The organism is Sarcina sp. DSM 11001 (genome assembly GCF_900101015.1).
GTDB lineage: Bacteria > Bacillota > Clostridia > Lachnospirales > Lachnospiraceae > CAG-791.
Window position 1 is genome coordinate 1 of the sequence record NZ_FNFZ01000011.1, and the last position, 57,671, is coordinate 57,671.

General features: G+C 52.9%; 42 protein-coding genes, 2 tRNA genes and 1 pseudogene (1 of these 45 running past the window's edge). 44 read left to right on the forward strand and 1 reads right to left on the reverse strand.

The features are described from left to right. The first annotated feature begins 109 nt into the window (after positions 1 to 109). The 44 genes and pseudogenes from BLT02_RS07245 (at position 110) to BLT02_RS07475 (ending at position 57,329) form a co-directional block, all read left to right on the forward strand. On the forward strand, positions 110 to 1,366 hold the full coding sequence (locus tag BLT02_RS07245; protein WP_092993050.1) for a hypothetical protein: 1,257 nt from the start codon (positions 110 to 112) through the stop codon (positions 1,364 to 1,366). 20 nt (positions 1,367 to 1,386) lie between these two features. Then, a complete protein-coding gene (gene ychF, locus BLT02_RS07250; RefSeq protein WP_092993052.1) occupies positions 1,387 to 2,520 on the forward strand; it encodes a redox-regulated ATPase YchF in 1,134 nt (377 codons plus the stop codon). 20 nt (positions 2,521 to 2,540) lie between these two features. Next, on the forward strand, positions 2,541 to 3,425 hold the full coding sequence (gene lgt, locus BLT02_RS07255; protein WP_242869730.1) for a prolipoprotein diacylglyceryl transferase: 885 nt from the start codon (positions 2,541 to 2,543) through the stop codon (positions 3,423 to 3,425). 333 nt (positions 3,426 to 3,758) lie between these two features. Further along, on the forward strand, positions 3,759 to 4,190 hold the full coding sequence (mraZ, locus tag BLT02_RS07265) for a division/cell wall cluster transcriptional repressor MraZ (RefSeq protein WP_092993057.1): 432 nt from the start codon (positions 3,759 to 3,761) through the stop codon (positions 4,188 to 4,190). Between the two features lie 140 nt (positions 4,191 to 4,330). Further along, positions 4,331 to 5,317, forward strand: coding sequence for a 16S rRNA (cytosine(1402)-N(4))-methyltransferase RsmH (rsmH, locus tag BLT02_RS07270; RefSeq protein WP_092993060.1), 987 nt, complete (start codon positions 4,331 to 4,333; stop codon positions 5,315 to 5,317). A gap of 78 nt (positions 5,318 to 5,395) precedes the next feature. Next, positions 5,396 to 5,923 carry an FtsB/FtsL family cell division protein gene (locus BLT02_RS07275; protein WP_092993063.1) on the forward strand — a complete coding sequence of 176 codons (528 nt, stop codon included), beginning with the start codon at positions 5,396 to 5,398 and terminating at the stop codon, positions 5,921 to 5,923. Positions 5,924 to 5,947: 24 nt separating this feature from the next. Then, positions 5,948 to 8,050 (forward strand): peptidoglycan D,D-transpeptidase FtsI family protein, encoded by a 2,103-nt coding sequence (locus tag BLT02_RS07280; protein WP_139187471.1) that lies wholly within the window; start codon positions 5,948 to 5,950, stop codon positions 8,048 to 8,050. A gap of 101 nt (positions 8,051 to 8,151) precedes the next feature. Beyond that, complete coding sequence (gene mraY / locus BLT02_RS07285) at positions 8,152 to 9,123, forward strand: phospho-N-acetylmuramoyl-pentapeptide-transferase (RefSeq protein WP_092993069.1); 972 nt, start codon at positions 8,152 to 8,154, stop codon at positions 9,121 to 9,123. Between the two features lie 355 nt (positions 9,124 to 9,478). Further along, a complete protein-coding gene (gene murD / locus BLT02_RS07290) occupies positions 9,479 to 10,939 on the forward strand; it encodes a UDP-N-acetylmuramoyl-L-alanine--D-glutamate ligase (protein ID WP_092993072.1) in 1,461 nt (486 codons plus the stop codon). Between the two features lie 176 nt (positions 10,940 to 11,115). Beyond that, positions 11,116 to 12,303, forward strand: coding sequence for an FtsW/RodA/SpoVE family cell cycle protein (locus tag BLT02_RS07295; RefSeq protein ID WP_092993075.1), 1,188 nt, complete (start codon positions 11,116 to 11,118; stop codon positions 12,301 to 12,303). A 288-nt stretch (positions 12,304 to 12,591) separates the two neighbouring features. Continuing rightward, positions 12,592 to 14,187, forward strand: coding sequence for a cell division protein FtsQ/DivIB (locus BLT02_RS07300; RefSeq protein WP_092993078.1), 1,596 nt, complete (start codon positions 12,592 to 12,594; stop codon positions 14,185 to 14,187). A 276-nt stretch (positions 14,188 to 14,463) separates the two neighbouring features. After that, a complete protein-coding gene (ftsZ, locus tag BLT02_RS07305) occupies positions 14,464 to 15,600 on the forward strand; it encodes a cell division protein FtsZ (protein WP_092993081.1) in 1,137 nt (378 codons plus the stop codon). Positions 15,601 to 15,834: 234 nt separating this feature from the next. Further along, positions 15,835 to 15,907 (forward strand) — tRNA-Ala (locus tag BLT02_RS07310). Between the two features lie 177 nt (positions 15,908 to 16,084). After that, positions 16,085 to 18,349 (forward strand): SF1B family DNA helicase RecD2, encoded by a 2,265-nt coding sequence (locus BLT02_RS07315; RefSeq protein WP_092993084.1) that lies wholly within the window; start codon positions 16,085 to 16,087, stop codon positions 18,347 to 18,349. A gap of 258 nt (positions 18,350 to 18,607) precedes the next feature. Beyond that, positions 18,608 to 19,894, forward strand: coding sequence for a uracil-xanthine permease family protein (locus BLT02_RS07320; RefSeq protein ID WP_092993087.1), 1,287 nt, complete (start codon positions 18,608 to 18,610; stop codon positions 19,892 to 19,894). Between the two features lie 213 nt (positions 19,895 to 20,107). After that, positions 20,108 to 21,517, forward strand: a complete 1,410-nt coding sequence (locus tag BLT02_RS07325) for a sodium-dependent transporter (protein ID WP_092993091.1) — start codon at positions 20,108 to 20,110, stop codon at positions 21,515 to 21,517. 272 nt (positions 21,518 to 21,789) lie between these two features. Continuing rightward, positions 21,790 to 21,860, forward strand: a tRNA-Trp gene (locus BLT02_RS07330). Between the two features lie 276 nt (positions 21,861 to 22,136). Further along, complete coding sequence (locus BLT02_RS17120) at positions 22,137 to 22,307, forward strand: hypothetical protein (protein WP_175453733.1); 171 nt, start codon at positions 22,137 to 22,139, stop codon at positions 22,305 to 22,307. 309 nt (positions 22,308 to 22,616) lie between these two features. Beyond that, positions 22,617 to 24,233 carry a hypothetical protein gene (locus BLT02_RS07335; protein WP_175453734.1) on the forward strand — a complete coding sequence of 539 codons (1,617 nt, stop codon included), beginning with the start codon at positions 22,617 to 22,619 and terminating at the stop codon, positions 24,231 to 24,233. Positions 24,234 to 24,603: 370 nt separating this feature from the next. Next, positions 24,604 to 25,095, forward strand: coding sequence for a D-aminoacyl-tRNA deacylase (gene dtd, locus BLT02_RS07340; RefSeq protein ID WP_092993097.1), 492 nt, complete (start codon positions 24,604 to 24,606; stop codon positions 25,093 to 25,095). A 522-nt stretch (positions 25,096 to 25,617) separates the two neighbouring features. Then, on the forward strand, positions 25,618 to 27,210 hold the full coding sequence (locus BLT02_RS07345; RefSeq protein WP_092993100.1) for a pseudouridine-5'-phosphate glycosidase: 1,593 nt from the start codon (positions 25,618 to 25,620) through the stop codon (positions 27,208 to 27,210). A 352-nt stretch (positions 27,211 to 27,562) separates the two neighbouring features. Next, the gene (locus BLT02_RS07350) at positions 27,563 to 28,309 is read left to right on the forward strand and encodes a nucleotide-binding protein (protein WP_092993103.1); all 747 of its coding nucleotides are present in this window, start codon (positions 27,563 to 27,565) and stop codon (positions 28,307 to 28,309) included. Positions 28,310 to 28,482: 173 nt separating this feature from the next. Next, complete coding sequence (locus tag BLT02_RS18210; RefSeq protein ID WP_347474917.1) at positions 28,483 to 31,242, forward strand: nitrogenase component 1; 2,760 nt, start codon at positions 28,483 to 28,485, stop codon at positions 31,240 to 31,242. An 81-nt stretch (positions 31,243 to 31,323) separates the two neighbouring features. Next, positions 31,324 to 33,852 (forward strand): annotated as a pseudogene (locus tag BLT02_RS17765) (carbamoyltransferase HypF). 95 nt (positions 33,853 to 33,947) lie between these two features. Next, entirely contained in the window at positions 33,948 to 34,160 is a 213-nt protein-coding gene (locus BLT02_RS07375) for a HypC/HybG/HupF family hydrogenase formation chaperone (protein WP_092993112.1), read from the forward strand. Positions 34,161 to 34,260: 100 nt separating this feature from the next. Then, entirely contained in the window at positions 34,261 to 35,418 is a 1,158-nt protein-coding gene (gene hypD, locus BLT02_RS07380) for a hydrogenase formation protein HypD (protein ID WP_092993115.1), read from the forward strand. A 119-nt stretch (positions 35,419 to 35,537) separates the two neighbouring features. Beyond that, the gene (gene hypE, locus BLT02_RS07385) at positions 35,538 to 36,545 is read left to right on the forward strand and encodes a hydrogenase expression/formation protein HypE (RefSeq protein WP_175453735.1); all 1,008 of its coding nucleotides are present in this window, start codon (positions 35,538 to 35,540) and stop codon (positions 36,543 to 36,545) included. Positions 36,546 to 36,750: 205 nt separating this feature from the next. After that, positions 36,751 to 37,014, forward strand: coding sequence for a TM1266 family iron-only hydrogenase system putative regulator (locus BLT02_RS07395; RefSeq protein WP_092993121.1), 264 nt, complete (start codon positions 36,751 to 36,753; stop codon positions 37,012 to 37,014). A gap of 264 nt (positions 37,015 to 37,278) precedes the next feature. Then, a complete protein-coding gene (locus BLT02_RS07400; protein WP_092993124.1) occupies positions 37,279 to 39,102 on the forward strand; it encodes an NAD(P)-binding protein in 1,824 nt (607 codons plus the stop codon). 44 nt (positions 39,103 to 39,146) lie between these two features. Next, positions 39,147 to 41,888, forward strand: coding sequence for a formate dehydrogenase subunit alpha (fdhF, locus tag BLT02_RS07405; protein WP_092993319.1), 2,742 nt, complete (start codon positions 39,147 to 39,149; stop codon positions 41,886 to 41,888). A 67-nt stretch (positions 41,889 to 41,955) separates the two neighbouring features. Further along, on the forward strand, positions 41,956 to 43,785 hold the full coding sequence (locus BLT02_RS07410; RefSeq protein ID WP_092993127.1) for an NAD(P)-binding protein: 1,830 nt from the start codon (positions 41,956 to 41,958) through the stop codon (positions 43,783 to 43,785). 50 nt (positions 43,786 to 43,835) lie between these two features. After that, on the forward strand, positions 43,836 to 44,291 hold the full coding sequence (gene bcp, locus BLT02_RS07415; protein WP_092993130.1) for a thioredoxin-dependent thiol peroxidase: 456 nt from the start codon (positions 43,836 to 43,838) through the stop codon (positions 44,289 to 44,291). 139 nt (positions 44,292 to 44,430) lie between these two features. Then, positions 44,431 to 45,312, forward strand: coding sequence for a nucleotide-binding protein (locus BLT02_RS07420; protein WP_092993133.1), 882 nt, complete (start codon positions 44,431 to 44,433; stop codon positions 45,310 to 45,312). 210 nt (positions 45,313 to 45,522) lie between these two features. Beyond that, positions 45,523 to 45,729 (forward strand): hypothetical protein, encoded by a 207-nt coding sequence (locus tag BLT02_RS07425; protein WP_092993136.1) that lies wholly within the window; start codon positions 45,523 to 45,525, stop codon positions 45,727 to 45,729. A 419-nt stretch (positions 45,730 to 46,148) separates the two neighbouring features. Beyond that, on the forward strand, positions 46,149 to 47,591 hold the full coding sequence (locus tag BLT02_RS07430) for a nitrogenase (RefSeq protein WP_242869732.1): 1,443 nt from the start codon (positions 46,149 to 46,151) through the stop codon (positions 47,589 to 47,591). A gap of 141 nt (positions 47,592 to 47,732) precedes the next feature. Then, entirely contained in the window at positions 47,733 to 49,277 is a 1,545-nt protein-coding gene (locus BLT02_RS07435; protein ID WP_092993139.1) for a nitrogenase component 1, read from the forward strand. A gap of 78 nt (positions 49,278 to 49,355) precedes the next feature. Further along, complete coding sequence (locus tag BLT02_RS07440) at positions 49,356 to 49,571, forward strand: 4Fe-4S binding protein (RefSeq protein ID WP_092993142.1); 216 nt, start codon at positions 49,356 to 49,358, stop codon at positions 49,569 to 49,571. Beyond that, positions 49,564 to 50,235 carry a 4Fe-4S binding protein gene (locus BLT02_RS07445; RefSeq protein WP_092993147.1) on the forward strand — a complete coding sequence of 224 codons (672 nt, stop codon included), beginning with the start codon at positions 49,564 to 49,566 and terminating at the stop codon, positions 50,233 to 50,235. Before BLT02_RS07440 ends, BLT02_RS07445 begins: the two co-directional genes overlap by 8 nt. A gap of 462 nt (positions 50,236 to 50,697) precedes the next feature. Further along, positions 50,698 to 51,603 carry a fumarylacetoacetate hydrolase family protein gene (locus tag BLT02_RS07450; RefSeq protein ID WP_242869736.1) on the forward strand — a complete coding sequence of 302 codons (906 nt, stop codon included), beginning with the start codon at positions 50,698 to 50,700 and terminating at the stop codon, positions 51,601 to 51,603. Between the two features lie 223 nt (positions 51,604 to 51,826). Continuing rightward, the gene (gene hydF, locus BLT02_RS07455; RefSeq protein ID WP_092993150.1) at positions 51,827 to 53,074 is read left to right on the forward strand and encodes a [FeFe] hydrogenase H-cluster maturation GTPase HydF; all 1,248 of its coding nucleotides are present in this window, start codon (positions 51,827 to 51,829) and stop codon (positions 53,072 to 53,074) included. A gap of 83 nt (positions 53,075 to 53,157) precedes the next feature. Then, a complete protein-coding gene (locus tag BLT02_RS07460) occupies positions 53,158 to 54,195 on the forward strand; it encodes a hypothetical protein (protein WP_139187473.1) in 1,038 nt (345 codons plus the stop codon). Between the two features lie 195 nt (positions 54,196 to 54,390). Beyond that, positions 54,391 to 55,428, forward strand: coding sequence for a threonine aldolase family protein (locus BLT02_RS07465; protein WP_092993329.1), 1,038 nt, complete (start codon positions 54,391 to 54,393; stop codon positions 55,426 to 55,428). 62 nt (positions 55,429 to 55,490) lie between these two features. Further along, on the forward strand, positions 55,491 to 56,264 hold the full coding sequence (gene pgeF / locus BLT02_RS07470; protein WP_092993157.1) for a peptidoglycan editing factor PgeF: 774 nt from the start codon (positions 55,491 to 55,493) through the stop codon (positions 56,262 to 56,264). A gap of 204 nt (positions 56,265 to 56,468) precedes the next feature. Beyond that, a complete protein-coding gene (locus tag BLT02_RS07475) occupies positions 56,469 to 57,329 on the forward strand; it encodes a hypothetical protein (RefSeq protein ID WP_092993160.1) in 861 nt (286 codons plus the stop codon). Positions 57,330 to 57,518: 189 nt separating this feature from the next. On the opposite strand, the gene BLT02_RS07480 is transcribed toward BLT02_RS07475, so the two are convergent. Further along, positions 57,519 to 57,671, reverse strand: partial view of a citrate synthase gene (locus BLT02_RS07480; RefSeq protein ID WP_092993163.1) — the 3' portion only. Its footprint extends 1,212 nt past the window's final position; the window shows 153 of its 1,365 coding nt (coding positions 1,213-1,365); its start codon lies off the right edge, out of view — the gene reads right to left on this strand; the stop codon is at positions 57,519 to 57,521.

The following is a 57,671-nucleotide window of genomic DNA, read 5'->3' on the forward strand; positions in this document are numbered from 1 at the left end:
ACCGTTGATAATGCATTCGAAGTTTGGGCTGTTCCAAATGAGCAGCTTAAGTCTCTGTGCAGCTTTAAGTAAAGTTAATTTTGTCGTTTACTATAATTTAGAGATTCAGATGGATGCCGGGTCGGAAACAAAGGATGAACAGACTTCAGTACATTCTGCTACGGGGGCGACGGCTGTTCCCGCTGCGGAGACAGCAGCTCCGGAGCTTCCCGGGGAAGCGGAGGAAGAAAGTCCTTTCATCGGCACATGGGTCTGCGGCAGAGCGACCGTTGAGATCCTTTTAGAAAAAGGAGAAGACGAGGCTGACCCCGCAAGGAAAGCGGCGGCAGAAGCGGACAAGGCGGCAGCAGGTGTGACAGAAGACGCAGCTGTGGAAAGTGCTAAAACCCCTGAGGCAGAGAGTGCAGCGGCTCCTGCAGCCAAAGAAGAGTCTTCTGTATTGGCGGAAACAGGAGCACCCTCGGCAGCAGCAGAGCCGGTCAATCCGGTTAAGACAGGAGTGCCTGCATCTGAAGAGCCGGCCAAAACGGCAGAGACAGGAGCGCCTGCAGCAGAAGAGCCGGCCAAAGCAGGCGGGACAGGCGCATCTGCGGCGGAAGAAAACAAAGAAGCTTCCGGCACTGCCGGTACTGAAGCGGCAGCAGAGACTCCCGCCAAACCGGAGACACCCGCAGGAGACGTTTATAAAGTCGGTATCGTCTGGGGCTCCAGTTACAATGAAGTGTGCAGATGGGACTATACCTGCACACTGGACAAAGAAGGGAAAGTCCTCTCAGATCCCGGAACAGGTATCAGAACGGATATTGTATTCGGGGCGGAGGGCGCGACTGAAACTGCAGAAGTCATCTATTCAGACGGCGCGGCTGAGTTCACGATCGATAAGGACGGGAAGCTCCTGTGGAATGACAAGAAGGAAGATGCTGCTCAGGATATGGCCTTTGAGAGAGTTTCCTTCTATTCCGAGGCTCCTTCCGCGGAAGACCTCGCAGACGGCTTTTTCCGTGTCATCAGCAGTTACGGACAGGGTGTCAGCGGGACTTCCCTCAAAGAAGCCATTGCGGCCTGCAGGGCATTCGGTTTTGCAGGAACTTATGACATTATGAATGTGGCAGAAGAGGAGCTTGAGCAGAATCTTGAAGCCGCATGGAAGAGCCTGAAAAAGCAGGAGCAGGATGCTTTCAGTATCAATTATCCCGGTGTGATCTCACTGGTCGATTCCTGCCTCTCCAATTGGAAGGGAGCCCGCGGTCTCTTTGAAGATGCCGGCGTTGCTAAAGAAATGGAGATGCAGCTTGAAGACTCCCAGACCAGAGCTTCCTGGGCGGAGCTGCTTGCGGCTTTTGGAAAAGTCAATACCGGAGAATAAACAAGGAGATAGATGTAAATATGAAATTAGGAATCGTTGGCCTTCCGAACGTAGGCAAGAGCACCCTGTTTAACGCACTTACAAAAGCCGGCGCTGAGGCGGCTAATTACCCCTTTTGCACGATCGATCCCAATGTAGGTGTGGTCGCTGTCCCGGACGAGCGGATCAGGCTTCTCGGAGAGATGTATCACTCCAAAAAGGTGACCCCTGCTGTTATTGAATTCGTCGATATCGCGGGTCTGGTCAAGGGTGCCTCCAAGGGAGAGGGCCTGGGCAACCAGTTCCTGGCCAATATTCGTGAGGTGGACGCCATTGTCCATGTGGTCCGGTGTTTCGAGGATGAGAACGTGATCCATGTGGACGGCAGTGTGGACCCCTTGCGCGATATAGAAACGATCAACCTGGAGCTGGTCTTTGCAGACCTCGAGGTACTGGAGCGCAGGATCTCCAAGGTGGCGCGCACAGCCAAGATGGATAAGGAAGCCGGGAAGGAGATGGAATTCCTGAAAAAGGTGAGAGACCATCTCGAGAGCGGAAAGCCGGCCTCCCTTCTGTCCGGCCACGGCGGAGCCGGGACCGGAGCAGCTGATTCAGACCTGTCCGAGGATGAGGAAAAGTGGCTCCAGACCTATAACCTGCTCACGGACAAGCCTGTGATCTATGCCGCCAATGTTGCGGAGGATGATCTGGCAAATGACGGGGCGGACAATGAGGGTGTTCAGAAGGTGCGCGAATACGCGGCGCAGACAGGGAGCGAAGTCTTCGTCATTTGCGCGAGCATCGAATCGGAGATCGCTGAGCTTGACGACGATGAGAAAGCCCTGTTCCTGGAGGATCTGGGAGTGGAAGAAGCAGGTCTTGACAAGCTTGTCCGTGCAAGCTACAGGACCCTGGGTCTCATGAGCTTCCTCACAGCGGGAGAGGATGAGACCCGTGCCTGGACCATCAAGATCGGGACCAAAGCTCCTCAGGCTGCCGGAAAGATCCACAGCGATTTCGAGAGAGGCTTCATCAAGGCAGAAGTTGTCAACTACAAGACCCTGCTCGAACTTGGTTCCCTCGCCGCTGCCCGTGAAAAGGGCCTGGTCGGCATGGAAGGCAAGGAATATGTCGTCAAGGATGGAGATGTCATCCTGTTCAGATTTAATGTTTAGTGGCAAGGGCAGCGATTAATATGGAACAAATGATGGGAGATATGGACATCGCGTTTCCCCACCTGGGAATCTATCTGCAAAATGTCCCTAAAACGATAATGGTGGGGAACTTCGGGATCGCCATCTATGGCATCCTGGTCGCTTCAGCGATGCTGATCGGCATTTCGATCTCGGCCCATGTCGGAAAAAAGACAGGGCAGGATCCTGATCTGTACTGGGATTCCTTTGTATGGATCGTGATCTCGGCGATCGCCGGCGCCAGGATCTACTATGTGATCTTCATGTGGGAGTTTTATAAGGACAATCTCCTCCAGATCTTTAATCTGCGCGCGGGAGGACTCGCGATCTACGGCGGAATCTTCCTGTGCGTGGTCACGATCTTTATCTATTGCCGGAAGAAAAAGGTCAGCGCTCCCCTGTATCTCGATACGATCGTGTTCGGTCTTCTGATCGGCCAGGTGATCGGGCGATGGGGTAACTTTTTTAACAGAGAAGTGTTTGGAGAGTATACAGACAGTCTGCTGGCGATGCGCCTGCCTGTCGCTATGGTGCGGGCATCTGACATCAGCGAATCCATCGCCGCACATATGACAGAAGGCACCAACTATATCCAGGTCCATCCCACTTTCCTGTACGAGGGCATGTGGAACCTCATGATCTGTCTGCTGCTGTTTTTGTACATGCGCAAAAAGAAATTTGACGGTGAGCTGTTCCTGATCTATCTCGCGGCCTACGGTGTCGGCCGCGCCGCCATCGAATATATCCGGACCGACCAGCTCTACCTGCCCGGGACGAAGATCCCTGTGTCCATGGTCGTAGGCCTTGTGCTGGCAGTCTGTTCCACAGCCGCAGTGATCATAGGAAGAATGCGAAAAAAGGAAATAAAAGAGATCAAGACAGTTTAAAAAAACAATAATAATAAGCCTGTAAAGCGGCCTGAAGAGCAGTCCTGTACTGTTTTTCAGGCCGCTTTTTCGTGAAATGAGCAAAAGAGAACAGTTCGTTTGAATGCCCGCCATCAGAACCTGTGAAAGGAGAATGCATCCACGGCGCTCTGTAAAAATGTGAAATACAGGAAAAATATCTGACAAAATGACCGGACAAAAAGATCCGCAAATACAACCCGCAAATACGATCTGAAATTAACGATCAGGATAAAAACCCCTGCCAAGTATTGAAATATCCTGTTTAAGTTGGTATTATTACATAAAGTGGGTAAAAGTGGAGGAAAGTGGCGGATGTTCATGGGTTCCTATGATCATTCTCTCGACACAAAGGGGAGGATGATCATTCCTTCCAAATTCAGAGAAGCGCTGGGAGAGAGATTTGTGATCACAAAGAGTCTTGATCACTGTCTCTGCATCTACGACATGGCAGCCTGGGAGCGGTTTGTACAAAAGCTCTCCGGGCTTCCTTACAATACCCGAAAGCAGCGTGAACTGGTCAGGTTCTTTTTATCAGGAGCCTCAGAGGTGGAACCGGACAAACAGGGCAGAGTTCTGTTGACACAGAATCTGCGCGATCATGCCCATATCACAAAGGATGTGATCCTGATGGGCGTGGGAGCCAGGATCGAGATCTGGGATCCTGCCACCTATGAAGCGGAGGCCTTCAGCGATGATATGAATGAGATCGCAGAAGAGCTTCTGGGAAACGGATTTGAGATTTAAACGGGTCCTGTCAGGTTTCGGACCAGGTCCCGGACCAGTTTTCAGATTGGGGTTCAGAACATGTTCCCATTCGGGTTCCAGACCGGGTTTTAAACCGTTTTTCAGATACTGGACGCAGTTTTTTTACAGAGAGATCACAAATGGAATTTAAACATACATCAGTGCTTCTTCAGGAGTGCATCGACGGTCTCAATATCCGGCCGGATGGTTTATATATTGACGGCACACTGGGCGGAGGCGGGCATTCTTTTGAAATAGCAAAGCGTCTCACTCAGGGAGGAGTTCTGATCGGGATCGACCAGGATGAAGAAGCACTGTCGGCAGCCGGAGAAAGGCTGTTCGTCTATTCAGACAGAGTGCGCCTGGTCCACGATAATTATGAGAACATGGAAAACGCGGTCCGCAGCTTTCTGGAGGAAACTGCGTTTTCTGTCGTTCAGAGAGAAGAAGGCCAGGACAAAATTTCCGGGACAGTAGACGGGATCCTTCTGGATCTGGGGGTCTCTTCCTATCAGCTGGATAATCCCGAGAGGGGGTTCTCCTACAGGACGGACGCGCCTCTGGATATGCGCATGGACCGGACTGCGGATTTCAGCGCGAGGGATATCGTCAATACCTACAGCGCCCAGGAGCTGACAAGGATCCTCAGGGATTACGGAGAAGAGAAATGCGCGGCGAAAATTGCCGCGAATATCGTAAAGGAGAGAGAGATCGCCCCTATCGAGACGACCGGCAGACTGGCTCAGATCGTGGAGAGATCCATCCCGATGAAAATGCGGGAGAGGGGAGGCAATCCCTGCAAGAGGACATTTCAGGCTGTCCGGATCGCCTGCAACAGAGAGCTGGAGGTGCTGGAGGACACGCTGGATACTATGATCGATATGCTAAAGCCCGGCGGAAGGCTCTGCATCATCACCTTCCATTCACTGGAGGACCGGATCGTCAAAAATGCTTTCCGCAGGAATGAAAAGCCCTGTATATGTCCGCCGGAGTTTCCCGTCTGTGTATGCGGGCGCGTTTCAAAAGGCAGAGTGATCACCAGAAAGCCGATCCTTCCCGGAAAGGAAGAACTGGCTCAGAACAGGAGATCTGCAAGCGCAAAGCTCAGGATATTTGAGAAGCAATAAAAGTACAGGCTATCTTAGAAGCGAAAATAGTTGTGTATTAAAAGACGATAAAAACGCAGTACATTGAGAGGCAGTGAGATGGTAAGAACACTGGACGGGAACAGGGATTCCTCTTTTGAAAAACAGAAAAGACAGCCCGGGTGGAGTAAGACCCCGGCTGTTCCTGCACAGAACTCTTACCGGGCAGGACGCCGTCTGTCAGGAGTAAGAAACGCAGCCGGCCCGGGATCAGAGGAGAGCGGACCGGACAGGAATACCAGCGGCAGCAGCCTGGTGAGAGGCTCGGTCATGAGCCTGGGGACTGTTGTGTTCATGCTGGGGATCATTGCCCTGATCACGACCCTGCTGATCTACTACATTACGATCCAGGCGGAAGTCAAGCGCACCTCCCAGGAAATTGCCGAGATGGAGGAAGAGCTGACCCAGATCAGGGCGGAAAACGATGCGGCCTACAATGAGATCAATGACAGCATCAGCCTGGATGAAGTGCGCGAGCGGGCTATCCATGAACTCGGTATGAAATATGCCAACAGGGACCAGGTCGTGATCTATTCCACCGAGGAGGAGGACACTGTGCACCAGGTGATGGAAGCCGGCGGACAATGACCGCGGTCAGAGAGGTAAGAAACTTTGAACAGTAATCAGGTTAAGCGGACGGGACGCGGCATAAGGAAAGGACCAAAACGTTTTACGATCAGCATGAAAAAAAGGCTGGTGGTCCTGTTTCTGATCATCCTGACAGCTTTTTTTGCGCTGGGGATCCGTCTTTATCTCATTCAGAGGGACAATGGCCGCTCGTATACCATGCAGGTACTTTCCCAGCAGGCTTACAATAACAAGACTCTTCCCTGTAAAAGGGGAAAGATCATGGACAGCAGCGGCACTGTCCTGGCGGACAGTCAGCTGGTCTACAATGTGATCATAGATGCCAAGCAGATGCTTGAAGAGGATGATTATCTGGAACCCTCTCTTGACGCTGCCGAGCGGCTGGGGATCGACAGGGAAAAACTGCTCGCCTATATAACCGAACATCCTGACTCGCAGTATTACATCGCGAGAAAAAATCTGCCCTATCAGGACAAGAGGGACTTTGACGAGGAAGTGGAAAAGGGCATCGAAAAGGAAAAGAAAGCTCTTGAGAAAGCAGAAGAAGATAATAAAGACAGCCGGGACGGGGAAAGCGGACAGGCCGGTCAAAAGACGCCGAAAAAGACAGAGGTCAAACTGGTATACAGCAATATCAAGGGAATCTGGTTTGAAGAGAGCTATATCCGCACTTATCCCTGCAAAACTCTTGCCGCAGATGTGATCGGGTTTACAGTGGGAGACAATACCGGAGCGTACGGTCTGGAAGAATATTATGAGGAGACCCTCAAGGGAGTCCCCGGACGGTCCTACGGATATCTGGATGAATCCCTGAATATGGAACAGACCACGATCCAGCCCAAGGACGGCAACAACCTCGTCCTGACCCTGGATGCCAATATTCAGAGTATCTGCGAGAAATACCTCAATGAATTAAATGAGGAGTTCAGAAACAGAAGGCACAAAGGAAACGGCTTCAATAACGGCGCCTGCATCATTATGGATGTCAATACCGGCGGGATCCTGGCCATGGCCAGTTCTCCTGGTTTTGACCTGAGCGACCCCTATAACATTTCCGCAGTCGCAGGTATGCCCAAGCTGGATGAAAATTACAATCCGATCAGCAGTTATATGTCGGAGGCTGACACCCAGGCCCTGTCTGATGCCGATAAATCCAAGTACCTGAGTACCCTGTGGAGTAACTACTGCATAAGTTCCCATTTTGAACCGGGATCGACGGCAAAGCCATTTACCACAGCCACAGGGCTTGAGACAGGAAAGATAAAACCGACCGACAAATATGAATGCAACGGTTATCTTCAGGTCGGAGATACCTACATACGATGCGTACACGTGGCGGGCGACGGGATCCTGGATCCCGGCGGCGCGATTGAGAGGTCCTGCAACGTGGCGCTCATGCAGGAGGCAGAAAAGATCGGCGCGGACATCTTCTGCAAATATCAGAATGTATTTAACTTCGGCCTTAAGACCAATGTCGACCTCGCCAGAGAATCGAGGACGAATGAGTTTTTGTATACATCGGACCAGATGTCGGATGTCGACCTCGCCTCCAATTCTTTTGGTCAGAACTTTGAATGCACGATGATCCAGATGATCTCCGGTTTCTGCTCCCTGATCAACGGAGGCAGCTATTACCAGCCTCATATCGTCGACAGGATCACGAGCGCGGGAGGATCGACGGTCCTTACCAATTCCCCCCGCCTTCTGAAAAAGACAGTGTCTGAAGAAACCAGCGCGATGATCCGCAAATACTGCATCCGGGTCGTCGAGGGAGAGAACGGAACGGGCCCCCAGGCCAGGCCGGCGGGCTACAGGGTCGGTGGCAAGACAGGAACCGCAGAGACCCTTCCCCGTGAAAACGGGCAGTATATCGTCTCCTTCCTGGGGTTCGCGCCTGCTGAAAACCCCAGGATCGCCATCTACGTGGTCCTGGACCGCATGAACAAGAAAAATCAGGACGAATCCCTCTGGGCGAGCGCTACTGCCAGAAAGATTCTGACAGAAGTGCTTCCCTACATGAATATCTACATGACAGAGCCTCTGACAGATGCGGAGCGGATCGAGCTCGAGAAACAGGGCCTGTATGACACAAATGACCGGAAAAATGACCGGACAAAAGATAAGTAAAATGCGGAACTGTAAATGTTCTGAAGCGCAAATAAACTGCGGAACGGACAAATCCTTTAACTGCAAAAACCTGCGGAAAAAGGGAAAGGACTTGGAAACAAATGCATCTGGATGTTGATTTGACTGCAGCTGTGACGACATTTCTCGTCGGCTTTCTGGTGAGTGCCGTATCGGGGAGATACCTGATCCCCTTTCTCAGGAGGCTGAAGGCGGGACAGACGGAACGCAGCGACGGCCCTCAAAGCCATTTAAAAAAGACAGGAACTCCGAACATGGGAGGGCTGATGATCCTGCTCGGAGTGACACTGGCCTGTTTTCTCCCCTTCCGGGGGCAAAGAAACACGATCCCGGTCCTTATCCTCACGATCGGCTTCGGACTGATCGGCTTTGCCGATGATTATATCAAAGTAGTGAAAAAAAGATCGGACGGCCTGCTCGCCTGGCAGAAGTTTCTGCTGCAGGTGCTGGTCTCTCTTTTGTTTGCCTTTTATGTACAGAAGATCCACTATGTGCCCCTCACCATGAAGATTCCGTTTATGACCGGAAAAGTTCTCAATTTTGGCTTTTTGAATATTCCGATCATGGTGTTTATCGCTGTGGCCACAGTCAACGGGACGAATTTTACCGACGGAGTGGACGGGCTCGCGAGCTGCGTGACGATAGCCGTCGCGGTCTTTTTTGTCATTGCCGCCGCGGCTGCAGCCTCCGGAGTGATCCTCGCCGGTACGGCAATGATCGGAGCCCTGATGGGATTTCTGCTGTATAACGCCTATCCGGCCAAGGTATTTATGGGAGATACCGGGTCTCTGGCGCTGGGAGGTTTCGTCACCGGAATGGCCTATATGCTCCAGCTCCCTCTCTTTATTCCGATCGTAGGTTTTATTTATGCCATCGAAGTCATTTCCGTGATCATTCAGGTGCTCTGGTTCAGGCATACCGGAGGAAAACGCTTTTTCCGGATGGCGCCCATCCACCATCATTTTGAGATGGGAGGCTGGTCGGAAGTGCGGGTTGTGGCTGTATTTACGATCGTCACAGCAGTCCTGGGGGCGGTTGCCATCCTTGCCCTTTAGCAAGACTTTAACAAGACTTTAACAAGGCGCTTTATCAAAAACAGACAGAGAAGAACACCAGCCTGTCTGTAAAGCCTTCACGGCCTGGGTACGGTCAGCATACCTGACGAGGAGTGCTTTCTGATGGAAACATAAAAAGGAAAGATAACCTGTGCAGCAGAAAGGTTTTATTCTTCATCGCGTAATACCCGTGTCTTCAGACGTGGGATACATGCGCAGAAAGGGAAACCCGCAGGCGCGAACCCATGCTGCGCATGAGCGCAAGACTCGCGAGCGAGTCTTGAAGATAAGAGTTCCTGATTTGAAGATAAAAATATGATCTGTGTGTCGGGGACACTTTGACAGGGAGAAAAAAATGGACTTAAAGGATAAAAAGGTTCTTGTGATCGGTACAGGGCTCAGCGGCATCGGCTCAGCGGAACTTCTGGTCAAAAAAGGAGCTCATGTGCTTCTTCTGGAGCAGAATGAAAAAGCAGACCGGGAAACGATCAAAAAGAAGTTTCAGGAAACGCTGACAGAAGAGGAGACAGCCTCGATCGAGATCCTGATCGGAGACTTCCCTGAAGAAATGATACCGGAGCTTGTGATCCCGAGCCCCGCTGTTCCTCTGGATTCCCCCCTGCTCATCAGAATGAAGGAAGCCGGAGTGCCTGTCCTGTCCGAGATCGAACTGGGCTGGCGCTTTGAAAAGGGAACTGTCCTGGCGATCACAGGGACAAACGGGAAAACCACGACGACAACTCTGGTCGGGGAAATCATGAAGGCGGCAGCTGCGGGAAAAAACGCTGAATGCAGTGAGGAATCAGGCTCAAAGAACTGTAGCGGAGATGGCGGAAGCGGAAAATCCGATGACAGCACCCCCAAGGTCTTTGTCGTCGGAAATATCGGCCGCTCCTACGCGGCAGCTGCGACAGAGACAGACCAGGATTCCTGGACAGTCGGCGAGATCAGCTCTTTCCAGCTGGAAGCGGCAGATACTTTCCGTCCGCATGTCAGTGCTATCCTGAATATTACGCCTGATCATCTGAACCGGCATTATACAATGTTAAACTACGCGGCGATCAAAGAGAGGATCGCGAAAAACCAGACGGGTGAGGATTTCTGCATACTCAATTACGACGACCCTTATCTGCGTCCCTTCGGAGAGCACCTGTGCCCGGCCAGGGTCGTATGGTTTTCGTCTAAGAGCACCCTGCCTGAAGGATATTATCTCGATGGAGACGAGATCTTTTTCGCAGAAAGAGGAAAAGCCGCCCGCAGACTGATAAATGTAAACGAAACACAGCTCGTCGGTGTCTGCAATGCAGAGAACGTCATGGCAGCCATCGCAATGACCAGTTCTGCCGGCGTCCCGATGCAGACCATTCTCTCAGTGGTCCGGGAATTCCCGCCCGTCCCTCACCGTATTGAGTTCTCCGGGGAGAAAAGGGGAGTCAGATACTACAACGACTCCAAAGCAACCAATCCGGACGCAGCGATCCAGGGGATCCGCGCAATGAAGGGACCGACCATACTGATCGGCGGAGGATATGACAAAAAGAACAGCTATGACGACTGGATCGAGGCCTTTGACGGCAAAGTCAAAAAGCTGGTTCTGATCGGACAGACCCGGGAGGATATAGCCGCCTGCGCCAGAAAGCATGGTTTTGACCAGATCATCATGTGCGAGACCTTCCAGGAGTGCCTGGAGACATGTACATCGCTGGCTGAGCCCGGTGACGAAGTGCTGCTCTCGCCTGCCTGTGCAAGCTGGGGGATGTTCCCCAACTATGAGGTGAGGGGAGACCAGTTCAAAGAATATGTCAGAAATCTGTGACCTGGAATGTCAGAAACTGCAGCCTTTACAGGGAATACCGGTATTTAAAAAATACCTGAATCGAATAGAGGATCATAAAATACCGATATTTAAATCCAGAAGGTATTTTTAAACATTAAAATTTCTGAAACTAAACGATATTCCAAATAATGGATATTTAAATAAAAAAAGATGTTATGAAAAACAACACTTCAAAAAAAGACAGGGCTTTACAGGGACTGAAACAGAATTTCAACGACTATAGTCTGCTCTTTATCGTTTTGTTCCTGCTTGCTTTCGGTCTCGTTCTCCTGTATTCGACGACGTCCTACAGGGCTTTGATTGATTATGAAGACTCGGGATATTATCTGAAGCGCCAGCTTGCCTTTACAGCCGGCGGACTGGTGCTCATGGGACTGATCACGGTCATTCCATACAGATTCTGGAGATTCCTGTCGATTCCCGCTTTCCTCGTCGCAATCGGTCTGATCCTGCTGACCCTGAGAGAAGACCCGGTCAACGGAGCCAGGAGATGGCTGCATTTCGGATCCAAGATATCCTTCCAGCCTTCTGAAGCGGCAAAAGTGGCGATCATCATTTTTACAGCCTTCCTGATCGAAATCATAGGGCGAAGACGCCTGCAGACTATATGGGGATTCCTGCTTCCGATGGTACCGGCAGTGATCATAGCGATCCTTCTGTGGAAACTGACGAACAATCTGAGTTCCGCTCTGATCATCCTTGCCATCGCCTTCGGCATGATTTTTGTGGCCTGCCCGGATTATAAGAGATTCGTAGCTTTGGCGGTGGCAGGTGTCGTGGGCTGTATAGCGGGCGTGACTTATATCGTCCGCATGGCAGATCCGGCCAAAATGGGCTTCCGCAGTGACCGTGTTCTTGTCTGGCTCGACCCTCAGTCCTACGCGGGCGACACAGGATACCAGACCCTTCAGGCTCTTTATGCCATAGGCTCCGGAGGAATCTTTGGGAAAGGCCTTGGCCAGAGCATGCAGAAGATTGTAGTGCCTGAAGCCCAGAACGACATGATCTTTTCCATTATCTGCGAGGAACTGGGATTCTTCGGAGCAATCAGTATCATGGTCCTCTTTATCCTCCTGATCTGGAGATTCATGCTGGTAGCCGGCAATGCGCAGGACCTGTACGGTGCTTTGATCGTCACAGGAGTCGTCACCCACATTGCGGTGCAGGTCGTCCTGAATATCGCGGTCGTCACCAATACGATCCCCAACACGGGTGTCACCCTTCCCTTCATCAGCTATGGCGGATCCTCTCTGTTTTTGCTGCTGGCGGAGATTGGAATGGTAATGAGCGTGGCGAGAAGGACCCGCATAGCTGAGATTGAAGCGACGGAAGCCGCAGGCTGATGTCGGTCTGACTGCCTTATGACTGTGTCTTAAGACAGAACACGAACTGGAACAAACTGGAACGAACTGACCGGGTCTGCTGACAGACCTGACTGACATGGGGCTGACAGGACAGGGTGACGGGACGGGCTGACGGAGTCTGCTGACTGACCTGACGGAGGCTGTCGGCCTATAACGATTCCAGACAGCTAACACAATAAAAACAACAAAAGAATAAACAACAATAGGATTAAACAACAAGAGGATTAAACAACAATAGAAATAGACGGCAAACGGGGTATGAGAACTATGAGAAACAGAGTATCCATTCAGAACGGCAGGACCGGAAAACAGGACTCTCGCGATGAGCTGAGGGATATGTATGATAACCTGGGATTTTCAGGAAACTCAGCGGTATCGGCAGTCCCCCTGTACCAGATCAACCGGATCAACCCTGCACCTGCAAAACTACTGGGAAAACAGAATATTCCACTTGCTGAAAGGGAGATCGTAAAAGGAAAAAAGATTCGGGATGTTGTACAGGCACCGGTATTCCCCTTACAGGGGCTTCTTGACCTGCTCGGGAAAATAACACTGAGAGGATGTCTGCTCAGCCTTCTGGCTCTGGCAGCCATTGCACTTTCTGTGATCCTCATGGTCTTCAACCTGAAGAAAACCGTGATTTATGGAAATACCAAGTACAGCCAGGAACAGATTGAATCCTTTATCACCAGAGGAAGACTGGGAGACAATACCTTTGTTATGGCTCTCAAATACCATCACAGGACTGTGACGGACATTCCTTTCATTGACCAGATTGATATTGACCTGGTCAATGCATCGACTGTTCGAGTCAATATCAAAGAAAAGGAGATTGCAGCCAGTATTTTTCACAATGGAAGGAATGTTTACATCTCCAGGGACGGTATGATACAGACTGTTTCCGGCAGGACGGCAGAAAACACGACCATGATCACCGGGGTGACACTTACAAATCCAGTCATGGGAGAGCAGATCCAGGCGGAGAACCAGAAAGGTATGAGTCTTGCCCTCGAACTCCTGAGCGCCCTTGACAAATACGGGATCCATGCTGATTCCATTGACATTGATGAAAAAAACAGTCTGACTGCCTCATTTGGAAACGTAAAAGTCCGTGCCGGCAAAGGCGGATATGACCAGAAAATGTTCAAGCTTCATCAGATCGTCCCTTATCTGGAAGGCAGGAGCGGGATCATTTCAATGACCGGCTATAATTATAATGGAGAAAACATTGTTCTTTATCCGTTCATCAGACCGGAGGTCACCCGCGCTGAGGCGGCTGTCGAAGCTGTCAAAGCCAATGGCGACGAGAAAGTCGAACAGGTAAAACCTGCTGCCCAGGAAGAAGAGGAAGAATCAAAGACTGAGAAAGCAGGGAAAGCTGAAAAAGCGGAAAAGGCTGAGAAGGCCGGGGAAGCCGGAAAAGCGGAAAAGGCTGAGAAGGCCGGGAAAGCCGAAGAAGCAGAGAAAGCTGGAAAGACTGAGAAGACAGAGAAGGTCGAAAAAGCTGAGAAGTCCGGAGATGCCGGAAAAGCAGAAAAAGCCGAAAAAGCAGAAAAGATAGAAAAGACTGAAACCGGCAAGCAGGAAATGAAAGAAGAAACCGGATCTGCAAAAGCCTCAGGAGAGAAAGCAGCAACCGAAAATAAAGCGGCGGCTGAGAAGAAAGCAGCGGCCGAGAAGACGGCAGCAGCCGAAAATAAAGCGGCAGTCGAGAAGAAAGCAGCAGCTGAGAAAGCGTCTTCAGAAGAGAAGACCCCGGAGAAGAAAACTGCGGCAGAAAAAACTGCGGCGGAAAAGACTGCTGCCGCAGAGAAAACCACTTCAGAAAAGCAGGCTGTTCCTGAAAAGAAGGCCGGAGAGTAAGACACTGAAAAGAAAAAAGTGTCTGAGGATTGACGGAACTGACAGAAAAGTTACAGTTGAATACAGAGCCAGAGCCTGAAATTGGCTGAAAAATCCGCATTTGGAAACGAATGCGGATTTTTGACCTTAATAGTCAAATTTCTGCGGACACTTTATATTCGTTCAAAAACAGGATTGATTATTTGATGACCAGATTGTATGATAGGTTTGGCTTTAAAAATATCGTAGGATATTTGCTTTTATAAAGAAAAAAGGATTTTGAAGGAGGGAGTCACCGTGCTCGAGATTAAAACAAATGATACTGAGACAGCTTGCAAGATTATCGTTGTCGGTGTTGGCGGAGCTGGGAACAATGCAGTAAACAGAATGGTGGATGTGGACATTACAGGCGTTGAGTTCATAGGCGTTAACACAGATGTCCAGGCCCTGCAGCTCTGCAGAGCCCCCAAGCTGCTTCAGATAGGAGAAAAGTTGACAAAGGGCCTGGGTGCCGGTGCAAATCCCGAGGTAGGTATGAAGGCTGCGGAAGAGAGCGCTGACGAGATCGCAAACGCGATCAAGGGCGCCGATATGGTTTTTGTTACCTGCGGTATGGGCGGCGGAACAGGAACCGGAGCTGCACCTATCGTTGCCAAGCTCGCCAAGGAGCAGGGCATCCTTACAGTCGGCGTCGTGACAAAGCCTTTCAGCTTTGAGGCGAGAAGCCGCATGTCCCGCGCGCAGGCCGGTATCGAGAATATTAAGGAAAACGTGGATACCCTGATCGTGATCCCCAATGACAAACTGCTGGAGATCATGGACCGCAGGACGACACTTCCCGAAGCGCTCAAGAAGGCTGATGAGGTCCTGCAGCAGGCTGTACAGGGAATCACAGACCTGATCAACGTGCCCGCGATCATCAACCTCGACTTTGCGGATGTCCAGACCGTCATGCGCGACAAGGGCGTGGCGCATATCGGAATCGGCTATGGCAAGGGAGAAACCAAGGCTACCGATGCTGTCCGTATGGCAGTTGAGAGCCCTCTGCTCGAGACGACTGTAAACGGAGCGACGGATGTCATCATCAATATCTCCGGAGATATTTCCCTGGCAGACGCTTCTGATGCAGCAAGCTATGTTCAGGAACAGGCCGGTGAAGATGTCAACATCATCTTTGGCGCCATGTATGATGACAGCAACACGGATGCCTGTGATGTTACCGTTATTGCCACCGGAATCGGCAACAAGGATATGTTCTCTCCCAATACTATTTTCGGCAGTGCGGCTAAGGGCTCCAGCCCTTACGGCAGAGGCCTGAAGAAAGGTTTTGAGGAGCAGCTCAGCCGCAACCCTTCTCCCTATGGCCGTCCCGGCGCAGGCAATGCCCAGCAGAAGGAACTTGTGATCCCTTCCTTCCTTAGAAATAAGAGGTAAAGGAGAATAAGGGCTGACCCGGAAGCTACCGGGAAGAACCAGGTAAACAAATACCTGGAAAAACATGGCTTGAAAACACAGCAAACCTGGAAAAACAGCGGGAAACAGAAAATTAAACGACAGCAAATAAAAAAATAAATTTCCTCTTCCCTTTTAAAAAAAAGGTGCTATAATAGTCAAGTCGGAAAAAACAACATCATTGTCCGGACCGGTGATCAGGCCCGGACAATATTCGGGGACGTAGCTCAGTTGGGAGAGCGCAGCGTTCGCAACGCTGAGGTCGCGGGTTCGAATCCCGTCGTCTCCATTTTTTTATGCCTGAAATTTATTCTGAAATTTAACCTGAATTTTATGTACCGCACATAGACACGGGATAGCGGAAGCTCCCTGTGCCTGTGTGTTTTTTTATGCTTATTTACGATCAGATTATGTTAATATATGTGAAGCGATACAGAGAAGGAAAGGGAAAGGCAGTTAACATAGCATGGAGCATCTCAGATGTATTGTGGAAAGGATCACTTACCAGAATGCCATGAACGGCTATTCTGTGATCAAATGCCGGGCGAAGGGGTTTAAGGAGCTGGTGACAGTTGTAGGCTCTATGCCCGATGTCCATGTCGGCAGTGTGTTGTCTCTCGGGGGAAGCTGGCGGGTCGACGGGAAATATGGCAGGCAGTTTCAGATGGAGACATTTGAGGAAGCGCTGCCGGCGACAGTTTATGGCATTGAAAAGTATCTCGGCAGCGGCCTTGTAAAAGGGGTCGGTCCGAAGTATGCCAGGCGGATCGTCCAGAGATTCGGAAAAGATACGCTGACTGTGATCGAAGAGGATCCGGAGAAGCTGCTGGAGGTAGACGGGATCGGCCGGCTCCGCGTGGACCGGATCAAAAAAAGCTGGGAGGAGCAGAAAGAGATCAAAAACATCATGGTCTTTTTGCAGGGCCATGATGTCAGCACCGCGCATGCGACCAAAATCTACAAGACTTATGGAAACGAAAGTATCCGGACCGTGCAGGAGAATCCCTATCGTCTCGCCGATGATATCTGGGGGATCGGCTTCAGGACAGCGGACAGGATCGCGGAAAAACTGGGGTTCGGGCATGAAAAATACGTCCGGCTGCGGAGCGGCATCCTTTACACGCTGAACCGGCTCTCGGAGGGCGGGCACTGCTATGCGACCCGGGATCTGCTCCTGAAGACGGGAACTGAGCTCTTGTCTGTCGAAGACAGTATTCTGTCCATGACTCTGGACGAAATGATCCGGGCTAAGGACGTCATTATAGAAGATATTCCGGTGAAAGAAGATCTGCTGTCAGGGAGCGGGACAGAAAAAAATAATAAAGCTTCAGAAAAAAGTCCCGGAACCGGACCGGAAAAAGCCATTTATCTGCCTCCTTTTTATTTCTCGGAATCGGGTACGGCGAGGCGCCTGCACGAGATCGGGATCGGGAGCGGCCAGATTCAGGTGGATCCGGAGGGGCTTGCGGACCGCATCCGGAAAAAAACAGGGATGCAGTATGACCAGATCCAGATGCAGGCGATCCTGACTGCTGTGACCAGCAAGGTGCTGGTCCTTACCGGCGGGCCGGGCACGGGAAAAACGACGACTACGCTGGGGATGATCACGGCTTTCCGCGAAGCCGGCGCCAGGATCCTCCTGGCTGCTCCGACCGGAAGGGCGGCAAAGCGTCTCTCCGAGGCGGCGGGAATCGAGGCCAAAACCATCCACCGGCTGTTGGAAGCCAAGCCGCCGGAAGGTTATCAGAAAAACGAAGAGAATCCCCTCAGGGGGGATGTCCTGATCGTGGATGAGTGTTCCATGATCGACATCATGCTCATGTATAATCTTCTCAAGGCAGTTCCGGATACGATGACCCTGATCCTGGTCGGGGATATCGACCAGCTGCCGAGTGTAGGCCCGGGAAATGTCCTGCGGGACATCATTGATTCCGGCTGCTTTCCGGTGGTGCGCCTGACAAGGATCTTCCGGCAGGCCCAGGCCAGCCGGATCATCATGAACGCCCACAGGATCAACAGCGGGAAAATGCCGGATATTTCAAACGGCAGGCAGAGCGATTTTTTCTTTATTGATATGGAGAAAGAAGCCTGGAAAGCCGGCATTCCGGAGGGGGATACCGCGGCGCTTTCCAGGGAAGCTGCAAGGCAGATCGTGGATCTGGTAAAAAACAGGCTGGCCCGGTATTACAGGACGCCGGCCCGGGAGATCCAGGTCCTGACCCCGATGCAGCGCGGCGCCGTGGGGGCTGTCAATCTGAATCAGGCGCTCCAGGAAGCCATTAATCCGGGAAACATGGGGCTCAGGAGGGGCGGATACCTGTTCAAACCGCAGGACAAGGTCATGCAGATCAGGAACAATTACGATAAGGAAGTGTTTAACGGCGATATCGGTGTGATCGAATCTGTGAATCAGGAGGAGGGATCCCTCATGGCGGACTTTGACGGCCGCCTGGTCACCTATGAGGTCTCTGAGCTGGATGAACTGGTCCTGGCCTATGCCGCGACGATCCATAAATCACAGGGGTCGGAATATCCCATTGTCGTGATGCCGGTCCTCATGAACCACTATATCATGCTGCAGCGAAACCTCATCTATACCGGGGTCACAAGGGCAAAAAAGATCCTGGTCATAGTCGGGACTAAGAAGGCCCTTGCCTATGCCGTCCACAACGTCACTGTGCACAGGCGGAATACCCTGCTCAAAGAGCGGCTTATGAAAATGCAGAGGTGACTGCCTGCGAAAGCTGTCTGAGGAAAGTGCCTGAAGAAGGCTGCCTGCGGTGACTGCCTGAGGAACGTGCGTGAAGGAGGCTGCCTGCGATGACTGCCTGATTGCTCTGTATAATGTGCCATTTTGAAGCGTTTCAGGTGTCCGGAACACGAAAACAATGTCTTGATTGCCTTCCGCAAATAGTGTATGATGCTACAGATTATTTAAGAGAATTTTTATAAAAAGAGAAAACAACTGTTTTCGGGAGGAGCATTTTTTATGACTGATAAAAAAATGACTTACGACATTGATGAAATGCCGCCTATAGGAGAAGCATTAGTTCTTGCTTACCAGCATCTGTTCGCGATGTTCGGCGCGACGATCCTGGTCCCTATCCTTGTAAATGCCCAGGCAGGGGAAGAGGTGCTCACGATTCCTGTGGCCCTCGTTTCTTCCGGGATCGGTACCCTGATTTATATTCTCTGCACGGGAGCGAAGTCTCCGGTATATCTTGGCAGCTCTTTTGCGTTTATTGTTCCTGTAGCTGCCGCTTATATGAAATCCGGCCTCGGGGGAGCCATGACCGGGATCATGGCAGTCGGCCTGATCTATGTGGTCGTTTCTTTTATCATCAGGGCAGTCGGAGAGAAATGGCTTGAAGACCTTCTGCCTCCTGTAGTGATCGGCCCTATGATCATGATCATAGGCCTGGGCCTTGCCCCTTCAGCGGTCAGCCAGATCGGACTTACCGGGGGAACACAGATGGAGATCAGGGTTGTCATCGTGGCACTTGTCTCCTTCATCGTCACAGCGGTTGTGATGACTGCCGCCCGCGGCTTTTTGAAGATCATTCCCTTCCTGGTGGGGATCACTGTGGGTTACATTGTGGCTGTTGTGTTCGGTCTCGTGGACTTTACAGCAGTTTATGAGGCGAGCTGGTTTGCGGTGCCGCAGTTTAAGATCATCTTCAGGGATTACACACCGGATTTCACAGCCCTGATCACTATCGCCCCGATCGCGCTTGTCACCATGTGTGAGCACATCGGCGATCATACATCTTTGAGCAATATAATAGGTAGAAACCTGATCGAAGACCCCGGTCTGCACAGAACGATGCTGGGTGACGGGATCGCGACCTTTGTGGCGGGGCTGATCGGAGGCCCGGCGAATACGACCTACGGGGAGAACACAGCTGTTGTCGGTATGACCAGGGTGGCCAGTGTCAAGGTCATCAGGCTCGCCGCAGTTTTTGCTATTATCGTCGGATTCTTTGGAAAATTTACGGCTCTTGTCTCCACGATTCCCAATGCCGTGCTCGGCGGAGTCTCCCTGCTGCTCTACGGCTTTATCGCGGTCAATGGACTGAAGGTCCTGATCAAGAACCAGGTCAATTTCGATGAGTCCAAAAACATCATTGTAGCCTCCTCCATGCTGGTCCTGGCCCTTGGCGGCGCGGCTATTTCAATCGTTAACGGGGATCTGTCCCTGACGATTTCCGGCATGTCCCTGGCCGCTGTGGTCGGGATCCTGCTGAACCGCTTCCTGCCTGAGGAAAGCGGACGATGAGATCAAGGGCATGTCCCTGTCCGCTGTGGTCGGGATCCTGCTGAACCGCTTCCTGCCTGAGGAAAGCGGACGATGAGATCAATGGCATGTCCCTGTCCGCTGTGGTCGGGATCCTGCTGAACCGCTTCCTGCCTGAGGAAAGCGGACGATGATATTAATGTATGCTGACAGGAAAAAGCTGCAGCGACACGGAAGGACAGAGGGATAGTGTTTATGAAGAAAAAAACGCACAACCGGGGCGAAGGCGGTTTCACCGGACAGCTGGGGTTTGTTATGGCATCTGCCGGAAGCGCTGTCGGTGTAGGGAACCTGTGGCGTTTCCCTTATCTGGCGGCGAAGGACGGCGGCGGGCTGTTTATCCTGATTTACCTCATCCTGACCTTTACATTCGGCTTTACCCTTCTGATCTCAGATATTGCTACGGGGCGAAAGACAGAGACGAGTTCTGTTCATGCCTATAATAAAATACACCCGAAATGGGGATTCCTCGGGATCCTCACCTTCCTTGTCCCGGTCATCATCATGACCTATTATGCGGTCATCGGAGGATGGATCGTCAAATACATTGTGGTCTTTCTGACCGGACAGGGCAGGGCTGCCGCTTCCGATGATTACTTTACGGCTTTTATCACTTCTCCTGTCGAAGCCTCGGTCTACGCCTGTATCTTCATGTTGATCACGGCAGTGGTCGTTTTTAACGGGGTGAGGGACGGGATTGAGAAATGTTCAGCTATTCTGATGCCCGCTCTTTTAGTAATGATCATTGCCATTGCGGTTTTTGCCCTGACCCTTAAGAGCACGGACGCTGAAGGCGTTACGAGGACGGGTCTGCAGGGTCTTAGTGTTTATCTGATGCCTGACCTCACGGGACTGACTGTTTCCCGCTTCCTTCAGGTTCTGCTGGACGCCATGAGCCAGATTTTCTTTTCCCTCAGTGTGTCCATGGGAATCATGATCACCTATGGCTCCTATATCAACAAGGATGTGGATATCGTTACATCTGTTCATCAGATTGAAGGCTTTGATGTGGGAGTGGCTCTGCTCGCGGGAATGATGATCATTCCGACCATCTATGTTTTTGAAGGAATCGAGGGCATGAAGGCAGGCCCGAGCCTGATGTTTGTTTCCCTTCCCAAGGTGTTTGAATCCATGTATGGCATTGGACGCTTTGTCGGACTGGCCTTTTTCCTCATGGCGGCTTTCGCGGCGCTCACCAGCTGCGTCTCCGTGCTTGAGACGATCACGGCCAACTGTATGCAGGTCTTTCACACGAAAAGACACCCTACGACAATAGTCCTGACACTGATCTATACAGCGGCATCAGTCATCATTTCTCTCGGATACAGCCTTTTTTATCTGGAACTGCCGCTCCCCAACGGAAGCATCGGCCAGCTCCTGGATCTGATGGACTATATCAGCAACAGTGTTATGATGCCCTTTATCTCCCTACTCGCGGCTCTCCTGATCGGATGGGTCGTGGGACCTGGGTGGATCGTAGAAGAAGTGGAGTATGGGGGAAAACCTTTCTCTATGAAACGCTGTTATTCCCTTATGATCCGTTTCGCAGTGCCGGTCATCATGTTTATTCTATTCCTGGTATCGACGGGAGTTTTCAATATTTAAAAATCAGGGGATAAGTAGAAACAGCATACTTTAAACAGCTCCGAAGAACACAAAAAGATTCGGAGTGGATCCGGGGGCTTTTTATGCCTGGCAGAACCGGGATATCCCTGCATACCTCCTCTGTAACAAAAACCTGCCGCGTCTTCTTTTACAAAAAGCACAAAAACTTTCTGTAAGAAGATGAAAAAAACTGTTGAAACTGTGTCGCTGTTATGCTAAAATGGCAAAGTCGGCTGAGGGAAAACAGCTGATGCCGCCAGAGCGGCACATATAGGGGAATCATACAATGGCAGTATCACGGTCTCCAAAACCGTTCATGGGGGTTCGAATCCCTCTTCCCCTGTTTGGTTTTATAAGCACCTGTCACGCGTTGACAGGTGCTTTTCTTTTTGCCCGGAAAGCCTTATTTTATGCGGTTTTCGTCCCCTTTTTGGTGTTAGCTGATATTGTCCGGGGTCTCATTCAGTCCGTCTTATTGGACATTAGATAATTGGTGTAGTAATTGGTGTAGCAGCGGGCTTTTTCGTCAGGAGCTGTCCATAGAAGCTGGTTTATGTTACAATGAGATTGCGCTATATGACTAGCCGGGACGGGGATAGTCCCGTGGAGGGTAAGAAACATGAGTGACAGAGAAAAGGCTAAGCATTTAATAGATCAGATTCCTGAATACAAAATTGAATTGGTTCTTGCGTATTTGCAGGGCGTTTTTGATGGTGTGTCGGAGACTCCCAACAAGGAAACTATTGCGGCCTTCAAAGAGATCGAGGAAGGCGGCGGGCATCTGGTTTGAGATGTGAGTCAGACAGAAATCAGAAAGTATAATCAAATGGTGCAGTAAAAACTGCAGTACATGCAGGATTTTCCGCGTAGTTATGCGGTTTCTGGATTATAACGGAAAAACAAAGACTGTGTAAGCTGCATGCCACAGCTGCTGTACTGACTGCAGCCCTGATCCTGTCGGGGGATTTTGTCTGCTTGCGGAAGTCCTTCCGGCACCGGGAATGGGGCTTCTGGTAAAATGAACGACATTGTCCGGACCGGGCATTCTTGTAAGCGGAAGAAACGAAAACCCGATCCGCTGATGGTACAGAGGAGGAATATGATGAAAAAGAAAAAAGCACTTGCCGCTGCCCTGTCTGTTTTTTCGGCTGTATTAACTGCAGGTACGATTTGTGCGGCTTCCGTTCTGCCTGCTTTTCCCGTATTTGCGGCTGCGGCACCAAACGGAAATACTGCAGCAGAGGCCTCTCAGAACGAAACAGCGGGAAATACCGAGGAAGCGGCCTCTCAGAGTGAAACCGCGGCAGGAGCCGCGGAAACAGACCCTGTCCGCCGGCTCCTGGAAGAGTACGCGGGCGGGCTGGATAATCTTTACGGAAAGACATATACCGGATATCTTTGGGATGTGAAGAAAGAGGAATTCAGCAGCCGGCAGGGGTATGACACGACAGAAATACCTGCTTCTGACGCGGCTTTCAGAATCGATGACTATGATCAGGACGGGACTGATGAACTCCTGGTTGTCTCTGTCAAAGAGGATTCGACGCTCAGGCTTACCATGTATGAGGTCGTAGAGGGACAGGAGATTTTTCCGGCGGATTCATATGACGCATCGGCAAAGCAGTACGACAGGGAATCCAAAATCTATGCTGCAGAACAGGGACCCGGATATACCAGTGTCTTTTCCTATGACAAGGACGGTCCCTGCATCGGTATTGACAGCGCAGGATTCGGAATGCAGGCAACCGGAAGGATACGGACCATTCTCACAGTAAAATATGACGGAAGCCATTTCCTGGAAGAAGGAGAAACCTATATTGACAGGACGTCGGGCAATTATTTTAACGAAGCCGGGAGAACGATCCGCGGGAAACTGGAATCCTTTGGAACGACTCCCCTGATGGACACAGATGTGGAACGTATTTTCCTTGGATATGCGATCGATAAATACCTTCCCGGTGCCCAGGAGATTATGAGGACGAATACGGTCCCTGTACATGACACTGATCAGTATTCCGAATGGCTGGGAAAAGGCGCTCCCGATAAGCTGGAGGCTGCGTCTATCCATTTTGCGGAGCAGAACGAACTCTACAGCACGGAAATGAATGACCGCTTTTCCGGAATGCTCTCCAGCCATATCCTTAGAAAACTTGATTTTACCGATGAACTGGGTAATGGCGGTACAGTGGAGTGGTCAACAGAACTGACCGCGCACGGAGAAGGCGGAAACCTGTTCTCAGCCGGATATTCATATGTCATTCCGGATGAAAAAGCCAGGGAAGAAGAAGTCGAGTTCAAATATAATCAGCTTTCCCTCTGTTTCTGGGAGACAGAAGAGGGAATCTGGATGCTGCCGGAGATGAAGGAAGAAGAGAGGGCTCTTCTTTTGAAAGAGGGGACCCTGCCGGAAAATGCCGAGCTGGTATACAGTGAAACAGAGCATCCGGACCCGCTCGAACCTTCCGCAGAGGGTGATCACCGGTCCATTGAAAAATACTCCGGGAATATACAGGCCCATAAAGATATTGTGATTTACAGAGCATACAATATACCAGGCAAAGACCTGGAATCCCGCGACTGCACCGATATTATCTGGAAAACGGACACAGGGCTGATTGGATACCAGCACAGCCGCACACCTGCGGGCGCGGACCTGATTCGTGTATGGGAGCCATATTATGTGGAAGTAGATGGCATGAGGCTTGATGTTAATTGAGATTCACGCCGGCCATGCCGGTGCATACCACAGCTTACTTTGTTGTGATATAGTTATTTACTCGTTTTCGATAGTTTGAGAAGGTAAAAAGCCAGAAGACGCCCGGTTTGATATGCGCCTTCTGGCTTTTTAATGGTATCAGAACTGGCTTTTTAATGGTATCAGAATTGGTGTAAAATGCTGTAAGTAGTGCAGTACTGGCATAGTAATGGGAAAATGATCGGGGGATTAACAGGGGTATGAGCTTTCATGGGCTTTCAGCCGTGAAGTGGTAAGTTACGAGCTTTTTGTGCCGCGAACTGTAAATAAACACCGGTCCATGGTAGAATGGGAGTGCTGCATTTAATTCGGAGACAGCGGAGGATAGGCAATGAGATTTGTGATCCAGGTAGTGGAAAAGGCCAGCGTATTGATCGCTGAACGCGCAGACGGCACTGTCCCGGAAGGCGGAGGATATATTTCCGGAGAGATTGGACAGGGGCTGCTGGTCCTGGTGGGGATCGGAGCAAAGGACACCAGGCAGATTGCAGACCGTATGGTCACGAAGATGAAAAAGCTTCGGATTTTTGAGGATGAAAACGGCAAGACTAATCTGGATCTCGCCTCAGTGGGCGGGAGTCTCCTGATGGTCTCCCAGTTTACCCTCTATGCAAACTGTAAAAAGGGAAACAGGCCCTCCTTTATTGAAGCCGGGCTGCCGGAGATGGCAGAGCCCCTCTTCGGGTATATCGTAGACAAGTGCCGTGAGGGCGGGACGAAGGTCGAGACAGGAGAGTTCGGCGCTCTGATGAAAGTATCTCTGATAAATGACGGTCCTTTTACGATCGTGCTGGACTCGGATGAGATGGGCTGGCAGGGATAGGACAGGCTGAATACTGAGCGGAAGTATCTACACCTGGGAGAACAAGATCTGAACCTGAGACTGTCGAACCCTGAGAAACCACTGAAAAACCCGGAGGAACCACAGAGAAACGCGGAGAAACCACAGAGAAAAGCGGAGAAACCGCTGAGAAACCTGGAGGAACCACTGAGGAACTATTTAGAACCTCTGAGAAAGTGGTGCTGAGGTTACAGTACAGACCGGCTCGAAACTCGAGGCGTTTTTCGCGGCTTTTTCGCGAAAAACCCGAGTTCAACGGCGCGCGGTGCACGCGAAGCGTATTGGAATCACCGCGCGCAAGCGTTACATGTCCACGCCCTTCGAGGGGGCGTGGACAGTAACGTGCTGAGAAAGTGGTGCCAGGGTGACTGACATTTGGATTGTCAAACTTCTCAAAAACAAGTATACTGTTCTTGTGCTGAGTAATAGGTTAATTCGTCTGGTATTTTTGTGCGATTTGCACAGGAAAAGGACGATGCAGAACAGGTGAATTACGGGGGCATTATGGGAAAGATATCTTCAGATTTTTATAACAGGTTTTACAGGATCGATGCGATGGAACAGCCTTTCAGCGCGGATGAACTCCTGCGGATGGCATCTGTGGACACGCAGGAGGAGTACGCGGGATGGCTGAACGGGGATTCCTCGGAGGATTATATTCCGGGTGATATGCTGCTTACGCTTCTGCGCGACCGGGCCTTTTTCGCGGAGCTCCTTCGCATGAGGGATACCGGGGAGTATGTGGTCCTGAGCGGTGTGACTCTCGGCATCACCACCGATCACATAGAAAAAATGGGGCTCACACCGGAAGATGCCGCAGAAAACATCGCTCACTTTTTTGAAGTCGAGGATCATGTAATCCCTGTCCTGAGGAGCGCAATGGCAGGGAGCCGGGATGAGGTCTCCGGACTCTGCATTTTTGCAAATGGATGGCTGGGCGTCGAAACTGAACGGACGGTCGATCCCGGCTGGGCGGCTGAGGAGAGCGGAGAAAATGGGGATATGGAAGAGGAGTATGAGCCCTCTACCAGCTACATTTTTTCCGATAACGGAGAACTGGTAGCGACGCCGGATCTCCATTATGATATTGATTCCTGGATGGATTTTGTCGATTTGTTTTCCACGATTCATGAGGAGGCTTCCGCTACGGAGGATGAATTTGACGAGGCGGAGAAGAATGAGCTCCCCACTCAGTTTATTGTTTTCTCGGAGGAAGTTGAAAAGGCGATTCAGGAGGGCGGTCCTGTCGTGGTCATAGAGAGTGCAGCCACTTTTGGCGGCATGATCTATCCCGGCATTGCCGAGTTCGCTTTCCGCATGCGCAATACGATCCGTGAATATGGTGCAACGCCCGCGTTTGCAGCTATCATCCAGGGACAGATCCATGTGGGTCTGACAGACGAAGAGATCCGTTACCTGGAGACGAAACGGGGATCTGTTTTAAAAGCTTCAGCGCGTGACATTCCGATTCTGCTGGCGATGAAGGCGGACGCTGTCCTGACCATAGCGGCGGCAGTGGAGGTTGCCTCCATGGTCGGTCTCTATGTGGCCTGCGGGAGCGGTATCGGCGGCGCTCAGATCGGCTCTTCGAAGACCTGGGATATTTCCACTGACCTCACGTCTCTGGCCAAAAATCCTGTGATGGTTATCTGTTCCGGAACCAAACCTTTCCTGGATCTCAATCTCACGATGGAATATCTGGAGACAGCAGGTGTCCCGATCATCGGCTACAAGACGGATCATATGCCGCAGTACATGCTGCGCGACAGCGTTTACCACCTTACCTACCGCATGAATACTCCGCATGAGCTTGCGGAAGTCATGAAGATCAAGGCTAAAATGGGCATCGACGGCGGTGTTCTTGTCGTCAACCCGGTTCCGAAGGATTTTGAACTTGATCCTGTCAAGATGAAAGATGCTGTAGACGCGGCTCTGAGCGATGCTCGTAAGATCAGTGTGCGCGGCAAGGCGGCAGCCAGATATATCATGGGGCGTATCAAAGAATCTCTGGGGTCGGAAAGTGTTGAGTCCCAGAAGGCCTCCCTCATCAACAACGCAAAACTCGCTGCCAGAACTGCTGTAGAGATCAGGAAATAAATAATAGCAGACAAATTACAGTCGAATATCATAAAATAAGTAGATGATACTTCTGACGGGAAGCACGCGTTTCGACCCGGAAGAGCTGATCCTCAACCAGTTTCCATACATATTCATTCGCTGCAGGCATGCACACACCATGCGTATGCACATGCTTATCTGCATACTTTTATTTACATACTTATAGTGTCCTTTACTTAATATAGTATTTTTCACTTATAGTATATTGGTACTGCAGTAAAATCTGTTTAGTCTATTTTATTCAGTATGTATTTGCGGATGAACATAGCCATGGGTTAAAACGGGATTTTGGGCTCCTTCTGTGCGTAAAACGCGGGAAGGAGCTTTTTTCATGCTTAAAATAGCCATTTACGGCAAGGGCGGCATCGGTAAATCCACCGTGACCAGTCATCTGGCGGCAGCTTTTGCCACGCTGGGAAAACGGGTGATCCAGATCGGATGCGATCCCAAGGCGGACTCTACGATCAACCTGCTGGGCGGCAGACCGCTGCGGCCTGTGATGAATTATCTGCGCGAAGAGGATGAGGAGCCGGAGTCGATCGAGGAGATCGCAAAGGTCGGGTTCGGGGGTGTCCTGTGCATCGAGACCGGCGGTCCGACTCCCGGTCTGGGCTGTGCCGGACGCGGCATTATCGCTACTTTCCAGCTTCTGGAGGATCTGGAGCTGTTCGAGACCTGGAAACCGGATGTGGTTCTGTATGATGTCCTGGGGGATGTCGTCTGCGGCGGGTTTGCGGCACCGATACGGGAAGGATATGCTGAACACGTGCTCATAGTCACTTCCGGTGAAAAAATGGCGCTCTATGCAGCAAACAACATCGCGAGCGCAGTGGAGAACTTTGAGGACAGGAGCTATGCCCGCATCCGCGGGATCATTCTGAACCACCGCAACGTAGTGGGAGAGGACGAAAAGGTCCGCGCTTTCGCGGATAAGAGAGGGCTGGAGATCGTCGGGGAGATTCCCCGCAGCGATGAGATCACCCGTTTTGAGGACCTCGGCATGACGACTGTGGAGGGGGATCCGACGCTGCCGGTGAGCCGGACATTTATAGAGCTGGCACAGAAGCTGATGATGTAAACATCTGCGGCATCTCTGAAGCCGGCACAGAAGCTGATGTGCAAAATCTGCGCTTTTAACACAGCCGGTTCAGAAGCTGATGTGAAACCGGCAGTATTTCCGCAGCCGGCACAGCTTCTGGCGCATAAGGATAAAGGGACAGTTACAAACGAGTCCTGAATCAGGAAATCATTATGGAATCCATTATGGAATCGGTCTATTATACCGCCGCGCAGCTCGCGGCCAGGGGGAGCGGGGATATCCCGAAGGAATTGAACTCCTCTACGCATCTGATCTATAGTTCGCCCGCGACGCTGGCTTTCAATTCTCCTGGCGCAGAGGGATACGGGGTGAAAAGGGCGGGACTTGCCGTCCCGGGCTCGGTCATGCTGATCGTCTCCCCCGGCTGCTGCGGCCGCAACACCTCCGCCATCAGCCGCATGCCCGGTTATGAAGACCGTTTTTTTTACCTGACTATGGATGAGACAGATCTGGTCACGGGAAGGCATCTGAAAAAGATCCCGGACGCGGTCAGCGGTCTGTGCCGCGGCCTGGAGGAAAAGGGAAAACGCCCCCGGGTGGTCATGATCTGCATCACCTGTGTGGATGCCCTGCTGGGTACGGACATGGAGCGCGTTTGCAGGCGGGCGCAGGATAAAGTCCCCGGCGTGCGTGTCCGGCCCTGTTATATGTACGCACTGACCCGGGAGGGCAGAAAGCCTCCCATGGTACATGTGCGTCAGTCGATCTATGAGCTGCTGGAACCTCGGAAAAAGAGACCCTCGGCAGTGAACCTGCTGGGCTTTTTTGCCCCGCTTTCAGAAGGAAGTGAACTTCCCGCGGTCCTGTCGCAGGCTGGTGTGCGGACAGTCCGCCAGATCGGGGCCTGCAGGGATTATGATAGTTTTCAGGAGATGGCAGAGGCAAATTTCAACCTCGTCCTGAACCCTGAGGCGCGGCCGGCGGCCTATGACCTCCAGAAACGACTCGGCATCCCCTTCATCGAACTGGCCAGATTTTACCAGATCGACAGGATCGGGGCGCAGTATGCAGCGCTGGGTCAGGTTCTGCAGACGGCTTTTGACGATCAGAAATGGAAAAACGAAGCCGAATCCGCGGTGGCTTCCTTCCGCGATGCTTTTCCGGACGCTGTCTTTTCTGTCGGGGAGGGTATGAACGGAAATCCCTTTGAGCTGGCCTGCGCTCTGGTACGCGAGGGCTTTGCTGTGCGTGAGATCTTCGGGACGGTGAATGCGGACAGCTTTGTCTGGATCAGGGTGCTTGCTGCCCTGAGTCCGCAGACGCGGATCTATTCAAACCTGCATCCCGCCATGCTGCATTACAGAGAGCATTATGCCGCCAGCCTGAATGATCCGGAAGGGGATGACGGAAAGAAAGACTACGGGAAGAAGGCTCCATTAAAGAAAGACTCCGGAAAGGAAGACCCTGGAAAGAGAGAAACCGGGAAAAAGGATCCCGCTGTCACGATCACCATCGGCCGCGATGCCGGCTGGTACCATCCTGAACTGCCGAACGTGCAGTGGATCTCGGATGTGCAGCCTTTCGGATACGGAGCAGTGACCGCCCTTTTCAACGCCCTCGGCGAAGCCATGAGGACCGGCAGCCGCGGCGGTTTTTCACCGGAGATTACCCTCGGAGAAAAAGACGGCGTCAGCCGGACTGTCCAGGAAGATCGTGCTGCCCCCGGTACAGAAGAAAAGGCGGAAAAAACAGAAAGAGCGGAGAGACCGGAAAGGGTGGAGAAACCGGAAAGAGCGGAGAAACCGGAAAGAGCAGAGAGACCGGAAATGGGGGAAAGAACGGAAAAGCGGATCCGCGGTTTCCGGCGTTTTACTACCCCCTTTGCTCCGGACCAGTCCGGTGCGGTCTCTGTACTTTACGATATGGGCGGAATCAGCGTAGTCTGTGATGCGGGCGGCTGTACCGGTAATATCTGCGGATTTGATGAACCCCGCTGGTTTAAAGAGCGGAGCGCTGTTTTCAGCGCCGGCCTGAGGGACATGGACGCCATCCTGGGCCGTGATGACCGGCTGGTGGAAAAGCTCGCCGAAGCCGCCCAGCAGACGCCGGCGCGTTTTGCCGCAGTCATCGGGACACCTGTTCCTGCCGTGATCGGAACAGATTACCGCGCTTTATGCAGGATGGCAGAAAAGAAGACGGGACTCCCTGTCCTAGGGATCAATACAGACGGTATGGAATATTATGACAGGGGGATTGAAAAAACATATCTAGCCCTGTTGAAGAAGTTCTGCAGAAGAAAGGATGGAGCAAACGGGCTGGTCCGGGCGGAAAGCGGTTTTGTCCGACAGCAGTCCGTCCCCTCACGGATCATCGGAGTCTGGGGTTTTACTCCCCTGGATTTTGCCGGGATCCTCACTGCGGACGAACTAAAAAGCAGACTCCGGGACCAGGGCTTTGATGAGATCCTCTGCTGCGGAGCAGGAACAGACATAGAGGCTCTGAAAGACATAAGAAAGGCTGAAAAAAACCTGGTCGTTTCTCCGGCCGGGGCGGCTGCAGCTGTCTGGCTGGAAAAAGAATACGGAACTCCCTGGGAATATGGTATTCCCGGCGGGGAAGCCCTGATGGAGATTATTTTTAAAAAACTGTCCGACCGATCCAATGGAGACAATATTTCGGACGGCATGGGAAAAGTGCTGGTCGTACATCAGCAGGTCCTGGCAGACAGAATCAGGCGGCGTCTGGAGGAGGCGGGGATTTATGCAGTGACTGCGGGCTTTTTTATGATGAATAAAGATCTACTCCGCGGGGAGGATTCTGTCCTCAGGGAGGAAGCGGACCTGTATAAACTGGTCCTCGAAAGAGGCTTTGACTGCGTGATCGCCGACAGGGCGCTGGAACCTGTCCTGGCAGGTCTGCGGGTTAAATTGATCCCTCTGCCGCATTTCGCGGTCTCAGGGGATTTGTCATAGGTGAATTTTTAACAGCTTTTTATTTTAATAGAATTTAATTTAACAGTTTTAAAAGAAAGGATCCCGAGAGTGACGAACAGAATGACGGTGCGTTTTCGTGTATACGGGATCGTGCAGGGTGTAGGCTTCCGCCCGACAGTGGACAGACATGCTGCTGTCGCAGGGATCAGCGGCAGCGTGTGCAACAAAGGACCTTACGTGGAGATCATTGCACAGGGTGATCCCGGCCGGATCAGCAGTTTCCGCACCCTGCTGCAGGAACAGCCGCCCAAAAGAGCAGCGATTCTGAAAATAGATGAGAAGCCGCTGGAAGAGACGACTGTGTATGATGATTTCAGGATCGTGGTCAGTGAGAAGACAGACGGTGAGATTTATATTTCTCCTGACATTGCAATCTGCGACGAATGTGCGCAGGAACTGTATGACCCCGGAAACCGCAGATATCTGCATCCCTTTATAAACTGCACCTGCTGCGGACCGAGGCTGACGATCCTGGACCTACTTCCTTACGACCGGGAACGGACCAGTATGAAAATGTTTCCCATGTGCAGGACCTGCGCGGAGGAATATCATAACCCGGCTTCACGCAGATATGATGCCCAGCCTGTCTGCTGCAATGACTGTGGACCACAGGTTTATCTGCTCCCTTCAAAAAAAAGTACTGGAAATAGAAATAATAGTACTGACACCCTCCGGGGCAGGGATGCCATTACAGCTGCGCGCAGAGCCATTCTTGACGGCGGGATCGTCGCAGTCAAGGGAATCGGCGGTTTTCATCTGTGCTGTGATGCCACTGATGAGGAGGCTGTCCACAGCCTCCGTCTGCGAAAGCGCCGCCCCGCGAAGCCCTTTGCGGTCATGATGCGGGATGAGAAGACGGTCCTCAGGGAATGCCTCCTGAATGAGGAACAGAGACAGATCCTGACCGGCCACCAGAAGCCGATCCTGCTGCTTGACAGAAAAACAGATTCTGATAAAGAGGAAAAAGCAGGAATTAAAGCAGAGATTAAAGCCGGATTTATTGAAAGAAAGGCGGTTTCCGGGGCGGACATCTTTGATTCTGCATCAGCGGACGATACAGTGGGAAGCCTGCTTGCTCCCTCTGTCGCGCCGGGGAACCCCAAAGTCGGCATCATGCTGCCCTATACACCGCTCCACATGCTGCTTTTCCGATATGATGACGGACTCTCCATGCCGGACTGTCTGATCATGACCAGCGGAAATGTCTCCGGAGCGCCGATCTGCAGAGACGATGCGGATGTGCTGGCGGAGCTGTCTGATTTCTGTGACTGTATCCTGAGTCATGACCGCCTGATCCGGATCCGGGCCGACGATACGGTGATGGATTTTCACCGCGGTCATCCCTACATGATCCGCCGGTCGCGCGGCTATGCACCCCTGCCGGTGCTGATGTCGGAGGAGAAACTGTTTTTTGAAAAAAAGAAAGCGGATGCAGGAAAAACTTCTATCCTGGCGATCGGAGGTGAGCTGAAAAACACTTTCTGCATTACATCGGGAAATCTGTTTTACCTCTCACCTTATGTGGGGGATCTCGAGGATCTGCGCACTGTGCGGGCTCTGGAGGAGACTGTGGCGCGCATGGAGAACCTCCTGTAAGTCTCTCCGTCGGCCATTATCTGCGACCTTCATCCGAAATACAATTCCACGGCTGTGGCGGAAGAGATGGCCGCGCGAAAAGGAATACCGCTGTACCGCATCCAGCATCACTACGCCCACGTCCTGTCCTGCCTGGCGGAAAATGACCGCACAGACCGGGTGATCGGCGTGTCCTTCGATGGCACGGGGTATGGAACAGACGGGACGATCTGGGGCGGCGAGATCCTGCTTGCGGACTGCCATGGATTTTCCAGGGCCGCTGCCATAGAGCCCTTCCTGCAGATCGGCGGGGACAGCGCCCCCCGTCAGGGATGGCGGATCGCTGCGTCCATGATCTGGTCCATCTGTAAAAAACAGCAGGATAATCCGGAGGCTGCGGCTGACGCTTATTTCAGGATCCTTGACCAGCTGTCCATCTGCGATTCGCAGAATGCGAAAGTACAGCGCATGATGGCGGAACGAAAGATCCAGGCAGTACCTTCTACCAGCGCAGGCCGCCTCTTTGACGCGGTCAGCGCCATGCTGGGCATATGCCGGGAGTCCACTTATGAGGGCGAGGCCTCCATTGAGCTTGAATTTGCCGCGGAGCGGTATGCGCAAAAAGCAGGCTGTCACGGAACCGGTTACTGTTCGCAGCAAAATGGATCGCAGGAGATTCCCCTCCGCTATATGGCAACCAGCCGGTTATTTGCCTCTCTGATGAGCAGGAGGCTTCTTGGAGAGGATCCTGAAAAGCTCGCCTATGATTTCCATGAGGGGCTTGCAGACCTGATCGTGGAAGCCTGTATCAGGATTTCCGGGGAGACCGGGATCAGGACTGCGGCACTTACAGGCGGCTGTTTCCAGAACCGCCTGCTGCTGTCTCTGGTGGAGGACAGATTGAGGAAGGATGGTCTTGAGGTACTGATCCATCATCTGGTCCCTCCCAATGACGGAGGGATCGCGCTGGGCCAGGCGCTGGCAGGCAGATTTATGGCAGGATCAGAAGAATAAAAGAGCAGGAAGCATAAAAATCCCCGGAACGGGTTTTATTATGCTTAAGACAATGTAAAACATAACGATCTGAAACATATCAGGAGGATACAAAAATGTGTGTGGGATTATCGGCAAGAGTAGTGCGTCTGCAGAAGGACGGGACCGCCCTGGTGGACGCGTCCGGCGCCCGGAGGGAGGTTTCTGCGCAGCTTCTGGAAGATCTGATGCCGGGAGACTATGTCATGGTTCATGCAGGTGCGGCGATCGCAAAGATCACGCAGGAGGAGGAAGAAGAGGCAGAGGCGGTACTGGACGCCCTGTTCTGATCAGGTCCTGTCCATAAAAACTTCCGTGCTTTACAATTGCTTTTCTGCGCCGGATGACTCACTTATCCGGGCGGGAATCTCTAGCTTTTTTGAGGTGATCATGAGTGATTCTAATGTAAAAAAGGATAGTGTTATCTCCAGGGCGAGGGAGATCATAGACCAATATGACGGCAGGGAGATCCGGATCATGGAGGTCTGCGGGACACATACGCACGAGATTTTCCGGCTCGGGATCCGACAGATCCTTCCTCCTTCGATCCATCTGATCTCAGGACCCGGATGTCCGGTCTGTGTGACGCCGGTCAGCTTTATCGATGAGGCCGTCCTGCTTGCCATGGAAAAAAATGCCACGATCTGCACATTTGGAGATCTGGTCAGGGTACCGGGATCAGCAAAATCCGGAGTAAAAGAGGAAGGAAAGACGGCAGACGCTCCTTCATTCGAAAAGGAGAACAAAGGGACAGCAGGCCCCCCTCTTTTTCCTGCCTCCCTCGCTGCGGCCCGCGCCGCAGGCGCCCGCATTCAGGTCGTCTACGCGCCGCAGGACGCGGTCGCTTACGCGAAGGAGCATCCGCAGGAGCAGGTTGTCTTTTTATCTGTTGGATTTGAGACGACGACACCTTCGGTCTGTCTGGCGGTGAAGCAGGCTGTGGAGGAGGGACTTACGAATTTTTCCATCCTGACAGCGAATAAGACCATGCCGGCAGCGTACGCAGCGATGAAGGACAGCACAGATGCCTTCTTATATCCGGGCCATGTCCATGCGATCACCGGGACTGCCGTCTGCGAGGAGCTGGCGGCGGAGGGAACGAGCGGGGTAGTGGCGGGCTTTACAGCAAAGGAACTTTTGACCGCCATCGCCGTGATCGTAAAGAATATACAAAAGGGGGAGCCGTTTTTTGAAAACTGTTATCCCCGTGTTGTGCGCCGGGAGGGTTCGCCCCGGGCGCAGCGTCTGGTGGAAGAGATGATGGAACCCTGTGATGCCCGCTGGAGGGGGATCGGTGTCCTGCAGATGTCCGGTCTGCAGCTCCGCCCGCAATATGCGGACTACGATGCCCGGCATAAATTCGGCCTGCCGCAGATCGAGGGACGGGAAAATCCTGCCTGCCGCTGCGGGGAAGTCCTCCAGGGCAAATGCCTGCCTTCCGACTGCAGGGTGTTCGGAACAGGCTGTACACCGGAGCACCCGGTCGGCGCCTGCATGGTGTCCGGGGAAGGAGCCTGCTCTGCTTTTTATCTGTATGGAAAGGCCTGAGACTGTTATGAAAAGCCTGAGATGCTGTTTCGATCATTATTACTAAAAAGGCACCGGGAACCGGATCCTCTTTTGGGTACATAGAACTGCTTTCACTTTTTCACTACATGGAGGTGAATATGATTCATGATACAGTCACGCTCGCGCACGGGGCGGGCGGAAAACAGACTTCAGAATTGATTGAAAAGGTATTCCGCGCGCATTTTGAGAACCCTCTTTTTACACCGGATGACGCAGCTGTGCTGGAGATCCCGGCAGGGCGGCTGGCCATGTCCACAGACGGCTTTATTGTTTCTCCCGCTTTTTTTCCGGGCGGAAATATCGGCAAGCTGTCGATCTGCGGGACGGTCAACGACCTGGCCTGCATGGGGGCGCAGCCGCTTTATATGACCTGCGCGTTCGTGATCGAGGAGGGGTTTCCGATGGCGAAGCTGGAGGAGATCGCCGCAACGATGGAAAAGACTGCCGCGGAAACCGGTGTGAAGATCGTAGCCGGGGATACCAAGGTCGCGGGAAAAGGGCAGGTTGACGGTGTCTTCATCACTACGACGGCCATTGGACGCATCATGGACGGTGTGAAGACGGGCGGCGCTCTCGCAAAGCCGGGAGACTGCGTCATCGTCACCGGCGACGTCGGCAGACATGGCTGCACGATCCTGCTCGCCCGGGACGATTTCGGGATAGAAGCAGATGTAACCAGTGACTGCGCGCCTCTCTGGAAGGCAGTACAGAATGTTTTGACAGCGGCTCCAGATACCCATGTTATCCGTGATGCCACGCGGGGCGGCGTCGGTACAGTGCTCTACGAGATCGCCGGCCAGAGCAGCGTCGGATTTTCCCTTGAAGCGGAAAAGATCCCTGTGGATCCCGGAGTGCGCGGTGTCTGCGGCATGCTTGGACTCGAGCCCCTTTACCTCGCCTGTGAGGGACGTCTGGTCATTATCGCCCCTCCGGAAAAAAAAGACTGCATTCTGGAAACCCTCAGGACCAGTCCTTACACAGAAGGAGCGGCCTGCATCGGCACTGTCACCAGCGATCATCCGGGACGGGTCGTCATCAATACCGAGATCGGAGCGCAGACGATCCTTCCCCAGCCAGGAAACGAACTCCTCCCGAGGATCTGTTGACAAAAGGGACAGGGGACGAAGACAGGGTACGGAGACAGGGGAAGGTTCTTTATCTCCTTCCTGAAGGAGACAAAGAACCTTCCCCTTCTCCTTTCAGGAAGCTGTCTCCCTGCCGGGCTCTGTCCCGGGAGATTGTGCATTTTTACGTGACCGCCTTGTGTGTCCTTTTGGTATTGTGTATATTGGAATGAAAGGAACTTGAACTATGTCTACTCGAGTAGCAGTTATCGCCATCATCATTGAAAATTCCGAGTCCGCCGAGGGTGTTAACGGCATACTGCACAACTACCGGCAGTACATCATCGGCAGGATGGGAATTCCCTACCGGGAAAAGGGAATCAATATCATCAGTGTGGCTGTTGACGCGCCGGAGCAGGAGATCACTGCTCTTTCCGGCAAGATCGGCCGCCTGAAGGGTGTCAGTGCGAAGACCGCCTATTCGAAGGTTGTCAGTTCCGGTCCTTTGTAAGTTCCAGTCCTGCTTCCGGTCCTTTGTAGGTTCTGGTCCTTCGGACAGCTGACCTGAGCCCGCAGGGTTCATGGCGTTCCGGAACGGTTATCCGGATTCCCGGACTTATTAAAATCCGGATTTATCAAGACACAATTTTATCAAGACACAATTTTATCAAAACAACAATTTTATCAAAACAACAATTTTATCCAAACGCAAAATCATCAGAACACAAATTAAACAGAACACAAATTAATCAAAACTCAAATAAGGAAAGGTGTTATGAAAATACTTGCTGCAGAAGGCAATATGAACGAGAGGATGGATACGGTCCTGCGGAGATTCCGCTCCCGGCTGAGCGCTTATCCGCCGGGGATGTGTCCGCTTGTGCTGTACCGGTCCCTGCTTCAGATCTCCATGAATCAGTCCTGCGGGAAATGTGTCCCCTGCCGGGACGGACTGCTGGAAGCGGACCGGCTGATGCGCAGGATCATTGAGGGAGAGGGAAATTCCGCCACGATGCAGGAGCTGTACGATCTGTGCGTGATGATCCGGAAAACCTCGGACTGCGCGGTGGGAACGGCAGCGGCGGACCTGGTCCTGGAGAGCATGCGGGAGTTCGCGGATGAATACGAAAGCCACATCCGCGACAGGCGCTGCATGGAAAATACCAGCCAGACTATACCCTGCAGGACACTCTGTCCCGCCCATGTCGATGTTCCCGGATATATTGCCCTGATCGGCAGGAAGGATTTTGCGGGAGCTGTGAACCTGATCCGCGACAAGAATCCTTTCCCTACAGCCTGTGCCATGGTCTGTGAACATCCCTGTGAGGAAAAATGCCGGCGTATGATCATAGATGATCCGGTCAATATCCGCGGATTAAAAAAATACGCGGTGGATATGGCTCCCGCGGACAAGCTTCCGGCCCCGGAGGCCAATGTCCCGACAGGAAAGAAGATCGCTGTTGTCGGCGCCGGGCCTGCCGGTCTGACGGCCGCCTGGTTTCTGGGCCTGATGGGCCACCGCGTCGTGGTCTTTGAAGAGCATGAAAAGCCCGGCGGAATGCTCCGCTACGGAATCCCTGCCTACCGGCTCCCCAGGGAGCGGCTGGACAGTGATATACGGGGGATCCTGTCTGCGGGAGATATTGAGCTTCGCTGCAATACCCGGATCGGGAAGGACATTTCTTTTGAAGAAATAAGGCAGAAATATGATGCCGTCTACCTGGGACTGGGAGCCCAGATCGGAAACCGTATCCCCATGGGAAATATCAAGGTGGAAAATGTGATCCCTGCCTCGGATTTCCTGCGGGATGTGGAAGAAGGACATCCGATGGACCTGGAGGGAAAACGGGTCGTCCTGATCGGCGGAGGCAACGTGGCCATGGACGCCGCCCGCACGGCCATCCGTCTGGGAGCTCTGACGACCCATGTGCTTGCCCGCAGAAGGTTCAGAGCCCTGTCCAATGAACTGGAGAGCGCCATGCAGGAAGGTGTCCGGTTCAGGACCCTGCTTGCATTTCAGAAGATAGAGACAGATAAAGAGACCAATGAACTGCGCGCCGTGTGGATGCAGCCCATGATCGCCAAGGGGTTTGATAAAGAAGGCATGATCACGACGGAGCCTTCCAGTGCACCTCCGCAGAGGTTTAAATGCGATGTCCTGATCCTGTGTGTCGGTCAGCATACAGATACCGGACACTTTGCCGCGGCAGGAATTCCTGTCAGCAAGGGCAGGATCAAAGCGGACGAGGCCTGTATGATCGAGGGCTGGGACGGCGTTTTTGCCGGAGGCGACTGTGTGACAGGTCCCGCTACCGCTATCAAAGCGATCGCGGCGGGGCAGGCTGCCGCCTACAATATCGATGAATATCTCGGATACCACCACAAAATCAAATGTGATATCCAGATTCCTCCTGCCGTGTCTGTCGACCACATTCCCACAGCGCGGGCGGAGATCGCGGAGCTGGATCCATTTGAACGGAAAGAGAATTTTGATGAGGTTGAAGTCCCGATGACGCCGGAGGAAGCGATGCGTGAGGCCGGCAGGTGCCTGAGGTGTGATCATTTCGGCTGCGGATCTATGGTAGGAGGTTGTTACTGATGGGTATGGAAAAAATGGAAAAAGTACAGCCTGCGGCTGAAGAAATGGATAAAAATCAGCAGAAAGTTCCCGGCAGGGTATGTCTGACGATCAACGGAAGGCAGATCACGGCGAAGGAGGGCGCGACGATCCTGGAAGCAGCCAGAGCGGAGGGCATCGACATTCCCACTTTATGCTACATGCCCGGGATCAACGAGATCGGTTCCTGCCGTCTCTGCATGGTAGAGGCGGAAGGACTGAATTCGATGCTGGCGGCCTGCCGGACAAAGGTCACAGAGGGAATGGAGATCCGCACGGAGTCGGATACCCTGACCTCTTTCCGCCGCACCATGCTCCGCCTCATTCTGGCCAATCACAACGTGGACTGCATGAGCTGTCCGGGCAACGGCGTCTGCCGCCTGCAGGAGCTGTGCAATGCCTATGATGTCCGGGAGGCTGGTTTTGAGGGCTCCCGGATGGAGATGGAGAAAAAGCTCCCCCTTCTCAATGATCACCCCTATCTTTCCTACGAACCGGGAAAATGTATCCACTGTCAGCGATGCATCAGTGTCTGCCACAGGGCGGCTGTCAACGGCACCCTGTCCAGCGGGCGTTCGGGCACCCGGCATATGGTCGAGGCCCCCTTCGGGCCCGGCTGGGAGGACACCGGCTGCGAGAGCTGCGGCAACTGTGCCCAGGCCTGTCCCACAGGCGCATTGACGCTCAAGCGCAGGTATGGCTACAGGGAATGGGAAGTGAAGAAGGTCCGCACGACCTGCCCCCACTGCGCAACCGGCTGCCAGATGGATCTGGTAGTAAAGGGAGACCGGATCGTCAGTGTGGAATCTGCCGATGGTCCCTCCAACCATTTCCTTATGTGTGTCAAGGGCCGGTCCGGCAGCTTCGATTTTGTCCACTCCGACAACCGTCTGCGCACACCTCTGATCAAAAACAGGGAGACCGGCAAATTCGAGCCCGCTTCCTGGGATGAGGCCATTAACTATGCGGCCGGCGCTTTCATGGACATCCGCAGGCAGTACGGAGACGAGTCGCTGGCTGGCTTTGCCTGCTCGCGCTCTGCCAACGAAGATATCTACATGGTCCAGAAGATGGTCAGGACCTGTTTTGGCAATAACAACACAGACAACTGCGCCCGCGTATGCCACTCCGCGACTGTGGCCGGCCTTGCCAAAACGCTGGGGTCGGGCGCGATGACCAACCCCATCTACGACATCACCCACGACGTGGACTGCATTTTCCTGATCGGCTCCAATCCTGAAGAAGCACACCCTGTGGTGGGCATGCAGATCCGTCAGGCTGTGGAGAAGGGCACCCGCCTCATCGTCGCTGACCCCCGCGATATTTCCCTGGCGGAAAAGGCGGACATCCATCTGAAGCTCCGCCCGGGCACCAATGTCCCCCTGGTCAACGGCCTGATCCATGTGATCCTGGAAGAGGGTCTCGAGGACAAAGAATATATTTCCGGATACACGGAGAACTTCGAGGCTCTTAAGGAACTGGTCAGGGACTACACCCCTGAAAAGGTGGGAGAGATCTGCCATATCGATCCGGACTGTCTGCGGGAAGCCGCCCGGATGTACGCGAGGGCGGACAAGGCGCCCATCATCTACTGCCTGGGCGTGACGGAACACACTACTGGTACCGAGGGCGTCATGAGCCTCTCCAATCTTGCTCTTGTCACGGGCAAGCTGGGCAGGAGCGGCTGCGGGGTAAATCCCCTCCGGGGACAGAACAACGTCCAGGGTGCCTGCGACATGGGCGCCCTGCCCACGGACTACACCGGCTACCAGAAAGTGGACAACGATGCCGTCAGGGAAAAATTCGAGAAGGCCTGGGGCGTGAAGCTCAACCCCAAACCCGGCCTCAAGGCCACAGAGGTCTTCCCCGCGGCCATCGCCGGAAAGATAAAGGGTCTCTATATCTGCGGAGAGGATCCCATTGTCTCCGATCCCGATACCACCCATGTGGAAAAAGCCCTCGAGAGCCTCGATTTCCTGGTGATCCAGGACCTGTTTATGACAAAGACGGCGGAGTATGCCGATGTCATCCTGCCTGCCGTCAGCTATGCGGAAAAAGAGGGTACCTTCACCAATACCGAGCGGCGAGTGCAGCGAATCCGCAAGGCGGTCACTGTACCCGGCGACATGAGGAACGATATCGACATCATCACCGACCTCATGAACGCCATGGGCTATCCCCAGAAGCGGGTGACTTCAGCGGAAGTCATGGACGAGATCGCCGCCCTCACTCCCAGCTTCCACGGCATTTCCCATGCCCGCCTGGACGCAGGAGAGAGCCTCCAATGGCCCTGCCCGGAAAAAGACCATCCCGGGACCCCGATCATGCACGTCGGCGGCCCAGCAAGAGGAAAGGCCCTTCTCTTCCCGGCACCCTACACCCCTGCGGCGGAGCTGCCGGATGAAGAATATCCCTTCATCCTCTCCACCGGCCGCATCCTCTACCACTACAACGCGGGCAGCATGACCATGCGGTCCGCCGGCCTGCGCCGCATCTCCGGCGAGGGCTTTATCGAGATGAATGAGAAGGATGCCGAAAGACTCGGGATCGAAAACGGCGAGAGGATCATCGTGCGGAGCAGACGCGGCGCCATTGAAGTTCCCGCCAGAGTAGGGAATAAGGTCTCCGAGGGAGAGACCTGGATGCCCTTCCACTTCCCGGATGCTCCCGTCAACCGGATCACCAATTCCGTCTTTGACGAATACGCCAGGATCCCGGAGTACAAGGTCTGCGCCGTTACCCTGGAAAAGATGACTGCGAAAGACTGACGCGGACCGGGGGACTATACCTTAGTCCGCTTTCGGCAGACCGGCAGTAAGCGAAAGGATTCTGTTTATGAGAAAACTGGCTGTTAAGGGCAATATGAACCAGAGGGTTGATGTGGCCATGCGGAAATTCCGTTCGCGGATGAATTCGTATCCTCTGGGAGTATGTCCTCTTGTCCTGTACCGGTCTCTGCTCCAGATTGCCATGAACCAGTCCTGCGGCAAATGTGTTCCCTGCCGGAACGGTCTGACAGAGGCGGACCGGCTGCTGCGCGGGATCATCGAAGGAGACGGCACACCGGAGACGATAGACCAGCTCAGAGATCTGTGCATGTTTATCGCCAGAACAGCGGACTGTGTTGTGGGTGTGGCGGCGGCCCTTCTTGTGCTGGACAGCATGAAGGAGTTTCCTGACGAATATGACAGCCACATCTATCACAGGCACTGTGTGGAAAATACCACGCAGGCGGTCCCATGCAGGATCCTCTGTCCCGCGCAAGTCGATGTGCCCGGCTATATCGCGCTGATCGCCAGGGGAGATTATGCCGGAGCTGTGAGCCTGATCAGGAACAGGAATCCATTTCCGACGGCCTGTGCGATGATCTGCGAGCATCCCTGTGAGCAGAAATGCCGCCGCAGGATCATCGATGCTCCGCTCAACATACGTGGACTCAAAAAATATGTTGTGGACATGGTGAATGCGGATGAGGTTCCTGCTCCGCGGCCCAATGTTTCCACCGGTAAAAAGATTGCCGTCGTCGGGAGCGGTCCCGCAGGTCTCACGGCGGCCTGGTTTCTGGCCCTGATGGGCCACAAGGCTGTGGTTTTTGAGGAGCACGAAAAGCCGGGCGGCATGCTTCGCTACGGGATCCCCGCCTATCGCCTCCCGAAAGACAGGCTGGACAGAGATATCAGGGCCATCCTGTCGGCCGGTGATATCGAACTGCGCTGCGGTGTGAAGATCGGGAGGGACGTCTCTTTTGCGGACCTGCGGAGGGATTATGACGCCGTCTATCTGGGGCTGGGGGCACAGATTGGAAACCGCGTGCCCATGGAAAATGCCGATGCGGAAAATGTGATCCCGGCTGCGGATTTCCTGCAGGCAGCGGCCTCGGGACATCCCATGGATCTGAAGGATAAAAAGGTCGTCCTGATCGGAGGCGGCAATGTGGCTATGGACGCCGCCCGCACGGCGGTCCGTCTGGGAGCCGCTACGATCCATGTCTTTACCCGGAAGCGCGATGATGTGACTGCGCTGCCCGGCGAACTGGAAAGCGCCATGCAGGAGGGTGTCCGCTTCAGGACAATGCTTTCTTTTATGAATATCGAGACGGAAAAGGAGAGCGGAAAGGTCTGCGCTGTGTGGCTGCAGCCCCAGATCGCGGGTGAATACAACCGGTTCGGGATGATGACGACAGAACATTCAAGCCGCTACCCCTATCGTTTTAAATGTGATGTGCTGATCCTCGGAGTGGGCCAGCGCAGCGATGTCGAGCCCTTCGCAAACGCGGGGATTCCGGTGGAGGGAGGCAGGATCGATGCCGATGAAGCCTGTATCGTCCGGGGATGGGACGGCGTATTTGCCGGCGGGGACTGTGTGACAGGCCCCTCCACCGCCATCAATGCCATCGCGGCAGGACAGGTCGCCGCATTCAATATCGACGAATATCTCGGCTATCATCACAAGATAAACTGCGATGTGCAGGTCCCGCCCGCCATGCCTGACCGCTGGGTTCCCACCGGCAGGGCTGAGGTCGAAGAAAAAGACCCCTTTGAGAGGAGAGAAAATTTTGATGAGGTCGAGATCCCGATGACCCCGGAGGAAGCCATGCGCGAAGCCGGCAGGTGCCTGCGGTGTGATCATTACGGCTGCAATCCCGAAGCAGGAGACTGTTACTGACGGATAAGGAATAAACGGACAAAAGGAATGAAAAAAGGAGGTTGCAGAATATGTTGGAAATCGGAACCAGGGCACCTGAATTTACCCTGCCCGACCAGAATGGCGAGATGAGAAGCCTCTCGGATTACCTGGGCCAGAAAGTGATCCTGTATTTTTATCCTAAGGACATGACTGCCGGCTGTACAAAACAGGCCTGTGCCTTTGGCGAGCTGTATCCCCAGTTCAGAGAAAAGGGCGCGGTCGTCCTGGGTGTGAGCAAGGACAGCGTGGCCTCGCACAAGAAGTTCGAGGAAAAATACGGGCTGCCCTTTACCCTCCTGTCCGATACGGAAAAAGAAGTGATCCAGGCCTATGATGTCTGGAAAGAGAAAAAGAACTACGGCAAGGTTTCCATGGGAGTGCTCCGTACAACCTATCTGATCGATGAGAACGGAATCATCATCAAGGCCTTCGACAAGGTAAAAGCCGCCAATAATCCCGCCCAGATGCTGGAGACATTGTCCTGAAAAAGGAATCATAATCCTGAAAAGAAATCATTATTCTGAAGAAGAAATCATTATCCTGAAGAAGGAATCATTATCCTGAAAAAGAAAGAATTGTCCTGAAAATGGATTTCTCTGAAATCGTAAGGGAGAAAAACAGCCCATGATCAAAATCGCGTTTTACGGCAAAGGAGGTATTGGTAAGTCCACGACAGTCACCAATCTGTCTGTCGCTCTGGCCCGACGCGGAGTTAAGGTACTGCAGATCGGGTGTGATCCCAAGGCGGATTCTACCCGTCTTCTGCGTCCGGACTTCTCTTTATCAGGCAACAGCACTCTGGAAGTCCGGGAAAAGAATAAAGAAAATGAACTGTCTCGGGATCTGTCTGCAGAGAGCTCCGATATTCCGGATCCTGCGCAAGAGATATCTGCGATGATCAGGGGCCTCCGGGAGGGCGCCCGACTGACTGTAATGGATTATATCCGCGCGCGCGAGCCTTTTTCTCTTGAGGACGTGGTCAAAACCGGTTATGCCGGTGTACTGTGTGTGGAGACGGGAGGTCCGCTTCCCGGGCAGGGATGTGCCGGCAGGGCAGTGATCACAGCGCTTGAAAAGCTGGAGCAGATGGGAATCTATGAGTCCTATAAACCGGATGTCGTGCTTTATGATGTCCTGGGGGACGTCGTCTGCGGCGGCTTTGCCAGCCCCATGCGGAGCGGCGTCGCGGACTATGTCTACATCCTCACTTCCGGCGAAAGCATGGCGCTGTACGCCGCCGCCAATATCGCCCTCGCCCTCGAACACTTTCAGGGGCGCGGCTATGCCCGTCTGGGCGGCCTGATCCTCAACCGTCGGGACGTGCCCGATGAACAAGAAAAAGCAGAAGCCCTGGCAGCAGGATTCGGAACACAGGTGATCGGCGCGCTTTCCCGCAGCTCCCTTGTCCCGGAGGCAGAGGAACGCGGACAATGCCTGCTCCAGGCCTTTCCGCAGTCGGAGATCGCGGAGGAGTACCGCCGGATTGCCGGGAGGATTGTCAGGTGATCCCGGTCCTGGACCGCGGGAAACAGTCCTTTTACGGAATTTACCCGTTGAATGGTGAACTTACAGTGAATTCGCGGTGAATTATCCGGCTGTTAGAATTGATTAAGATGGAAAAAAATAGTATGATAAAGTTAGTACAAAACAAGTACAAAGAACAACAATAAAAAACAAGCTTTCCCTGGATCGATGCTAAGAAAGGGGGGTAATGCAATGGAAAATACTCTGGAAAAAGGAAAAGGACTTAAGGCGGATCTTAAAAATCCGAATATGTTGAATGATGATGCGATGAATCAGGTGACCGGAGGAGTCTCTGCTCTGGAGTCTGCCATAAAAGGCGTGTCCGGGTTTGCGGACTTTTTCTCTTCCGCCAATAAAAAAGGCACACCCGGGTCGAAAGAGGCCGGTGCAAACAAATAACATCCAGATTGTCCAGACGGAATGATCAGATTGCTGCAGCCAGGTGAAGAGGAAGGCTGTGGCGTCAGCATATGGAACAGGCACGTAAGGGTACAGTACCCTTTTGGTTTCACTGCTCTTTTTACTTTGATGCTCTTCTCATAAGACAAAACTCAGCGGCGCTTCACTTCTTCAGAGGTGGAGCGTTTTTTTAGAATTAACCTGACAGGACTGTTTTTATTCTTCATTGCGCAACACCCGTGACTTCATTCGTGGGATATGCGCGCAAAAAAGGTTATTCGCTTCATCGTGTAATACCCGTGTCTTCAGACATGGGATACGTGCAAAAAGGGAAACTTATGACATGAAAGCAGACCGGAATGTAAAAAAGTACCTGACGTTTGCAGAACAGAATTAAAAAGTATGCCAGGGGTGTAGATATGCTTCAGAGAATATTGCCGCAGGAACAGGATCGCCGGGGGGATTGTCCGGCCACTCTTACATCGGGAAAAAGGGGCTGTGCTTCGGCGGAGGATGTCGGAGCGGCTGTCCGGATCCGTGATGCTTCTTTTCCGGAACCCTTTGCCAGGGGACTGGAATTCAACGCTCCCGTTCACGGAGCCTGGAACATCGTCCATGTGGGTATGCAGGTGCCCGAATGCCATCAGATTTATGTCTGCGCGGACAACTGCATGCGGGGTGTCGTCCTGACAGCGGCGGAAATGGATGCGGCAGACCGTTTTTCCTGTGTACTTCTGGAGGAAGAAGACCTCTATGAGGGAAGTCTGGAGACAGTCACGATTGAGGGGGTGGCGGATGCGATCCGGCGCCTGCCCTACCGTCCGAGAGCGGTGGCGGTCTTTCTCGTCTGTCTCCACCATTTTGTGGGGACGGATGCCGCCTATGTCTACAGTTCTCTGGAAAAACAGTTTCCCGACATAGATTTCATGCGGTGCTGGATGGATCCGGTCATGAGAAGGAGCGGCCTCTCGCCGGAACAGAAACTGAAGGAGTCCATGTTCCGTCCGATCCGGCCTTTGCCGCCGGAACGGAGGATCGTCTGTGATCTCGGAGACAACCAGCCGCTCGATCCTGAGAGCGAGCTTTCGCTGGCCATCCGGGAAGCGGGGTTTACCTTATTTCAGCTTCAGGACTGCAAGACCTATGACGATTATCTGCGGATGGGCGCTGCAGACCTTTTTATCACGCGCAGCCCGTCCGGGATCCACGGCGTCATGCAGCTGGCAAAGCGTCTGGGCAGGCTCTTTCTCTATCTGCCCCCTGCCTGCGGGGAAGAGGAGATCAATGCGGAACTGGCAGCCCTCAGGGAGGTGCTGGCGGGTATACGGCCAGAATGCGCACGATCAGGGGATATGCGATCAGGAAGCATACGGCTTGAGGATGGAAAGGAGCCGTTCAGGAGATCCCGTGAGGCACTTGCCCGTGTCCTGTCGCTGATCGGTGACACAGAGATGACCATCGACCACTTTGCGACACCCCGTCCGCTGAGTCTGGCCAGGCTCCTTCTGGAGAGCGGATTCCATGTGACCCGCGTCTACCTGGACGCCGTGGCACAGGAGGAAAAGGATGACTTTGACTGGCTCAGGGACAGGTTTCCGGACCTGATCCTCAATGCGACGGTCCACCCCGGGATGCGTGTCCTGCACAAAAGAGAAAATGAGGGACATATGCTGGCGATCGGACCCAAGGCGGCCTGGTTCGGCGGCACTGCCCATTTCGTCAATCTTGTGGAATGCGGAGGACTCTGGGGCTTTACCGGGATCGAGAAGCTGGCTGCGCAGATGGAGGATGCTTTCTTACATGAAAAAGATACCCGGAAGCTGGTGCCCCGCAAGGGCTTCGGGTGCACCTGTGTGCTGTGATCGATAGCGGGATGAAGCAAGTTTCCTTTTTTGCGCGCGTATCCCACGACTGAAGTCATGGGATACGCGTGATGAAGAATAAATGATGAAGAATAAATGATGAAGAGTAAATTTAGAACCGAGACAACAGGGTGAAAAAATATGCGACAGGTTTTCAGAAAAATACCGGTTTATACCGGTGACGTCTCCGGCGTCTGCAGCGCGCTTTTTGAACTGGGAGGCATGGTCGTCATGCATGATCCCTCCGGCTGTAATTCGACCTATAATACGCATGATGAAATTCGCTGGTATGATCACGACAGCCTGATCTTTCTTTCCGGGCTGGACGAGATGGATGCCATCATGGGAAGTGATGACCGTCTGATCCATGATATTGCAGAGGCGGCCCGTATTTACTCGCCGGAGTTTATAGCGGTCGCGAATTCGCCGATCCCCTACATCACAGGAATGGATTTTGAGGCGGTCTGCCGCGCAGTTGAGCAGGAAACGGGCATCCCGTCCTTTTATATTTCTACAAACGGGATGCACGATTACGTCCACGGAGCCGGCCTCGCGCTGCTGCGCGTCGCCGAGCGTTTTACTGCACCTGGAAGGCAGGAAACAGAGCAGGATCCTGGACTTAGTGCATCCGCGGAATTCATGAAATCCATGAAACCTATGAAAGCACATCGGATCACCTGCAATCTCCTGGGGGTGACTCCGCTGGATTTTACGAATCCATCTACCTTGCCCAGTCTCTATTCAAAATTTTCCGAGGCCGGTGCGGACATCCTTTCCTGCTGGGCAATGGCCTGCAGGCCGGGGAATGAAGATAAGTGCAATGTGGAGGAAGACGACCTCAATTCGGGAGAGGACAATCCGCTCAGGGAAGAGGTTAGACTCAATATCTGGGAGGACGATCAGCTCAGGAATGAAGACAGCCGCCCGGTGGACGGTAACTTGGAAGCTGCAGTGAATTCCCGGCATAGTCTGCTGGAACAGATCTCGGTCAGTTCTCAGGCAGATGTGAATATCCTCCTGTCTTCCGTTGGTTTTCCTGCCGCAGAGTATATGTATAAAAAATACGGTATTCCTTTCGTGGCAGGTATACCTGCCCGGGGAGTGGAAAAACTGTTTTTTGAAGCGGTGCGCAGGGCCGTACAGACTGGACAGAGCCAGTATCCTTTCCGGCAGCGGACGGAGATCACCGGATGCCGGATGTCTGCTGAAATGGGCTTTGCAGAAACATCCGCAGAAAAGAAGGAAGAATCTGTATATTGCTTCATTGGAGAGCCTGTCATCATGTCGTCTCTGGCAGCGCAGACAGCCGCTTTGACCGGGAGCAGGACATATGTTTTTGGCGCGACGGAGGGAGCAGCTGCTTTTCTGGGAGATACGGACTCTCCCCTGGGCGGGGAGGAGGAGATCCAGGCTGCCCTGGAGCATCTGATGGAAAACGGCTGTGCATTGAAAGTCGTCGCGGATCCCTGCTATGGCGACGTACTGCCAGAGGGCTGCGGCCTGATCCGCCTTCCTCACCTCGCGTTTTCCGGGCGGATCTTCCTCGATGAGATCCCGGATCTGATGAGTATGGATATTGCAGGACTGGGTGCAGAAACGCGGAAAAAATCAGACACAACGAATGTGATCCCCGGGAAAGAGGGACTGTCTGTAAAAACGCGGAAAAATCAGGACAGATTGTATTGATAAGTAAACCGGTTTAAGAACAAAAAAGGTTCCAACTATTAATTAGAAATTTGTTAAAAAGGAATAAGGAGTATTTGGATGGCAGCAAAACGATATGCCGAAGTAGACCAATACCGATGTGTTTCCTGCGGTGCATGTACCCATGACTGTCCGAAAGAAGCGATCTCTGTGTGGAAGGGCTGTTATGCTGTTGTGGACCGCAGTCTCTGTATCGGCTGCGGGCGGTGTGAGAAAGTGTGTCCTGCCGGCAGCATTACCATTATCACCATAACGAAAGGTTTGATTAATGAATAAACAGAAGCATTGGTATGACTATTTCTGGATCTGGACCATTGTGTATTTTGTCCTGGGCTTTTTTAACATTCTGTTTGCCTGGCTCGGTATGTTTGACTTTATGGTTCCTCTTCTTTTTGCCATATTCGGAGGCAACAAGTTTTTCTGCAACCATATGTGCGGAAGGAGCCAGCTGTTGACAGTTATCCCGCAGATCCCGCAGCAGATCCACAAGTCGAGAGTGAAAAAATGGAAGGAGAAGGGTGGAAAAGGGGAAATGCCCAGGCAGCGGTTCAGCCTGTGCCGGAATAAACCGACGCCGGCATGGATGCCCTCAAAGGCTTTTCGCTATGGATTCCTTATTTTCTTCCTGACCATGTTCGGGAATATTGTTTATCAGACATGGAGAGTATTTGGCGGCGCAACACTCAGACAATCCATCAAACTGTTCTGGACATTCCGCGTGCCGTGGGGATGGGCCTATACAGCCGGGAGCGCGCCGGACTGGGCTGCGCAGTACGCTTTCGGCTTTTACAGCCTCATGCTTACATCAGCGCTGATCGGACTGATCCTGATGGTTCTGTTCAAACCGAGAACATGGTGCAGCTTCTGCCCGATGGGGACCATGACACAGCTGATCTGCCGCCTGCGGCATCGCGGGGAGAGTCCTGAATCCAACGGATAAAGTATAAAAAGTATAAAAAAGTATAAAGCGATAAAGTATAAACCCTTACACAGAACCTTGTGGTTTCCATGAATCTGATTCTGGTGTATCATTAAAAAAATGCGTTTATAATGCGTTAATTAAAGCATCAGAAGAGAATCAGAAAAGTCTCAGAAAGAATCAGAAGAGTTTCGGAAAGAATCAGAAAAGTTTCAGAAAGAATCAGAAGAGCATCAGGATACAATAGAAGAGTATCAGAAGTCGTCAGAAGGGCATCAGCAGGAGAGGGATCAGCCTCTCTTTCAAAGGAGAAAGGAGGAGTGGGGCGGCATTGCCGGGCCTCCAGGAAAAATGAGATTTGTCACGTTTCAGAGGGTGATTAAAAATGGCGCCGGTGCGGACGCAGTCAATCCGGTTCTGGAATACGGTACTCCCGTGAGTTCGCAGGACGGCAGCGTGATCAGGCCGGTACAGCTGCAGGTAATGGAGGAAGTGGGACTTATGTCTGCGGATGGGACACGGATCCTCCCCCTTGCCAGGACAGCTTTTTCTTTTCCGGACATGAATACTCTGATCGCGGAGTCGACACCGGAGATACTGCAGGAGCTTGGGAAGATCGCTGCGGCCCTGGAGATCTTTGTCAACCGTGATCCAGGCTCTTCAGGTCCTGAGGGAGAGGATCCCACGCTCCGGGTCGGGGATGATGCCAGGATCCTGTCGCCGATCCCCTGCCCCCTGCAGGATGTGATCTGCCTTGGACTCAATTATACTGAACACGCGGAGGAGGCAGCCGCTTATTCCAGCGAAGCTTTTACTTCAAAAGACCGGTACCCAGTCTATTTCTCCAAACGTGTCTTCAGATCGCCCGGAGACGGGGACCCCATACCTGCCTACGAGGGACTGGTCGACTCCCTTGACTATGAGGCGGAGCTGGCGGTCATTATCGGCAGGGACATCAAGGGTGTGGCTCCGGAGGAAGTGCCCGGCTGCATTTTCGGATATACGATCCTGAACGATGTTTCCGCCCGCAATCTCCAGACCCGGCACACCCAGTGGTATCTGGGCAAGAGCCTCGACGGTTATACGCCCATGGGCCCCTGCATCGTGACAGCGGACGAGTTCTCCTACCCGCCGAAGCTCAGGATCAGCAGTACGGTGAACGGAGAGCTGCGCCAGAACAGTACAACAGATATGCTAATCTTCGGTCTGGACCGCATCATCTCCGAACTGAGCGCCGGCATGACGCTGCGCGCGGGGACGATCATCTCGACCGGAACACCCAAAGGTGTCGGTATGGGCTTTGACCCGCCCAGGTTCTTGAAAAAGGGCGATACGGTCACCTGCGCGATCGAGGGAATCGGGACCCTGACAAACGGGATCGGCGATTAAAAATCATAATCTCTGACTCTGTAAACCAGTGTCGGCTCTTCCGCATCTGGTAGTGACTTTATCATCAGGAATCACTAATTCTGGGAAAGATAACTGCAAAACACTGCTGTTTGCGGAAGAACCCCAGTGTCTCACCCGCCTTATAGAAATCAGTCGTAAATGAAGCCGTCTGAGCGGAATAGCGGTGGGCTGAAATACAGCGGGCTGGAATGGAGAATAAAAAATGAGTCTGAATGATACTCCTTCGGGAGAACGGATCCATATCGGTTTTTTCGGCCGGAGGAACGCTGGAAAATCCAGTGTGGTCAATGCTGTCACCGGCCAGGATCTGGCGGTGGTCTCCCAGGTGGAGGGCACTACGACCGATCCGGTCAAAAAAGCGATGGAGCTCCTCCCGTTGGGGCCTGTAGTCATTATCGACACACCGGGATTTGATGACGAAGGAGCCCTGGGTGAGCTGCGGGTAAAGAAAACACGACAGATCCTGGCTCAGACCGATATTGCAGTTCTTGTGATCGACAGCCAGCGGGGCCGGTGCGCCTGTGACGAGGAGCTGGTGGGGCTTTTTAAAGAGAGAAAGATCCCTTATGTCCTTGCCTGGAACAAATCCGACCTGGCTGGAAAGAAGGCCGGGGAAAAAGAGGAGGAGAACACTGCTTCAGCAGGGCTGAAGACCTGTTCGATCCGGGTCAGCGCGTTGACCGGGGAGGGGATCTATGCCCTCAAGGAAAAAATCGGAGAACTCTACCGCGCCTGGAAGGCGGAGCAGGGGGAAGAGAGGAAGCTGGTCTCAGACCTTCTTACAAAAGGAGACCAGGTCATCCTGGTTATTCCCATTGACAAAGCAGCTCCCAAGGGAAGGCTCATCCTTCCGCAGCAGCAGGTGATCCGTGATCTTCTGGACGCCCGTTGTACCGCGGTCTGCATACAGGAGGACAATGTAAAAGCGACGCTGGAGAGTATGCGGAAGCCGCCGGCGATGGTCATTACCGACTCTCAGGTCTTTGCCAGGGTTCAGGAAGACGTTCCGGAAGAGGTGCCGCTGACTTCTTTTTCCATCCTGATGGCCCGCTACAAGGGCTTTTTGTCAACTGCAGTGAAGGGAGCCGCCCAGATCGACCATCTGCAGGATGGAGACAGGGTCCTCATCGCGGAGGGATGCACCCATCACCGCCAGTGCGACGACATCGGGACGGTCAAGATCCCCCGCTGGCTCCGCACCCGCACCGGAAAAGACATCCTGATCGAGACAGCGTCAGGGACAGGATTCCCGGAGGACCTGACTCCTTTTGCACTGGTCATTCACTGCGGAGGCTGCATGCTCAACGAACGTGAGATGCAAAACCGTATCGGCCGCGCCAGGGTCCAGAATGTGCCCGTGACTAATTACGGCACAGCCATTGCCTATATGAACGGGATCCTGAAGAGAAGCGTGGAGATGTTCCCGGATCTGGCAGAGATGCTCAGCTGAATCATGCTGGATAGAAACGATAGAAACGTACTGAATAGAAAATACACTGGACAGAAATCACTCTGGATAAAAAGGAACAGAAAATGGGAACATACGATAGCAGGAGATTGGATATTGCGATCCAGTATATCAGACGCATGGCGGAGGGACGCAATCCGGTCAACAACAGGCCGGCGCCTGAAAATGAAGTTCTGACCAATGTCAATGTGAACAGATGCCTGAAATTTGTAGAAGAGATCCTGACCGATGTGCGCAGCGCCGGAGGGACAGTGGGCCTTGTTCAGAAGAGTTCTGCCGCGCGGAAACCTTCTATTGCCGAGATCTTTCCCTATGAGGTGCTGAGCGGTTTTAAATATGAGCAGGATCAGCAGATCTCTTATTTTTTAAAACAGGTCACAGGGCTGCTTCCTGAGGATCAGTCCATGACGATCCAGGCGACGATGGTGACGGACTGGCTCAGGGAGAACGGATATCTGGAAAAGCGGATGTTCAAGGAGACCGGCAAGGAAAATTCTGTTCCCACAGAAAAAGGAATCGATCTCGGCCTGTACGCGGAGAAGGCCGGGGCTTTTCCCAATGAATATTACAGGGTCTATTACAACCAAAACGCCCAACAGTTCATTGTAGATAACCTGCGCCGGATCCTCACGGAAACTGCTGAAATCCGGGCAAGGAACCGGAGAGAGAAAAACAAGTCGGCTTTAAGCGAAAAGCAGAAAGCGCTGCAGCAGACAGGACCGGCAGAAAAGAAGATGCAGGAAGCTGCAGCTTCGCCGAGGAATGGAGAAGGAGAGAACCAGGCTTTTTCCGGCAGGAGCGGACTGGAAGACAATGCCAGATCCATCCGGGGAAGCGGTTTTGGACAGAAATCCGGATTCTCCGGCAGGGACGGGTTTAAGAACAATTCCGGAACCACCCGGGGGAACGGCTTTGGACAGAAATCCGGATCCTCTGGCAGAGGCAGGGTTGAAGAAGATCCCGGCTTTGCCTCTCTGGTGTCCAGTATTCCTGCCGACTATACAGACTCACAGGGAGGCTGGTCAGATCCGGCAGCCTCAGATGCCTATGATTCCTTCATGGGGGAAGGCTGGGAAAGTGCGGATGACGGACTGCCGTGGTGAGACTGCCGTGGTGCGGAACCAGTGAGGGAAGGCAGGAGGCTGTTTAAGGCAGTCCGGTAAGAGGATCACCATGACCAGGCCGGGAAGAGAATCACCGGGATCGGTTCAGGAAGAGAATCACCGGGACAGATTGACCAGGACAGATTGACCGGGACAGATCGGGAAGAAATACAGAAAGGAAATATCGGGAAAAGAATGGCAGAGCAGAAACTATACTTTGAATGCGACTATATGAAGGGAGCGCATCCATCCATTTTAAACAGGATGGTGGAGACAAACAGGATGGCGACCATCGGATACGGGGTGGATGAGATATCCGAGTCGGCAAGGGCAAAAATCAGAAAAGCCTGCGGATGCGAAAATGCCATGGTGCAGTTTCTGGTGGGCGGTACGCAGACCAATGCAGTCGTGATCGACGCTTTCCTGCGTCCCTGGCAGGGAGTGATCGCGGCGCAGACAGGGCATATCAGCGTGCACGAAGCCGGTGCCATTGAAGCGGGCGGGCACAAGGTCCTGACTCTGCCTTCAACCCGGGGGAAGATCTTTCCGGAGGAAGTGGAGCTCTATGTAAAAGATTTCTATCAGGATGCCAACCATGAGCATATGGTCATGCCGGGCATGGTCTATCTGTCCCAGCCGACAGAGTACGGGACCCTGTACTCCCGGGAGGAGCTGGTACAGTTTCGAAGGGTATGCGACAAGTATCACATGGCTCTCTATATTGACGGAGCCAGGCTTGCCTATGCGCTTGCCTGTCCGGAAAATACGGTCACGCTTTCCGACCTCGCAGCCTTATGCGATGCGTTTTACATAGGAGGCACCAAATGCGGGGCTCTGTTCGGCGAAGCTGTGGTGATCCCGGATCCGCAGCGGATCCCGGCATTTTTTACGCTCGTAAAGCAGCATGGCGCTCTTCTCGCCAAGGGGAGGCTTCTCGGCATTCAGTTCGACACACTCTTTACTGATGATCTGTATATGGAGATCGGGAAGACCGCCATTGAGGCGGCAGGCCGCATTCAGGCTGCCCTTGTCCGGAAAGGCTACCGGCTGTGGCAGGAGTCCCCGACAAACCAGCTGTTTATCATCATGGAGAACAGCAGACTGGAAGAATTCGGCCGAAAAGTGGAATACAGCTTCTGGGAAAAGTACGATGATTCCCACACCGTGATCCGTCTGGTGACAGACTGGGGCACGACCCCTGAGGAGACAGAAGCCCTGATCAGTATTCTGTAATGACCAGTATGCTGTATGATCCTTAATTGTAAAAGAAAGCTTAGAATCGGAGACATCAGACTATGAGATCCATTCCTTTTTTCGATGATCATTACCCTGTCCGGACTGTTTTTACGGGCAAAAAAGATATCCATCAATGTGACGGCAGGGATGTTCCTCCCGACGTGGAAGAGTTCAGTGCCTTTATGAATATGCCTCTGCGGAGGATGCTGTTCGCGAAAGAAGCGCACTCAGGCAGTGTTTGTGTCGTGACAGAGCAGGATCCTGAGGGAAGGTTTGTTTATACGGACGAGACCTGGTCGGTCAAGCCGCCCGGAGGATATGACAGTGTGATCACCGATATTCCGGAGATCCTGCTCTGCCTGCGCACAGCGGACTGTATTCCAGTGTTTTTATATGATCCGGCCGGACGGGTCATAGCCATGGCGCACAGCGGCTGGCGCGGGACCTGCAGCGGCATTTCGGTCAATACAGTCTGCGCGATGGAAAAACTGTTCGGAACAGACCCGGGGCAGGTGATCGCCGCCTTTGGACCCTGCGTTTGCGGAAACTGTTACGAAGTGGGGCCAGAGCTTTTAGAGGATTTCTCAAAACGGTTTTCTGCTGACGAACGGAGGATTTTTTTCCGGCCAAAGGGAAAAGACAAATATCATCTGGATGTCAAGGGGGCGGTCAGAACAGACCTGCTTCGTCTGGGAGTAAAGCCGGAAAATATGTATGACACTGGGATCTGCACTTATGAAAACGATGGCTTCGCATCCTACCGGAGGGACGGCTGGGCCCCGCCCGAGAAGCAGATGATCTCAGGAATTGCCTTGAAAAATGAGAATAGATAAAAAGAGGGCGGAAAAGGGAAAACATACGATCAATCCCTGTTTGTTCATGTCATTTTATTCTTTTATTTTCCGGGGAAATAGAGTAGTATTATTAAAGAGACTTGCCGCAACACTGTATCCGATCTCTCTTTCGGGCCTGTGGCTGGGATCTGATCAATATGGTACTGCAAACCTGGATCGTTGAATGTTCGATGGAGGACAAAAATGAGCAGATTAGGAAGACTGTTATTTGGATGTACTGTACTGGGTGTAGCGGCTGCGACTGTCTACTATTATCTGGAAGAGAATGTAAAAGAATCCGTCTGTGACGAAGATGATGATCTCTTTGATGATGATTTTGAGGAAGTTGGGGATGAGGAAGAAGACGCTTCCGAAGACGATGCTTCTGAAGAGGAACCTGCGGATGAGCAGGAGGATGAGGCAGAAGCTGTAAAAGCGGAAGAGGCCGCATCAAGAGTGAAGGCTGTTGCCTCCAGGACCTATACGACAATAAAGAACGGATCTACTCAGGCTTACACCCGCATCAAGCAGGCGATCGGACCCAAGGGTGAGACAGTACTTGAGGTTGTCGGAGAGACTGCCGGAAAGGTCAAGGATGTATTCGCGGACGGCGCCGTCAAGGTAAAGGATATTCTGAAGGAGTCTGATGAAGATCTGGACGATGAAGATCTGGACGACGAGGACTTCGAAGAAGTCGGCGAAGAGCTCGATGAAGCAGAAGCCGAGGCAGTCGACGAAGCGGTTGCCGATGAGCTTGCTGAAGAAGAAGTAAAAGAGGACATGGCTGAAGCGGCTCAGGAAGCTGCGGCTGAGACTGTGGACGCGGCCGTAGAGGCAGCTGCCGAGGTCGAAAAGGCGGCTGACGAGGCGGCTGTCGCGGCGGAGACGAAAGCAGCAGAGGAAGCTGCAGAGACTGTGGCGGAAGCGGCAGGAGAAGCAGAAGCGGCGGCAGCAGAAGCAGCGACAGAGACTGCCGGGGACGTGAAGGAAGCGGCGGCGGAAGCAGCTTCTGACATCGCAGAGAAATTTGAGCAGAAACCGGACAAGGTAGAAGAGCTCCTGTGATGATCTGCCGGTTATGGACCGGTTTTTACGAGATTAAAACAGCCATAAAAACAGCCATAACGGAATCAGACCAGTTTTAATTGAAACAATCATTTTTATAAAAATTAACAATAACAATTTTATAAAAAGAGCTGCCCATTGCCAGGCAGCTCTTTTTTAAAAGATTTTAAATTGTTTTTCCGAAGTCAGTTACCTGCGCTCACTCATGGGAACAAATTCCATGGTCTCGCCGACATATTTGGTGGCAGGACGCATGATACGGCCGTCATAGAGCTTGTTCTCCAGGTTATGGGCGACCCAGCCGGCGACACGCGCCGTGGCAAACAGAGGGGTGAACAGTTC

Excerpts from the sequence above, each read along its gene's own strand:
- BLT02_RS07400 (WP_092993124.1), top strand. The coding sequence starts at position 37,279 with ATGAAAATACTTGCTGCAGAAGGCAATATGAACGAGAGGATGGATACG.
- BLT02_RS07440 (WP_092993142.1), top strand. The coding sequence starts at position 49,356 with ATGGCAGCAAAACGATATGCCGAAGTAGACCAATACCGATGTGTTTCC.
- rsmH (WP_092993060.1), top strand. The coding sequence starts at position 4,331 with ATGGAATTTAAACATACATCAGTGCTTCTTCAGGAGTGCATCGACGGT.
- BLT02_RS07395 (WP_092993121.1), top strand. The coding sequence starts at position 36,751 with ATGTCTACTCGAGTAGCAGTTATCGCCATCATCATTGAAAATTCCGAG.
- BLT02_RS07475 (WP_092993160.1), top strand. The coding sequence starts at position 56,469 with ATGAGCAGATTAGGAAGACTGTTATTTGGATGTACTGTACTGGGTGTA.
- mraZ (WP_092993057.1), top strand. The coding sequence starts at position 3,759 with ATGTTCATGGGTTCCTATGATCATTCTCTCGACACAAAGGGGAGGATG.
- BLT02_RS07245 (WP_092993050.1), top strand. The coding sequence starts at position 110 with ATGGATGCCGGGTCGGAAACAAAGGATGAACAGACTTCAGTACATTCT.
- BLT02_RS07350 (WP_092993103.1), top strand. The coding sequence starts at position 27,563 with ATGCTTAAAATAGCCATTTACGGCAAGGGCGGCATCGGTAAATCCACC.
- BLT02_RS07450 (WP_242869736.1), top strand. The coding sequence starts at position 50,698 with ATGGAGGAAGTGGGACTTATGTCTGCGGATGGGACACGGATCCTCCCC.
- BLT02_RS07435 (WP_092993139.1), top strand. The coding sequence starts at position 47,733 with ATGCGACAGGTTTTCAGAAAAATACCGGTTTATACCGGTGACGTCTCC.
- murD (WP_092993072.1), top strand. The coding sequence starts at position 9,479 with ATGGACTTAAAGGATAAAAAGGTTCTTGTGATCGGTACAGGGCTCAGC.
- BLT02_RS07465 (WP_092993329.1), top strand. The coding sequence starts at position 54,391 with ATGGCAGAGCAGAAACTATACTTTGAATGCGACTATATGAAGGGAGCG.
- hypD (WP_092993115.1), top strand. The coding sequence starts at position 34,261 with ATGAGTGATTCTAATGTAAAAAAGGATAGTGTTATCTCCAGGGCGAGG.
- fdhF (WP_092993319.1), top strand. The coding sequence starts at position 39,147 with ATGGATAAAAATCAGCAGAAAGTTCCCGGCAGGGTATGTCTGACGATC.
- BLT02_RS07410 (WP_092993127.1), top strand. The coding sequence starts at position 41,956 with ATGAGAAAACTGGCTGTTAAGGGCAATATGAACCAGAGGGTTGATGTG.
- hypE (WP_175453735.1), top strand. The coding sequence starts at position 35,538 with ATGATTCATGATACAGTCACGCTCGCGCACGGGGCGGGCGGAAAACAG.
- lgt (WP_242869730.1), top strand. The coding sequence starts at position 2,541 with ATGGAACAAATGATGGGAGATATGGACATCGCGTTTCCCCACCTGGGA.
- BLT02_RS07320 (WP_092993087.1), top strand. The coding sequence starts at position 18,608 with ATGACTGATAAAAAAATGACTTACGACATTGATGAAATGCCGCCTATA.
- BLT02_RS07275 (WP_092993063.1), top strand. The coding sequence starts at position 5,396 with ATGGTAAGAACACTGGACGGGAACAGGGATTCCTCTTTTGAAAAACAG.
- BLT02_RS17120 (WP_175453733.1), top strand. The coding sequence starts at position 22,137 with ATGAGTGACAGAGAAAAGGCTAAGCATTTAATAGATCAGATTCCTGAA.
- ychF (WP_092993052.1), top strand. The coding sequence starts at position 1,387 with ATGAAATTAGGAATCGTTGGCCTTCCGAACGTAGGCAAGAGCACCCTG.
- BLT02_RS07325 (WP_092993091.1), top strand. The coding sequence starts at position 20,108 with ATGAAGAAAAAAACGCACAACCGGGGCGAAGGCGGTTTCACCGGACAG.
- dtd (WP_092993097.1), top strand. The coding sequence starts at position 24,604 with ATGAGATTTGTGATCCAGGTAGTGGAAAAGGCCAGCGTATTGATCGCT.
- BLT02_RS07300 (WP_092993078.1), top strand. The coding sequence starts at position 12,592 with ATGAGAAACAGAGTATCCATTCAGAACGGCAGGACCGGAAAACAGGAC.
- BLT02_RS07315 (WP_092993084.1), top strand. The coding sequence starts at position 16,085 with ATGGAGCATCTCAGATGTATTGTGGAAAGGATCACTTACCAGAATGCC.
- BLT02_RS07445 (WP_092993147.1), top strand. The coding sequence starts at position 49,564 with ATGAATAAACAGAAGCATTGGTATGACTATTTCTGGATCTGGACCATT.
- BLT02_RS18210 (WP_347474917.1), top strand. The coding sequence starts at position 28,483 with ATGGAATCCATTATGGAATCGGTCTATTATACCGCCGCGCAGCTCGCG.
- BLT02_RS07375 (WP_092993112.1), top strand. The coding sequence starts at position 33,948 with ATGTGTGTGGGATTATCGGCAAGAGTAGTGCGTCTGCAGAAGGACGGG.
- BLT02_RS07295 (WP_092993075.1), top strand. The coding sequence starts at position 11,116 with ATGAAAAACAACACTTCAAAAAAAGACAGGGCTTTACAGGGACTGAAA.
- BLT02_RS07430 (WP_242869732.1), top strand. The coding sequence starts at position 46,149 with ATGCTTCAGAGAATATTGCCGCAGGAACAGGATCGCCGGGGGGATTGT.
- BLT02_RS07335 (WP_175453734.1), top strand. The coding sequence starts at position 22,617 with ATGATGAAAAAGAAAAAAGCACTTGCCGCTGCCCTGTCTGTTTTTTCG.
- BLT02_RS07460 (WP_139187473.1), top strand. The coding sequence starts at position 53,158 with ATGGGAACATACGATAGCAGGAGATTGGATATTGCGATCCAGTATATC.
- hydF (WP_092993150.1), top strand. The coding sequence starts at position 51,827 with ATGAGTCTGAATGATACTCCTTCGGGAGAACGGATCCATATCGGTTTT.
- BLT02_RS07420 (WP_092993133.1), top strand. The coding sequence starts at position 44,431 with ATGATCAAAATCGCGTTTTACGGCAAAGGAGGTATTGGTAAGTCCACG.
- BLT02_RS07425 (WP_092993136.1), top strand. The coding sequence starts at position 45,523 with ATGGAAAATACTCTGGAAAAAGGAAAAGGACTTAAGGCGGATCTTAAA.
- BLT02_RS07345 (WP_092993100.1), top strand. The coding sequence starts at position 25,618 with ATGGGAAAGATATCTTCAGATTTTTATAACAGGTTTTACAGGATCGAT.
- bcp (WP_092993130.1), top strand. The coding sequence starts at position 43,836 with ATGTTGGAAATCGGAACCAGGGCACCTGAATTTACCCTGCCCGACCAG.
- mraY (WP_092993069.1), top strand. The coding sequence starts at position 8,152 with ATGCATCTGGATGTTGATTTGACTGCAGCTGTGACGACATTTCTCGTC.
- pgeF (WP_092993157.1), top strand. The coding sequence starts at position 55,491 with ATGAGATCCATTCCTTTTTTCGATGATCATTACCCTGTCCGGACTGTT.